Raw genomic sequence first — 57,671 nt, forward strand, 5'->3', positions numbered from 1 at the left:
TTCGAGATCGAGTCCAAGTGGCTGGTGGACGCCGGTTCGCGTCGGCAGAAGTGGATCGACCAGGCGCAGTCGCTGAACCTGTACATCGCGGCGCCCAGCGGCCGCAAGCTCGACGAGCTGTACCGCTACGCCTGGCACAAGGGCCTCAAGACCACGTACTACCTGCGGGCCCGGTCCGCGACGCACGTGGAGAAGAGCACCCTGCGCGGCACCGACGGCAAGCTGAACGCGGTCTCGGCCACCCCGGCCCCCGCCGCACCCGCTTCGCCGAAGCCCGCCGCCGCCCCGGCTCCCGCCGCTTCGCCCGCTCCGTCGGCTTCCGCCGCGGTCCCGGCCGTGCCGGTGACCGCTCCCGCCCCGGCCGCCAAGCCGGAGCCGAAGGAGATGCCGAAGGTCTCGGACGTCGACTTCGTCGCCACCGAAGGCGCCGCCTGCCGGATCGACGACCCCGACTGCGAAGCCTGCCAGTAACGACATCCTCGTGAGTGGTAAGGACGGTTCTAACCGTCCTTACCACTCACGACCCCCTCTTGGAGCTCTTTATGACAACCTTTGACGCCTCCACCGACGCCACGGGCCTCGGTGAGATCGAAGTCGGCGCCGCCCGCATCAACGTCGACGACAAGCGGATGATCAACGCCCGCGCCGACGTCAACCAGCTGCTGCCGATGAAGTACACCTGGGCGTGGGAGAAGTACCTCGCCGGCTGCAACAACCACTGGATGCCGACCGAGGTCGCCATGCAGGCCGACATCGCGCTGTGGAAGTCGCCCGACGGTCTCACCGAGGACGAGCGCACCATGCTCAAGCGCAACCTCGGCTTCTTCGCCACCGCCGAGTCGCTGGTGGCCAACAACATCGTGCTCGCGGTGTACCGGCAGATCACGAACCCCGAATGCCGCCAGTACCTGCTGCGCCAGGCGTTCGAGGAGGCCGTGCACACGCACACCTTCCAGTACATCTGCGAGAGCCTCGGCCTGGTCGAGGGCGAGCTGTTCAACATGTACCGCGAGGTCCCGTCCATCTCGGACAAGGACGCGTGGGCGTTGAAGTACACGCAGAACCTGGAGAACCCGGACTTCGAGACCGGCACCCCGGAAGCCGACCAGAACTTCCTGCGTGACCTCGTCGCGTTCTACGTGATCTTCGAGGGCATGTGGTTCTACACCGGTTTCGCGCAGATCCTCTCGCTCGGCCGCCGGAACAAGATGATCGGCATCGCCGAGCAGTACCAGTACATCCTGCGCGACGAGTCGATCCACCTGAACTTCGGCATCGACTGCATCAACCAGATCAAGATCGAGAACCCGCACCTGTGGACCGAGGAGTTCCAGGCGGAGATCCGGACGATGCTGACCGAGGCGTGCGAGCTCGAGGTCGCCTACGCCCGCGACACCATGCCGCGCGGCATGCTCGGGCTCTCGGCCGAGCTGATCGAGCAGTACATGCACTTCATCACCGACCGGCGGGCCCAGCAGATCGGCCTCGCGCCGATCTTCGGCGAGACCGAGAACCCGTTCCCGTGGATGTCGGAGGCGATGGACCTCAAGAAGGAGAAGAACTTCTTCGAGACCCGCGTCATCGAGTACCAGTCCGGCGGCGCCCTCGACTGGGACTGACCCCGACCTCGTAACTCGCGTGTTCGAATCGCGAACTCGCGTGATCAGACACGTAACTCGCGTGATTGAACGGCGAACTCGCGTGACCAGACGGACGACACGCCGGGCGGCCTCCGCCCGGCGTGTTCCGTCTCCAGACACGCGAGTTACGCCTTCGATCACGCGAGTTCGCCGTTCAATCACGCGAGTCGTCCATCCGATCACGCGTGGCGTCCGGTTCGTCACATGTCCAGCGGGCCACTGGCGCCCCTCGGTACGCTCCGGAGTGCTACTGGTTCACCCGGCCTCCCAGGCCGGGCGAGGTAACAGGGAACCCGGTGCGAATCCGGGACTGCCCCGCAGCGGTATGTGGGAACGAAAGCCGTCACCGTGCGAGACACGGTAAAGCACTGGGACACGGCGTCCCGGGAAGCGACGGCCGGTAGGAGCGAGCGAGTCGCCCACGAGTCCGAAGACCTGCCCGTGGTACGCGCGCCGACGGCGTGCGTGAGTCCGGGCCTCGTGGGATGGGCACGACCGAACGGCGGTCACTCCTGCGCGCTCCGGGCTCGCCCGACAAGCTCGCGAGGAGAGAGCTGTGACCGAAATCGGCACGACAGTGCTGGGCTACCCCCGGATCGGACCGGACCGGGAACTCAAGCGTTCACTCGAACGCTTCTGGGCGGGCAAGATCGACGAGGCCGAACTGCTCGGCACCGGCCGCGCGCTGCGCACCCGCACCTGGCGGGAGCTCAAGGACGCGGGGCTGGATTCCGTCCCCTCCAACACGTTCTCCCATTACGACCAGGTGCTCGACACCGCCGAGCTGTTCGGAGCGCTGCCGGAGCGCTTCACCACGCTCGGCCTCTCGCCGCTCGACACCTACTTCGCCGCCGCACGCGGGGTGCAGGACGCGCCGGCGATGGAGATGACGAAGTGGTTCGACACGAACTACCACTACATCGTCCCCGAACTCGGCCCGGACACGACGTTCTCGCTCACCGGCACCAAGCCGCTCGACGAGTACCGCGAAGCCCGCGCGATCGGCGTCGAGACCCGGCCGGTGCTCGTGGGTCCGGTGACGTTCCTGCTGCTCGCGAAGCCGGCCGAGACGGCTCCGGAGGGCTTCCGTCCGCTGGAACTGCTCGACAACCTTCTCGACGGCTACGTCGAACTACTGCGTCGTCTGCACGACGAAGGCGTCGAGTGGGTCCAGTTCGACGAGCCCGCCTTCGCCGCGGACCGCAGCGAGCGGGAGCTCAACGCGCTCATCCGCGCCTACCACCGGCTCGCGAAGGAGACCGCGCGGCCGAAGATCCTGGTCGCCGGGTACTTCGGCGGGCTCGGACGCGGCCTCGGTGTGCTCGCCCGCTCCCCGATCGACGCCATCGCCGTCGATCTCGTCACCGATGAGTCCTTTGTGGACGCCGTCGCCGCCGAACCCGCCTTGCGGGACAAGGAAGTGCTGGCCGGCGTGGTCGACGGGCGCAACGTCTGGCGCACGGATCCGACCCGCGCGCTCAGCCGGGCGGCGATGGTGCTGGGCACCGCGAAGTCGGTCAGCGTGTCGACGTCCTGCTCGCTGCTGCACGTGCCCTACGACGTCGAACGGGAGGACGGACTTCACCCGCGGCTGAAGGGCTGGCTCGCTTTCGCCAGGCAGAAGGTCGACGAGGTCGTCCTGCTCGGGCGCGCGTTGAAGGAAGAAGGTGTCGACCTCTCCGCCGCGCGTGCCGCCGCCACGGATCGCGCGACGGCGGCCGACCTGGCCGACAGCGGGGTCCGCGCCCGGCTGGAGGCGTTGCGGCCGGAGGACACTGTCCGCTCCCCCTATGCCCGGCGCGCGGTGGCCCAGCAGGCCGCGCTGAAGCTGCCGCCGTTGCCGAGCACGACGATCGGCTCGTTCCCGCAGACCACCGAAGTCCGCAAGGCGCGGGCGGCGCACAAGGCGGGTTCGCTGGACGACCCGGGCTACGAAGCCGCGATGAAGGCCGAGATCCAGCGTGTCATCCGGCTGCAGGAAGACCTCGGCCTCGACGTGCTGGTGCACGGCGAGCCCGAGCGCAACGACATGGTGCAGTACTTCGCCGAGCGGCTGGCCGGTTTCGCGGCCACCGACTTCGGCTGGGTGCAGTCCTACGGTTCGCGCTGCGTCCGGCCGCCGATCCTGTACGGCGACGTCTCGCGTCCGGAACCGATGACCGTCGAATGGGCGCGCTACGCGCAGGGCCTGACCGGCAAACCCGTCAAGGGCATGCTGACCGGGCCGGTGACGATCCTGGCGTGGTCGTTCGTCCGCGACGATCAGCCGCTGGGCGAGACCGCCCGTCAGGTGGCGCTGGCCATCCGCGACGAGGTGCACGACCTGCAGGAGGCGGGCATCCGCGTCATCCAGGTGGATGAGCCGGCTCTGCGGGAACTGTTGCCCCTGCGTGCGACGGCGCACGAGGCGTACTTCGCGTGGGCGGTTTCGTCGTTCCGGCTGGCGACTTCCGGGATCGACGACGCCACGCAGATCCACACGCATATGTGCTACTCGGAGTTCGGTGACGTGGTCAAGGCGATCGACGCGCTCGACGCCGACGTCACCAGCATCGAGGCCGCGCGGTCGAAGATGGAGGTCGTCACCGACCTCGGCGCGGCGGGCTTCGGCCGCGGTGTCGGGCCGGGCGTGTACGACATCCACTCGCCGCGTGTCCCCGGCGTCGACGAGGTCGCCGGCCTGCTGCGGACCGCCGTCGGCGCCGTGCCCGCCGAGCGGATCTGGGTCAACCCGGACTGCGGCCTGAAGACCCGCGGCTACGCCGAGGTCGAACCGGCCCTGCGGAACCTCGTCGCCGCGGCCCACACGGTGCGCTCCGAACTGGCCTGATCAGTACATGAAGGCCCCCTTCCTGTACCTAGGCGCAAGGAAGGGGGCCTTCATGTACTTCCGCCGAGGTATTGTCAACGCGTCAATAAGGGTGCGATGGTGGAGCGGTAACCGGTCTCAGCGGGGAGATGGTCACCATGGCGAACACCGTCGAAAAGGTCACCGGGGCGCTGCGCGAGCGCGTTCCGCCGCTCACCTCGATCCCCCTGCCGCGTTCGGTCGACCAGCGCTGGCTCGGCGCGACCTGGCCGGTCCGCGAACTCGCGCCCGCCCCGCCGGGTCTCAAACCCGTCCTCGGCGACGAGGGTCCGCCGGTCATCGGGCACGCGCTGGACTTCATGCGCTTCGGCATCGAGTTCGGCCTCAAACGCTACGAGACCTACGGGCCGGTGTCGTGGATGGGCGCGTTCGGGCGCCGCATCGTCGCGCTCACCGGTCCGGAGGCCACCCAGATCGCGTTGGTGAACAAGGACAAGGCCTTCTCCCAGGAGGGCTGGAAGTTCTTCATCGAGCAGTTCTTCGACCGCGGCCTGATGCTGCTCGACTTCGGCGAGCACCATCTGCACCGCCGGATCATGCAGGCGGCGTTCACCCGGCAGCGGCTCACCGGTTACGTCGACCAGATGGGACCGGCCCTGCGCGACGGCATCGCCGCGTGGGCGGACCGGCCGAACCCGCGGATCTACTGGTCACTCAAGCAACTCACGCTCGACGTCGCGACACGCGTGTTCATGGGCATGAAGTCCGGCGACGACGCGGCCGCGATCAACCGCGCGTTCGTGAACTCCGTGCGCGCGGGCACGGCCATCGTGCGGTTCCCCGTTCCCGGCGGCCGCTGGGCGGCGGGCCTGCACGGCCGCAAGGTCCTCGAACGCTACTTTTCGGCGAACCTGCCCGCGAAACGCGCGAGCGACGGCGACGACCTCTTCACCGCGTTGTGCCACGCCACCACCGAAGACGGCGACCGCTTCACCGACGCCGACGTCGTCAACCACATGATCTTCCTGATGATGGCCGCGCACGACACGTCGACCATCACCAGCGCCGCCGCCGTCTATCACCTCGCCAAGAACCCCGAATGGCAGGAACGCGCGCGCCGGGAATCGCTCGCGCTCGGCGACGACGTGCCGGACATCGAGGCGCTGGAGACCCTGACGACGCTGGATCTGGTGATCAAGGAAGCCCTGCGGCTGGTGGCCCCAGTGCCCTCGCTGACCAGGAAGACGGTGAAGGACACCGAGGTCCTCGGTCATTTCATTCCCGAAGGGACACTCGTCGGGGTTTCCCCCACCTACAACCACTTCTCGCCGGAGCACTGGACGGATCCGATGCGGTTCGACCCGGACCGCTTCGGCGAGGACCGCCGCGAGGACAAGTCGCATCGCTACGCGTGGATGCCGTTCGGCGGCGGGGCGCACAAGTGCATCGGCCTGCATTTCGGGACGTTCGAGGTGAAGGCGCTGCTGCACGAGATGCTGCGCGCGTACCGATGGTCGGTCCCGCAGGACTACACCGCACGCTGGGATTACGTGTCCCTGCCCGTGCCGGCGGACGGTCTGCCGATCCACCTGACGTCCCGATGAAGCATTGCCCACTATCGAGCACTCTTGGTAACTTCCGGTCACCACTCGTGTAGTAGCGATCACCCTTTCAGCCGGTAGACACCCCGGATCGCGCATGATGCCGTGGCACTACACCCGGTCGGCTCATACCTAGTGTGGGTCCATGGGCTCGGACACCCGGTCTGAGCTGGCCATCAACCGCGCATGAAGAGGTGAAGTGTGCCCGAACCTGGTTCCGCGCCAGGGTTGGTGGACGTGGCCCGGAGATGGGCCGAGACGCTCGCTGACACTAAAGGAGTATCGCTTCCCAAGGAGCAACTCGAACAGCTGCTGCTCGGTGTCGCCAAGGACGCCGTCCTGGCCGAGCCCGACCATCAGCCCGCCGTGCTGCGCTTCTCCAAGCTCTATTCCGCCTCTCCCATCGGGATCGCCCTCGCCGACGCCAACGGCGCGATCGTGGAGGCGAACGCCGCACTCGGCCGTCTCCTCGGCTGTCGGCCGGGCGCGCTGCGCGGCCGGGAGATCCCCGACCTCGGCTCCGCCGACCACGACGTCGCCCGCCTGCGGAACGCGCTCGCCCAGCTCATGACGCACGGCCAGCCGACGCAGGAAGAACGCCTGCTGCTGGACCACAGCGAGGAAGGCGCGCTCTGGGCCGACGTGACCCTGACCGATCTGCCCGGCGACCGGCCCGGTTCGACCTATCCGGTGCTGATGGTCTCCGATGCCAACGAAATCCACCTGCTGCAGGAACAACTGCGGCATCAGAACGTGCACGACCCGCTGACCGGCCTGCCCAACGCCACCGCGTTCGGCAACGCCCTCGAAGCCGCGCTGGCCGGGTCCGGCAGCGAGCAGGTCGCGCTCGTCTATCTCGACGTCGACGGTTTCAAGGTGATCAACGACGGCCTCGGCGCCGGCGTGGGTGATCAGGTGCTGCGCGGGGTCGCGAACAAGCTCACGTCCGTCTTCGCCGGCCGGTACGACGGTTCGGTCGCCCGGCTGTCCGGCGACGGGTTCGCCGTCCTGCTGCGCGGCGACTTCACCCCGCCCGAAGTGATCTCGCTGGTCGAGCAGGCCCTGGAGGAACTGGTCGAGCCGATCTACCTCGGCGGGCACGGGATCGGGGTCAGCGCGAGCGCGGGCATCGTCGTCCGCCCGGCCGCCGACGGCGGGCCCGAAGACCTGCTTCGCGCCGCGGAGATCGCCCTGCACCGCGCCAAGGAGGCAGGCAAGGCGCAGTGGATGCTGTTCGATCCGGAACTCGACGCGCGTGACCGGGGCCGCTACCAGCTCGGCGCGGTGATCGCGGGAGCGCTGGAGAACGGCGAGTTCTCGCTGATCTACCAGCCGACGGTGAAGCTCGCGAATCCCGACCAGCTGGCCGCCGTCAACGCCGGGCTGCGCTGGAGCCATCCGGAGAAGGGCGAGCTGGACTCCGACGAGTTCTATCCGCTGGCGCAGATCACCGGGATGACCATCCCGCTCGGCCGGTGGCTGCTGGCCGAATCGCTCGCCGCCACCGCGCGATGGCGGAACAGGTTCGGCGAGGCCGCCCCGGACGTCTGCGTGCGGCTGCCGACGCGGCTGGCCATCGAGCCCGATCTGGTGCTGCTGGTCAAGGAACAGCTCGACCGGCACAACCTGCCCGCCCAGGCGCTGCGGCTGTGCACGGACCGCGAGTCCGTGCTCGACTCGAGCGGCGAGGTGCTCGATTCCTTCGCCGTACTGGCGGATCTGGGCGCGCAGCTGGTGCTGACCATCTCCGGTTCGGACGATCTTGAGCTGATCCCGCGGCACGGGCTGCCCGTCCGCCACGTGATCCTGTCCGGCCCGGTCGTCGACGCACTCGCCCACGGCGAGAACGAGGCCGACGTCCGTCACCTGTGCCAGCTGGTCGCCAGGGCCAAGGAGCTGAAACTGCGCATCGGCGCGGAAGGCGTCCAGAGTCACGAACAGGCCGAACGGCTGCGGCGGTACGGCGTCCTCGCGGCGCGTGGTTCGTTCGTGGCGGATTCCGCGACCGGCGACGAGGTCGACGAGCTGATCGAACGGCACGCCCACTGACGTGACAGGATCGCTCCATGGACCAAGGTGACCTCGCCCCGGACTTCACGCTGCCCGACGACAAGGGCGAAGAGCGCACGCTGTCGGACTTCCTCTCGTCCGGTCCGGTGGTGCTGTTCTTCTACCCCGCCGCGATGACCAGCGGCTGCACCGCGGAGAGCTGCCATTTCCGCGACCTGGCCGCGGAATTCGCCGAAGTGGGCGCGCACCGCGTCGGCATCAGCCCGGACGCCGTCGCCAAACAGCAGGAGTTCTCCGCCAAACACGACTTCGACTATCCCCTGCTGTCCGATGTGGACGGTGTGGTGGCGAAACAGTTCGGCGTCTGGCGCAAATTCAGCCCGCTGCACGCCAAACGGCACACCTTCGTCATCGACACCGACCGCAAGGTGCTCGAAGTGATCAAGAGCGAGCTGAAGTTCACCGTGCACGCCGACAAGGCGCTCGCGGCCTTGCGTGAGCGCAAGACTAAGGACGCTTGAGCCGCCAGAAGCGGTTCATCCCCGAACAGGCGGGGGCGAGCGGCGGTTCGGCGGGCCCCTCGCCGACCATCGTGAACCCCAGCCGCGCGGGCACGGCGGCGCTCGCGAGGTTCTTCTCGTCGTGCCGGATCTCGACCTCCGGCGCGCCGAGCCGGAAGGCCTCGCCGGCCAAGAGCTTCGCGGCCCTGGTCACGTAACCGCGGCCGGTGTGGTGGCGGCCGAGCCAGTAGCCGATCTCGATGCGGTCCGGATGCGTGATCATGCCCGCGCCGCCGACGAGGTCCTGCCCGGCGAGGATCGCGAAGTCGTAGGTCTTGCCGTCGGCCCAGTTCTTGGCGCTCCGCTCCAGGAAGTCGGCGGCTTCGCGACGGCCGTAACCGTAGGTGGCCCAGATCATCCAGGCGCCGAGGTGTTCGGCGGAATCACCCGCGACGGCGGCGAGGGTTTCGAGCTGCTCCGGCTTCCAGCGGCGCAGGGTGACGACTTCGTCGGCGAGGGTCTCGGCGGGCGCTTCCATCCGCCCATGGTGACGTGCCTTCGCTCCGGGCGCCTCCGGTTTTCCGCGCCGAACAGGTTTCGCGGATGTCATGAAAGGGCCGTTCAGGACATCTTTCGTCCTGAACGGCCCTTTCATGACACCTGGCCGGAGGCAGCGGACGCCCGAGGCGCACGAGAGCCCCCGAACGCTATGAACGGACCGTTCCTTGCAAATTTTGCAAGGAACGGCCCGTTCATAGCGCACCGTAGCACCGGAAGATCAGGTCAGGATCGCGCTGTCCGGGATCTCCGTGTCGTTCTTCAACGCGTCGAACAGCAGCTTCGACTTCGTCTTGTCCCAGTTCTCCGCCGACCCGCTGGTCACCGGCACCGTCGTGGTGACGACGCCGCCCGACGAGATCCCGCGCATCGCCAGCGCCAGCCCGACCAGGTTGTGCACGTGGTCGCCCGAATCCATGGTCAGCGCGTCCGGCGCGGTCGACAGCAGCGGGAACAGCGTGAACGGGTTCAGCAGCGTGCCGGGGCTGCCGATCTCGCTGACCATCGCGCCGATGAACTTCCGCTGGTTGGCGACGCGGTCGAGGTCCGAACGCGGGGTCGCCTCGCTGTGCCGCATGCGGACGAACCCGAGCGCCTGCGGGCCCTGGAGGTCCTGGCAGCCCGCCGGGATCTTGATCTTGGTGAGGGTGTCCTCCATCGGCTTCTCGACGCACATGTGCACCCCGCCGATCGCGTCGACGATCTTCGCGAAGCCGCCGAAGCCGATCTCGGCGTAGTGGTCGATGCGCAGGCCGGTGGCGCCTTCGACGGTCTGCGCGAGCAGCGTCGGGCCCCCGATCGAGAACGCCGCGTTGATCTTGTTCTTGCCGTGCCCCGGGATGCTCACCTGCGAGTCGCGCGGGAGGCTCAGCAGCGTCGGTTTGACGCTGTTGGACGGGATGTGCGCGATCATGATGGTGTCGGTCCGCTTGCCGCCGCCGGCGGCTTTGGAGTCACCGGTGACCAGCTTCTCCTGCTCCTCGGGGGTCAGCCCGTCCCGGCTGTCGGAGCCCACGATCAGCCAGTTGGTGCCCTCGGCCGCGACGGGGCGGCCGGAGTAGTCGGCCAGCGCGTCGACGCGGTTGATGGAGAACTCCAGGTACACCCACACCCCGGCGAGGAACACCACGAACACGGTCAGCAACGTGAGCAGCACCTTGCCGAAGCCCCAGCGCTTACGCCGCCGAGGCGGGCGCGCGTCGTCCATCGGGCGGCCCGGAGGGGGCTGCGGCGGGCCTGGACGGCGCGGAGGCGGGCCGGGCGGGCGCTCCTGGCCTGCGTGCCCCATGGGGGTCGTCCGCTCGTCGTACGGGCTGGTCCCCCGGCCCGGCAGCGGCATCATCTGCGCGGGCTGGTGCCGCCGGGGGCGGCCGGACGGCGGCCGTTGTGGCGGCAGCCGTCGCCCTCGGTCGTCGCCTCCATACGTCATGCCGAATCACCCGTCCCGATCTCGCGTGTGGGGCCCAGTCAACCGCAGACCCTAGGTGAAGGACGTCCGGCACCCCGCATCGGTTGGGTGGTCCTCACCGTCCGATTTCGGCGAATCCGAACTGGTGGACCTTGAGATACCCCGAACGGAACCCCGCCTCGGAGTACGCCAGATAGAACTCCCACATCCGCTTGAAGACGTCGTCGAAGCCCAGTTCGGTGATCTCGTCCCACCGCTGGGTGAACCTCTCCCGCCACAGCCGCAACGTGCGGGCGTAGTCCTGGCCGAACTCACGCACCCCCTCCAGCCTCAACCGCGCGTGCTCCAGCAGGCCCTGCTCGACGGAGGTGGTCGACGGGATGAGCCCGCCGGGGAAGATGTACTTGTGCATCCAGGTGTACGAACGGGCGGCGGCGAGCATGCGCTCGTGGTCCATCGTGATGGCCTGGAGCCCCAGCCTTCCGCCCGGCTTCAGCCGCTTGCCGATGGTCTCGAAGAACGTCGGCCAGTACGCCTCCCCGACCGCTTCGATCATCTCGACGCTCACCACGGCGTCGTACTCGCCGGAGGAGTCGCGGTAGTCGCACAGCCGGACGTCGACGCGGTCGGCGAAACCCGCCGCCGCGATGCGCTCGGTCGCCAGCGCCGCCTGCTCCCGCGAGATGGTCAACGACGTGACCGTGGCCCCGCGCGCGGCGGCCCGGATCGAGAGCTCGCCCCAGCCGGTGCCGATCTCGAGCACCGTGCTGCCTTCGCGGACGCCGGCGTAGTCGAGGACGCTGTCGATCTTGCGGTGCTGGGCGGCGGTGAGGTCGTCGTCCGGGCCGAACAACGCCGACGAGTACATCATCGATGGGTCCAGGAACGCGCCGAACAGATCGTTGGACAGGTCGTAATGGCGATGGATGTTCGCCCGCGCGCCCTCGACGGTGTTCTCCTCCCCGTCCGGGTGCGCGCGGTCGACGAACCGGCGGAACCGCTGCAGCAGCGGCGGGATGAGCGTCGCCATCCGCTCCGCGAACGGGGTCAGCACCTCGGCGAGCGCGTCGCTCGTCCAGTCGCCGACCATGTACGCCTCACCGAAGCCGATCTTCGCGTCCGCGCCGAGGCGGTGGAAGAACGCGGCGGGACGGTTGAGCCGCATTTCCGGCGCGTCCGGACCGCCGGCGCCCAGGTGCGAGCCGTCGGGCATGCGCACGCGGACGTTCAGCGGGCGCACGGCGTGCCGGAACAACTGCTCGGCGATCCGCGCCCGGAACGGGGAATGCGGCGGGGTGGCCAAACCGGGCCACCGGGTTTCGCCGGGACCGGGAAGGCCGGACGGACCTGCCGTCCGGTCGACGCTCGACGTGGACATGGGTACTCCCTCCCGCCCGGTCTAGACCGGGATCCGCAGCCGCTCGGAGCTCGGCCGATCCCAGGCTCCGCTCAGCGTTTCGTCAGTGCCCCCGGCTTCGATCAGCTCGAGCGCGAACGCCCGTACGAGACGGTTCCAGACGCGAGACCTTCGTAGCATCGCGTGCCCTTCACCACCGATCTCAAACCGCGCCGACCGCGATGTCACCTTTTCGGCACGTTCGGCGAAAGCGTGTGACGCCACCGGATCCGTCATGCGGTCCCTGGTCCCGTGCGCGATCAGCACGGCGCGGCCGCCGACGGCGTCGACGGGTTCACCCGGTGGTGTCCACGGGGCCAGCGCGCAGACACCGATGACGGCCGGATCGTCGGCCACGCGCAGGCCGACCCGTCCTCCCATCGAGTGGCCGACGAGGATCACCGGCACGCCGGGGTGATCGTCGCGGATCCGCGCCAGGGCCCAGCGCGCGTCGGCGAGCGCGTCGGTGCCGTGGTCGTTCCAGCCGTAGATCCGGTTGCGCAGCAGCCGCACCTCGACCCCGTGCCCCCGGCCCGCCCGGTGCACGTCCTTCGCCAGCGGCACCATCCGCTGGTACGCCAGCCGCCACGGCGCCACGCGGGCATGACTGTGCTCCGCGCCGCCGTGCAGTACCAGCACCACGGCTTTCACCTGGCCGCGTGCCCGCCAAGTCCGCACCGCGGGATCAGCCTCGCTCACCCTGGACCCTCCAGTCTCCGAAACCCCGGCCGCAGTGATCGGGTCAACCTCGATCATGACCCCATGTATTCCACTTCGGCGATTGGTCCACGCGATACATTCGTCGCTGATCTCCAGACGGAAGGGCGGATGTGGTGAGCACCACCGAACGTTGTGCAGACGTCGCCGAACGGCTCGCGGAGGCCGAACGGGGTAACGCGGAGCAGATCCGGAAATCGGCCGAGCTGATCCTGGGGGTCATCCGGGCCGACGCCCTGGTGTTCACCGCCGGAGCCGGTCATTCGCTGGCCGCGGTCGCCGAGACCTTCTACCGTGCGGGCGGGCTCGCCTGCGTCTACCCGATCTACCACCCCGAACTGCTGCCGCTGCACGGCGCGCAGCACAGCACCAAGACCGAGCGCCGCTCCGGGCTCGCCGAGGAGGTGCTCGCCGAGCGCGCGCCGGGGCCGGACGACCTGCTGGTGGTGTTCTCGACGTCGGGCGTCAACCCGTACCCGGTCGAACTGGCCGCCGGGGCGCGCAAGCGCGGGGCGTCGGTCATCGCGGTGAGTTCGGCCGCGTCGGTGGCCGCGGCGCCCAAGCGCGCGGCCACGACGCTGATCGAAGAAGCGAGCATCGTGCTCGACTCGCACGTCCGTCCCGGCGATTCGAGCTACCCGCCGGAGGCGCCGCGGACCGCGCCACTGTCCACTGTGATCAACGCGTTCCTCTGGAACCTCGTGCTCGCCGAGGTCGTGGACCTCGGTGCGGCGCAGGGCGTCGACGTGCCGCTGTGGCGCAGCTCCAACGTGGACGGTGGCGACGAGGCCAACGCCGCGTTGCTGGCCAAGTACGGCGCGCGGGTCCCGGCACTGCGGTAGCGATTTCGCGGGGACGGGCCTCTTGACTCGTCCCCGCTGCGCTTCTACGGTCACATACCGACCGGTCGGTGTCCCCACGGGAGGTCCGTGCCATGACCGAGATCCACGGTGAGTGCGCGGCGGGCTTCGAACCCGTCCGGGCCGCCTTCGAGGAGAACTTCGCCGCACGCGGCGAGATCGGCGCCGCGTTCTCGGTCACCCGGCACGGCGAGCCGGTGGTCGATCTCTGGGCGGGCTGGGCCGATCCGGGCCGGACGGTCCCGTGGCGGGCGGAGACGCTCACCAACGTCTGGTCGACCACCAAGGGCATGACCGCGCTCTGCGCGCACCACCTCGCCGACGCCGGCGCGCTCGACCTCGACGCGCCCGTCGCGAAATACTGGCCGGAATTCGCGGCCGCGGGCAAACAGGACATCCCCGTGCGGTGGCTGCTCTCGCACCGCTCCGGCGTGACCGGGATCGGCCTCGACCGGCCGGTGAAGATCGAGGAACTCTACGACTGGGACCACGTCACCGGACTGCTCGCCGCGCAGCCGCCGCTCTTCGAACCGGGCACGGCCAGCGGCTACCACGCGCTGTCGTTCGGTTTCCTCGTCGGCGAGGTGATCCGCCGGGCGAGCGGGCAGGACGTCCGCGCGTACTTCGCCGAGCACATCGCCGGCCCGCTGGACGCGGACTTCCGGATCGGCCTGGATTCCGACGACGATCTGGCACGCTGCTCCACCCTTGTCGAGCCCGTGCTCAGCGCCGAGATGAAGACCGCCCTGACCGAGGCGTTCGCCAACGCCGGCCCCGTCGCTCTCGCCGCATTGGCGAACCCGCGCGTCCAAGGCCGCGACGCCAACGATCCCGCCTGGCGGCGCGCGATCCTGCCCGCGCTGAACGGGCACGGCACCGCCCGGGCGATCGCAACCATCTACGGCGCGCTCGCCTCCGGGTGGCTGCTCTCGGCCGGAGCACTCGCGACGGCCCGCGAAGGACAGGGCCGGGAGACCGACGTCGTCGGCGGGCTGGGCAACGAATGGGCGCTGGGGTTCTACCTCGGCAGTGAGGAACGGGGCTTCGGGCCGAACCCGCGCGCGTTCGGTCACGACGGGCTCGGCGGCTCGTCCGGCGGCGTGGACCCCGAGAGCGGGATCGCTTTCGGCTACACGATGAACCGGATGGGGCCGCTCATGCGGGACGATCCGCGGAAGATGGCGCTGGTGAACGCGACCTTCGCCTCCCCCGCCCTCGCCTGACCCTCCCTCGCGTGCAATGAACGGTCCTTTCCTGGCAAATTTCGCTAGGAAAGGACCGTTCCTTGCATCCGGTCACGCGGCCGCAGGCTCCTCCGAGAACTGCGTCAGGTACAGCGCCGCGTAGCGACCTTCGCGCGCGAGAAGCTCTTCGTGCGTCCCCCGCTCGACGATCTCCCCGTGCTCGATCACCAGGATCTGGTCCGCCGCCCGGACCGTCGACAACCGGTGCGCGATGACCAGCGCGGTCCGCCCGTCCAGCGCGTCGGTCAGCGCCTCGCCGACGGCCGCTTCGGACTGCGAGTCCAGATGCGCGGTCGCCTCGTCGAGGACGACGACCTTCGGCTGCGCCAGCAGGAGCCGGGCGATGGTCAGCCGCTGTCGTTCACCGCCGGAAAGCCGGTAGCCCCGCTCCCCCACCACGGTCTCCAGCCCGTCCGGCAGTTCCCGGATCAGCTCGGCCAGCCGGGCGCGGTCCAGCGCCGACCAGATCTCGTCGTCGGTGACCCCCGGCCGCGCGTACTCCAGGTTCGCGCGGATGGTGTCGTGGAAGAGGTGCCCGTCCTGCGTCACCACGCCGACGGTTTCCCGCAGCGAGGCGAAACTCAGCTCTCGAACGTCCACATCGGACAACCGGACCGAACCGGCGTCGACGTCGTACAGGCGCGGCAACAACGAGGCGATCGTCGACTTGCCCGCACCCGACGAGCCCACCAGTGCCACCATCTGCCCGGGTTCGGCGCGGAAGCTGATGCCGTGCAACACCTCGTCGCCACCCCGGTGATCCAAAGTGGACACGTCCTCCAGCGAGGCCAGCGAGTACCGGTCCGCCGCGGGGTAACCGAACCTGACTCCCGCGAACTCGACCGAGACCGGGCCTTCGGGGACTCGCCGCGCGTCCGGCTTCTCCTCGATCATCGGCTTGAGGTCGAGCACCTCGAAGACCCGCTCGAACGACACCAGCGCGGTCATCACGTCCACCCGGACGTTCGCCAGCGCGGTCAGCGGCGAGTACAGCCTGGTCAGCAGCAACGCCAGCGCCACGACGGTGCCCGGCGCGAGTGCCCCGGTCAGCGCCAGGTAGCCACCCAGCCCGTACACCAGCGCCTGGGCGAGCGCGGAGACCGTGGTCAGGCTGGTCAGGAACCAGCGCGTCAGCATCGCCGTGCGAACGCCGATGTCGCGCACCCGCCCGGCCCGCGCGCCGAACTCGCCCGCTTCGCGCTCCGGGTCGCCGAACAGCTTCACCAGCGTCGCGCCCGGCGCGGAGAACCGCTCGGTCATCTGCGTGGTCATCGACGCGTTGAGCCCGCCCGCCTCTCGCTGCAGCCCGGCCATCCGCCGCCCGAGCCGCCGCGTCGGCAGGATGAACACCGGCAGCAGCACCAGAGCCAGCAGGGTGACCTGCCAGGACAGCGTCACCATGACCACCAGCGACAGCGCCAGCTGGATCACGTTGGTGACCAGACCCGACAGTGTCGCGGTGAACGTGCGCTGCGCGCCGATGACGTCGTTGTTGAGCCTGCTCACCAGCGCACCGGTGCGGGTGCGTGTGAAGAACGCGACCGGCATCCGCTGCACGTGGCGGTACACCGCGAGCCGCAGATCGAGGATGATCCCCTCGCCGATCCTCGACGACTGCGCCCGTTCGGCCAGCCCGAGCCCGGCGTCGATCAGCGCCAGCGCCGCGATCACCACGGCGAGCCAAACCACCAGCGCGACGTCGTGCCCGCCGACGATCGCGTCGACCACCTTCCCGGCCAGCACCGGCGTGCTCACCGCCAGCACCGCCGACACGACGGTGAGCACCAGGAATATCAGCAACCTCCGCCAGTGCGGCCTGGCGAACCGTGCGACGCGGCGGAGCGTGCCCTTGTGCAGCCCCTTCGGAACGTCGGCCGACTTCATCGCCGAGTTCATCAGCGTCCACGTGTTGTCCATGAGAACCCTCTCTTCGCCCCCAAAACCTCGATATTAGTCGAGAGTTTTCCCGGATATAAGCATGACCAACACCGGAGCACACCGGATGCTTCCCGGTTTCCGCGTCCTCTTTCCGGCGAAGCGGGCCACGTCGGTAGCCTGGGCCGGTGACCAAGGACCCCGACCGGCGACGACTGACCATCGACCTGGTCTTCTACACGGGCTGCCTGATCTTCGCCGTCGTGAACACGGCCGTCGCGGAGTTCTACGGCTATCGCGTGTGGGCGAACTTCGCCGTCGCGGGGTACGGCCTCGCCGTGGTCCACACCGGCTGGCTGACGATCGCCGCGCGGCGCGGCAAGGCGCTGCCCGGCGCGCTCGGCTCACGGTGGATCGGTATCGGCGCCATCGGGCTGTTCGCCATGATCCTTCCGTTGGGAATGCTCGTCATTCGCCGTCTGACCGGAGTGGACTGGCTCGTCACGCCGAACTCGTGGGCCGCGCAGCCCGAGGTCTGGGTCATCGAACGGTCGGCGAAACTCCTTCTGGAGAACGGAACCCCGTACGTCGACGTCACCGCGCTCGGTCGCGCGGTGGAAGTAAACGATTACACGCCATACGGTCCCGTGATGACGGTCTTCGGCCTGCCGCGCGCCCTGCTGGGCGGCGGGCCGGTCGCGAACGCCCTCACCGACGCGCGCTGGATGTTCGCACTGGCGGCCGTCGCGTGTGTACTGCTGACGCTGCGGTTGCTGAAGTGGCCGAAAATCCCGGTCAGCGCGGCACAACTCGCGCTCGCCTGCCCGCTGACCGCGCTGACCTGGGCGGTCGCCGGTCCGGATCTGGCCATCGTCGGGCTGCTGGTGCTGTCCTTCGCGCTGGCCGCGACGGGCCGCGCCGTCCTGTCGGGTCTGGTGCTGGCCTTGGTGGTCAGCGCGAAACTCATCGTCGCGCCGGCGATCGTGGTGCTGGGTGTCCTGTTGATCACGCGGCGTGGCCCCCGCGCACTGGGCGGATTCGCCGCGGCACTCGTGGTGACGACCCTCGTCCTGCACGTACCCGTCTATCTGGTGGACCCCAAGGCGTTCGTCGAGCACGTCTTCCGGTTCCCGATGGGAATCGGCGTGATCAAGTCACCGGCGGCGAGCCCGCTGCCCGGCCACCTCATCGCCTCGCTCGGCCCGGTGGGCACGGCGGTTTCCTTCGCCCTGCTCGGGATCGCGGCCGTCGCGATCCTGGTCTGGCTGCTGCGGCGCCCGCCCGCGACCGGTTCGGACGCGTTGCTGCGCATGGCCGTCGGGCTCGTCGCGCTGATCATGCTCACTCCGGCGACGCGGTACGGCTACCTGGTGTATCCGCTGGTCCTGCTCGGTGCCAGGCTGGCCTTCCTGGCCGCGGAAACCCGTGAAACAGCGGTCCCTGGAAAGGGAACTGCGCCCCCCGCGCAGCAGTCCGCTACTTCCTCGTGACTACTTCTTCTTGACCCTGGTGGCACCGCCACGGCCGCGCAGCTGGACGCCGGACTCCGAGAGGACCCGGTGCACGAACCCGTACGAGCGACCCGTGGACTCCGCGAGAGCGCGGATGCTCGAGCCCTTCTCGTATTTCTTCTTCAGGTCAGCGGCCAGCTTGTCACGCGTGTTGCCGGTGATCCGCGCGCCTTTCTTGAGATCAGCCACGTCGATCGCCTTCCCGCCGAGAGTGTTCTGGGCCACATAACGGCCCCTGTCGCCGCAATGATCGAACACTGAGCGCCGGAATGCCAGACGACGAGCGCAAAACTGCTGAAACCGCGATCACATTGGGCCATTTCAGTGGCCGGATGGCATCGATCAAGCACCCGAACGGACGCAAGCCTCACGCAAGCTGGACAAGTTCCAGATAATCCGCCGACCAATGGTCCTCGGTTCCGTCCGGCAGGAGGATCACGCGTTCCGGCTCCAGCGCCTCGACCGCGCCCGGGTCGTGCGTCACCAGGACGACCGCTCCGGCGAAGCTGCGCAAGGCGTCCAGGACCTGGGCACGGCTGGCCGGGTCCAGGTTGTTCGTCGGCTCGTCGAGCAGCAAAACGTTGGCAGCGCTGGACACCAGACCGGCGAGCGCGAGCCGCGTCTTCTCACCGCCGGAGAGCGTGCCGGCGGGCTGATCGAGCTGCTCGCCGGTGAACAGGAACGAGCCGAGAAGGTTCCGCAACTCCTGCGCGCCGGTGTCCGGCGCGAGGTGACGGATATTTTCCCACACGGACGCATCGTGGTCGAGCGTTTCGTGTTCCTGTGCGTAATAGCCCAAACGCAATCCGTGACCTGGAATGGTCTCGCCGGTATCCGGAGTTTCCATTCCGCCGAGCAGCCGGAGCAGAGTCGTCTTTCCGGCGCCGTTCAATCCGAGCACCACGACCTTCGAACCGCGGTCGATGGCGAGGTCGACGCCGGTGAAGATCTCGAGCGAACCGTAGGACTTCGAGAGCCCCTCCGCGGTGAGCGGGGTCCGGCCGCACGGGGCGGGCTCGGGGAACTTGATCCGGGCGACCTTGTCGGCCTGGCGGGTCTCGTCGAGCGCGGACAGCATCTGCTCGGCGCGGCGGGCCATGTTCTTGGCGGCCACGGCCTTCGTCGCCTTGGCCCCCAGTTTGGCGGCCTGCTGCTGCAGCGCGGACGCCTTCTTCTCGGCGTTCGCGCGCTCGCGGCGGCGGCGCTTCTCGTCGGTGGCGCGCGCGTCGAGATACCGCTGCCAGCCCATGTTGTAGAGGTCGAGCTCGCCGCGGGTCGCGTCGAGGAACCACACCTTGTTGACCACGTCTTCGAGCAGTTCGACGTCGTGGCTGATGACCACGAGACCGCCGTCGTGCTGCTTCAGGAAGCCGCGCAGCCAGCTGATGGAGTCGGCGTCGAGGTGGTTGGTGGGCTCGTCGAGCAGCAGGATCGTCTCGGACTTGCCGCCGGCGCCCGCTTCGGCGGCGGCGAACAGGATGCGGGCCAGCTCCACGCGACGGCGCTGACCGCCCGAGAGCGTCTGCAGCGTCTGCGCGAGCACCCGGTCGGCGAGGCCGAGGTTGGAGCAGATCCGCGCGGCCTCGCTCTCGGCGGCGTACCCACCGAGGGAGGCGAAGCGCTCTTCGAGGCGGCTGTAGCGGTTGACCGCCTTATCGCGTTCCTTCTCGTCCACCAGCTCCGACATCGCGTTCTGCGCCTTTTCCATGTTGCGCAGCAAGGAGTCGAGGCCGCGCGCGGAGAGCACGCGGTCCTTCGCGGTGACGGACAGGTCGCCCTCACGGGGGTCCTGCGGGAGGTAGCCGAGCTCGCCACTGCGGCGGACCTCGCCCGCGTATGGCTCGCCCTCCCCCGCCAGCACCTTGAGCGAGGTGGTCTTGCCGGCGCCGTTGCGGCCGACCAGGCCGATGCGGTCGCCCTGCTGGATGCGGACGTTGGTGTCGTCGAGCAGGATGCGCGAACCAGCGCGCAGCTGCAGGCCAGAGGCCGTGATCACGGGAACTCCCGGTACAAGGGGTGGATGAGCGGACAGCTTCGACTCGCCGGCCGACGGGCCGGCGAGGAGCTACTCCAAGAGGATGTCCACGGGACCAGTGTACGGGCCGCTGTCGAACGGTTTTATCGGACCGTGCCGGACGTCACGGCCCGGCGAGGGTGATTTCGACCGCGACGGCCCGTTCCGCCGCGTCTTCGAGCACCGTCCGGCGCGGTTCGGGGATGTCGAGGACGCGGGGCTCGGCCCGCTCGAACAACGGTGCCAGCCGCCTGTCCTCGCGCAGGGTTTCCAAGGCGCGGCGGTCACCGCCGAGGACGACGGCGTCCACTTCGGACAGTTGAGGGACGAGCACTTCGAAGGCGTCTTCCGCGGCGGAACGCAGTGCGACGCGCGCCTGCCCTTCCCTGCGCCGCGCGAACCGCTGTTGCGACCACCCGCCCGCCGCGGACCGGCCCTGGACGAGGTGCCGGTCCGTCCTGGACTGGACGACCACTCCCCCGCGCGCGATCCCGACGCTGTGCCCGCCGCGGCGCACCAGCAGGAGCGCGATCCTGCGCGAGACCAATGCGTGTTCGACGAGCGGGCCGACGGCCAGTCCCGGCACCGTTCCTTCCGCCTTCAGCGGTCCGAAAGGGACGGTCGCGACGGCGACGACGCCGTTGTCCGCGACGACCGTGACAGTTTCGGCCGTGAGCCGCGTCTCGCGGACGCCGTCGTTGCGGACGGCGAAGCGCGCGTACCAGCCTTCGAGGCGTTCCGGGGCGACCTCGACCGCCCGGCCCCCGCCCGCCACCTGCCGCTCCCTCGCCATGTGTCCAACGTACGGTACCGACGCGCGTGAAGGCCCCCTTCCCTCGACTCAGCCGAGGGAAGGGGGCCTTCACGCGCACAACGAGAGGACTAGACCGGCTTCACCGGCCCCTTGCCCACCGACTTCCCGACACCCGCGGGCCGCTCGGCCACCCCGGGCTGCACGAAACCGTTGATGTGCAAGGAGATCGAGCGGATCGAACCGGTGTCGCCACCGGCGACGTCGACGGCGGTGAACTTCCACGTGCCGTCGGCCGCCGCACCGGTCAGGCCGCCGAGCGCCTGCGCCGGCTTGTAGGTGCCGGTGAACGGCGCGTTCGCCGCGCTCACCGAGCTGAACGCGGCGGCCGCGTTGTCGGCGAACACGACCTGGCACAGGTTGTTGCCCGAGCCGCCGCTGCGCTGGAACACGGTCGCCTTCGCGCCCGCGGGCGACGTCAGCGTGCCGACCAGGTCACCGGCGTACGAGTGGTTGATGCCCACGGTCGTCGAGGTCTGGTCGGTGTTGCAGGTCGCTCCGTCCACCGAGAACGTCAGCTTCGACGCGCGCCCGACGCCGCTCACCGTGATCGGCACGGTCACGCCGGTCGGGTCGCTGTCGGGGATCGCCACCGCGTCACCGGCGTAGGCGAAGTTCTGCGTCACCGGCGACGGGGTGCCGACCGGCAGCGAGAACGTCGACGTCGTCGGCGAGTACGAACCCGCGAAGGTGACGCGCGCGTTCAGCACCACCGGCACCCCGAGTTCCTGCGTGGCGGGGACGGTGATGGTGAAGTCGTTCACGCCGGTCTGCCCGGGGCTGATCGTGCCGTACGACTTCGACCGCGGCGCCACCGTGACACCGGGGGTCGGGCTGGAGAGCACGACGCTGGTGGACGTCGCGGTGCCGTCGCCGCGGTTGGTCACCGGCAGGGTCACCTTGGCGGTGTCGCCCGGGTCGAGCGCGGAACCGCCGTCGGCCGGGGTGACCGTCGGCTGCCCTGCGGACGCGAGCGGCTGCGGGCTGGCGCCGGTGTAGGCGAGCACCTTGTCGGCGAGGATGACACCCGCGCCGCTGGAGTTGTCGCGGCCGGGGGCCAGGATGTCGACGGCGGTGTTGATCAGCGCCTCGCGCACCTCGGCCGGGGGCAGCCCCGGGTTGCCCGAGAGCACCAGGCCCGCGATCGCGGCGGCGTCGGGGGCGGCGGCCGACGTGCCGTAGAACGTGGTGAAGCCGGTGACGCTGGTGGAGACGCCGTCGGCCGCGGTGATGTCCGGCTTGTTCCGGACCTCACCACCGGTCCCGGACACGTCGCCCGGGGTGATCGGGGTGCCGTCGGCCTGGTAGAACATCCGCCGCGGACCGTCCGAAGTGAACCGTTCGACCTGCGAGGTCGCGCCGAACGCGGCCGGGAACGGACCGGCGGGGTTGGCCGGGTCGCCCGGTTCGAGGGCTCGGGGGAACGCCTTGGCGGCGGGTGCCGCCGCGACACTGAACGCGTCCCGCGCGGCCGAGTGGCCCACGGTCACGCCGGGCTTGGTGTAGGCCTTGAGTCCGTCGGCCGAATCGGTGAACCGGCCGCGCAGCGCGGACAGCGAAAGGTAGCGGCCCTCACCGGAGAACTTGACGATGGCCAGCCGCAGTCCGGCGACGCCCGTGGTGTCCACCCGTTCGTAGGCGTCCTGGGTCCCGGTCTGGACGTCCTGGCTGAAGTCGACGACGTTGCCCGCCGCGTTCAGCAGGTACAGGTCGTAGTCGTTGTTCGAGCGGCCCAGCGGATCCGACCAGAACAACGTGACCGGCACCCGGCCCGACGCGTTCGAGATCGGCTGGAAGATCTGGTTGCCCGCGGCACCGGCGAAGTTGTGCGCGGTACCGGCGTATTTGCCGATGCTCTTGCCGGAGTCGACGAAGTCTCCTTCCCAGTGGCCCGAAGTGCCGTCGGTGACGTTGCCCTCGTTACCGGCCGAGGAGAAGTACAGCGCGCCGTCCGCGGTCACGTCGTTCACGGCCTGGGCGATGATCCAGTCCTGGAACGGGGATTCCTTGAAGTACAGGACATCGTCGACGATGACGTCGCAACCCGCGTCGAAGCGCAGCTTGCGGATGTTGTCGGCGAAACTGGCGTCGGAGTTGAACGCGCTGGCGAAACCGAGTGCCGCGTTCGGCGCGAGATCGTGGATGATCTCGAGCATCGCGGTGCCCTCGTCGCCGTCGCCTTCCTGGCCGGGGATCACGTCGACGCCCGCCGGGAGTTCGCCGCGCGCCTGCGAGGTCGCGAGCGAGTCGATGCCGTCGGACAGCGCGCAGATCTTGGTGCCCACACCGGTGACACCGAACTGCTGGCGCGCGGTGTCGGCGTTGTGCGCGCGGTCGCCTTCGCTGTTGGTCGGCCCGGCCGCGATGCCGGGCTGTCCCTTGGCCTCGACGGCCTTCTTCAGCTCGTCCGCGATCCGGGCGGCCTTCTCCTCCTTGCTTTCCCGCTTGCCCGCGGTGGCGGGCTCGGCGAGCTGGCGGGCGGTGAACGCCTCGTTGGCGGTCTCGACCTTCTTGACGTCGGCGCGGGCCGCGATCGCCGGCACCGCGTGCAGCGGCACCTCGGCGCGGACACTGCCGTACCGCTCGGAGACCGCGCGGATCCCCGCACCGGATTCACGCAGTCCCTTGAGGAGTTCTTCCGAGACCTGGCCCCGGATGTCCACGAGTACGGTGCCGGCCGCGGAGACATTCGCCCCAGACCCCAGTGCGGGAACCGCGGAGGCCGACATCCGCTGCGCGCGGAGTTTCTGTTCGACGAGCAGTCGGCTGTCCACTTTGGACTCGCCGGCGTTCTGGCTCTTCTTGATCGACTGCAGCGCCTCGATCTGCCGGACGGTGTTGGCCGAGAACGCGTCCGGGGACTGACCGGTTTCCGCCGCCGCGACGGGCGGGCACACCAGGCCGAGCGCGGTGACGAGGGCCGCGGTGCCCGCGGTCAGGATCGTTCTTCTTCTCCTACTAGAACGGGTTGGACGCACGTGCGCCTCCGATTCCTAGGCGCGTGCCCCGACTCACGCTGACCGACGCCGGCGATCACCGGCTGGATCAAGCTAAGTACCGGGCGCACACCGGCGGCAGGAGCCGTTCGGGTGACGTCGGATGGAGAATTTCCGGATTCGGCCGCAGGTCGTGGGCCGTTCAGGGTAATCGTGTCGTCACAGGACGAACGAGTCCGACCAAGGCTGCGAAGCCCGGCCCGACAGGCCGTCCAAAAGGGTCACCGCCTGCTTGTCCGTCAACGACGCCACGAAGTCGACGACCGCGCGCCCTCGCGCCAGGCCCCGTACGGCGTCCGCGCCGGTGACCGGCTCCCCGGTCGCTCCGATGAGCAGCTCCGGCGACGTCCGCGCCAACGCGGAGAACTCGGACTGCGCAAGTTCCACCAGGTCGTGCAGCCGTCGCGGGAGCCGGTAGAACTCGTCGCGGTCGAGCAGCCACGCGTCGAGCGCGTCGACCAAGGTGGTCACCAGGCTCGCCTGCCCGCGCTGGTGCAGCGCGAGTTCCGGGCGCAGCAGGACGAACCGCCGGTGCACGAATTTCAGCACCTGCACCTCGTGCCACTGCGCGGGACGCAGCGTGAGATGCCCGGTCCGGGTGGAGGGCGACGCCACCACCTGGACGCCGTCGACGAGCCGCGCGGTCCATTTCGCCGAGAAGGCGGCGGTGGCCTGTTCGGCCTCGATGGAACCGTCGAACCCGGTGGCGAGCAGGCCGTCGACGAGTTCCGCGCGCACACGGACGACGGCGCTGGTGAAGGCGTCGTCGTCGACGATCCACCCGTCCTTGGCGTGCATCCGGCGGCGCAGCCGTTCCAGCGAACGGCCGGGCAGCCGCCGTTCGGCGGTCAGGGTCGCCTCGTCCAGCGCGGCCAGTTCCACCGCGTGGTCGACCCAGCCGGTGAACTCGGCGGCGACCGGAGCGTGCTGCAGGACACCGATCCGGTGGAAGTCCTGGAGATCGTGGATGGCGTACGCGATGTCGTCGGCGGTGTCCATCACGGACGCTTCGACGGTCTGCTGCCAGGGTTCGATCCGGCCGTCGAACGGGGCCCGCGCCTGGGTGAAGTCGTCGAGTTCGGTGCTGTAGGCGGAGAACTTGCTCGCCCCGGTGCCGGGGGCGTCGGCCGGTTCGGCCGCGCCGCGCGGCTGGACGGCCATCGACGTCGGATGCGGATCGGGCACGTGCAACCGCGCCCACGGGTACTTCAGCACCGCGGCGCGCACCGCCGTGGTGAGGTCCAGACCGGACGCGGACGGGCCGCGCACGTCGGTGGTGGTGATGATCCGGAACGACTGCGCGTTGCCTTCGAAACCGTCCGCGAGGCCGAACCGGTGCCGGGCGATCCGGTCCAGGGTCTGCTCGCCGAGATGCCCGAACGGCGGATGCCCAAGATCGTGCGCGAGCGAGGCGGCCTCGGCGACGTCCGGGTCGCAGCCGCCCAGTTTCGCGGCCAGTTCGGCGGAATCGCTGGCGGAATTGATCCGCTCGGCGATCGCGCGGGCGACCTGCGCGACCTTGAGACTGTGGGTGAGCCGGTTGTGCAGGAGCCCGGAACCGCCGGCGCTGACCACCTGCGTCACCCCGCCGAGCCGCGCGAAGAAGGGCGACGCGGCGATCCGGTCCCGGTCGATCCGGAACGGGCTCGTGGCGAGGTCGGTGAACCCGGCGCTCTCGCTCGCCGGATCGCGCCGCCACGTCCTCGGGTCCGTCTGTTCCATGCGCAACACCGTATCCGTCGGGGCGGCGTGATGAGATACGAAGGTGACGGACGTGGTGATCGCGGGCGGCGGCCCGGCGGGCCGGGCGCTCGCGCGTGCCTGCGCCCGGCGCGGCCTGGCGACGGTCCTGATCGACCCTGCTCCGGGCAGACGCTGGCGGGCGACCTACGGGCTGTGGGCCGACGAGCTGCCCGCGTTGCCGACGAGCGCCGTCGCGTGCGCGCCGTCGGCCACGCTCGCCTTCGGGACCGGACCGCACGTCCTCGACCGGCGGTACCTGGTGGTGGACAACGACGGCCTGCGCCGGTGGCTGAGCGAGGGCTACGAAGTCGTCGCCGGGAAGGTGTCCGGCGTGGACCACGGGCGGCAGGGTTCCTCGGTGCGCCTGGAGGACGGACGGGCCTTCGCGACAGGTCTGTATGTGGACGCTTCCGGCGTCCGGCCGCGGGGGAACCGCTACGAACAGACGGCGTTCGGCGTCGTCCTCCCCGCCGAGGACGCGCTGCGGCTCGCCGACCGCCCGGACACCGCCGTGTTCATGGACTGGCGGGACACGGAGTCCGGATTCCTCTATGTGCTGCCGCTCGGCGACGGCACGGTCCTGGTCGAGGAGACCTCGCTCGCCCGCAAGCCCGGGCTGCCGTTGGACGTCCTCGCGGCGCGGTTGCGCGCCCGGCTCCGGGCCGTCGGGCTGACGTCGCACGGGCGTGAGGAACGCGTGCGGATCGTGCTCGACCTGCCCGCGCCCCGGCGCGGCCGGACGGTGCCGTTCGGGGCCGCCGGCGCGCTGGTGCATCCGGCGACCGGGTACAGCGTCGCGACGTCGGTGCGGCTGGCGGAGCCGGTCGCCGACGCGGTCGCCCGGGCTTGGGATAGCGGTCCTGCCGCGGCGGCGTCGGCCGCTCACCGGGCGCTGTGGCCGTCCTCGGCACGCACCGTGCACGGATTGCGACGACATGGATTGCGCGTGTTGTGCGGGATGCCGCCCGAACTGGTGCCGGTGTTCTTCGATCTGTTCTTCACGTTGCCCACCGAGCTGCAGCGCGCTTTCACGAGCGGTCGCGAAGATGTTTCGGGTACCACCGAAGCGATGTCGGCGCTTTTCCGATTGTCACCGTGGCAAGTAAGAAAACACCTGATCGGGTGGCGTGCGTTACGCCGTTCTAGGTAACCCAGGTGCCTTCACGATGAACATCAGTTGACACGTATTTCGTTTCGTGCCGCCACCCGCGAACATTCGCTTGTGACGTTGCAGATCGCTGTCCGCTTCGCTTACCAGCCGTTGTACAGCCTGCACACCGGTGGCGTCGTCGCGTTCGAAGCTTTGGCGCGGCCGGGCCGTGGGACCGCCCACGAGTTGCTCGCCGACGCCCGGCGCAACGGCAGGCTGGCCGAGGTCGACGTCGGGCTGGCCGCCGAGGCCGTGCGGCAGTTGCGCGAACCGCAGGCCGCCCTCCCCCTGCACCTGAACCTGTCCGCGCGGACGGTGGCGGCGCCGCCGTCCCAGTTCGATCCGCTGACCGACGCGCTCAGCCTCGTCGGCCGCCGGACCAGGGACGTGGTGCTGGAGATCGGGCCGCCGTTCACGCAGATCCCCGCCGACCTGCTGCTGACCGGTATGCGGCGGCTCACCGAACTCGGCTTCCGGCTCGCGCGCGTCGGCGTCGGCCGCGGCGACCTCCCCCTGACGCTGCTCGCTTCGGCGCCCGTCGACCTGGTGAAACTGGACCGCAGCGTGCTTCGCGGTCTGCCGCACGACCCTGCCGCCGTCGCGGTGGTCGAAGCGGTGCTGCATTTCGCGTCGCGCACGGACAACCGCCTGGTCGCGACCGGGCTGGAGACCACGGAGCAGCTGGAGTCCGCCCGGCGGCTCGGGGTCCGGATCGCGCAGGGCAATCTGCTCGCCCCGCCGGACGGCGACCACGCGCCGCTGCCCGCGCCGGACGCGCCGGGTCCGTTCATCCCCGGCACCGCCCGCGCGCGCCGCGTCGGCGACTTCCTCCGGCCCGCGACGACCCTGCCGGAGGCCGCGACCTGCGACGACGTACGCGAGGTGCTGGCCGCCGCCGACGGCCCGAGCGGCATCGTCGGCATCGACGACCGCCACCGTCCACAGTGGTCGATCGACCGCACCCGGTTCCTGGTCGCGGTCACCGGGTTGTACGGCCACGCCCTGCACGCCAAACGGCCGGCGTCGCGGCTCGCCGACCGGCCGCACACGATCCACGCCGACGCGAGCGCGCTCGAATTCCTCGAACTGGTCACCGACGCGGACTGGGGCCGGACCGGCGACGACGTCGTCGTGGTCGACGACCGCGGCCGGTGCGTCGGCGTGGTGCTGGTGAACGAGGTCGTCCGCGGCGTCGCGGAGGCGAAGGTCGAGGAGGCGGTCTCGCTGAGCCCGCTGACCCGCCTGCCCGGGAGCGACGCGGTCGCGAGGGACGTCGACCGCCGGATCAACGCCCGGGAGCCGTTCGTCGCGGCCTGGCTGGACGTCGATTCGTTCAAGACGGTCAACGACACCGCCGGATTCGCCGCGGGCGACGATCTGATCCGCACGCTCGGCCGGACGCTCACCGATCTGGAGGCCCGGCTGCGCCGGATGCGCGTCAGCCACGTGGGCGGGGACGATTTCCTGATCGCCTGCGACGTCGACGAGATCGGCACGGTCGCCGCCGCGCTGCTGGACACGCCGTGGTCGGCCGACGGGCTCCCGGTGACGGTCTCGCTGGCGACCCTCGTGTGCGGGAACGGCGCCATCCGGTCCTATAAGGACGCTTCCCGGCTGCTGGCACCGCTCAAGAAGCAGGCCAAGGAGGTCCCCGGGTCGAGCTGGGTGCTCGGGCGGCCGGGCTCGGACCGCGTCGAGGTGCTGCGCGGGATCACGACGCGCGGCCTGCCCTCGCAACGCGTCGCCGGCTTCTGACCCGTCCGCATTTCGTCCTCTGAATGCGTTTCTTGCGTGTGCAACTACCGCATTCAGAGGACGAAATGCGGGAGGTCAGAGGTCGTAGGCGGCGCGGTAGGCCGAGAAGCGTTCGTCGACCTCGCCGGCGGTGAGCCCGAAGTCCGCGAGGTCGTACCGGTGCACGGGTTTCCTTTCCCCGGAACGGCTTTCGGCATGCACGACCGTCATCGCGTCCCGCGCGGCGTCGCTCAGTGGCAGACCGAAATGCCGGTAGACGCCCTCGACCGTGCCGATCGGGTCTGCGACGAAATCCTCATACCGGACATCGCAGAACTGCGCGGGATCGTGCCGTTTCCTCGACTCCAGTGACTTTTCCGCGCCCCGCGCCCAGAGATCCAGCTGGCTGCGGCCGATCACGTCCCCGCGGAAGACGTCGGACCAGCCCTCCGAAGCCTGCTCGTTCAGGCTGCACACCGACGCGACGATGGTGCTCGGTGCGCGATGGGTCTGGACGATGAGCGCGTCCGGGTACACCTCCAGCAGCGCGTCGAGCGCGAAAAGATGGCTCGGGTTCTTGAGCACCCAGCGGCGCCCGGCGTCGGGCAGACCGATGAGCTGCAGGTTGCGCCGGTGCCGACGGTAGGCGTCGGTCCAGCTCTGCCCGTCCAGCCAGCGCGAGTACGACGGCACGTGCGCGAGGCATTCGTAGGACACCGATTTCAGCGACTGCCGCAGCAGCTGCCAGCATTCCTCGACCTGATCGGCGGACATGTGGTGCAGCCCCATGAACTCGGGATGCTCGATGTGGTGCTTCTCGTAGCCCGCCTGGATCCCTTGGAACACCGGGTTTCCCGCCCACGTTTCGCGCGGCGGCCGCGGTTGCGGCACCTCGGTCAGCCAGACCTCCAGCCCTTGGTGCGCCGGATCCTCGGTGAGCAGCCGGTGCAGCGCGGTGGTGCCGGTGCGCGGCAGGCCGGTGACGAAAATGGGCCGCTCGACCGGAACCTCCGCATACTCCGGATTCTGCTTCCACGAGGCCTCACTCAACGACCTCGCCACCAGGGCTCCGCGCAGGAACGCGCGATGGATCTTGTTGCCGTACGGGGTCAAACCCGCCTCGCCGGCGTACGAATCCAGCAGCACACGGAGACCTTCGAGATGGTCTTCGCCGCCGAAGTCGTCCAAGCCGGTGAGCTTCGCCGCCGACGCGTGCAGATCGTCCACGGTGCCGACGTTTTCCCGCCCTGGCAGCATGTTCTCCCCTTCAGTGGTGATATTCGCCGGCGTTGACGTCGAGACACTGGCCGGTGACGCAGCGGGCGAGCGACGAGGCGAGGAACACGACGGTGTCCGCGATCTCGTCCGGCTCCGGCAGGCGGCGCAGGTCGATCGTCTCCGCCGTCTCGGCGTACACCTGCTCCGGCGGCACACCGCGTTCCTTGGCCAGGTAAGCGAAATACCATTTCAGCGAGTCCGCCCAGATGTAGCCGGGCGCCACGGAATTGACCCGGATCCCGCGCGGCCCGAGTTCCGAGGCGAGGCTCTGCGCGAGCGCGAGCAGGCTCGCCTTCGCCATCTTGTACGCGCCGAACGTCCGCCGGGAATGCCGCAGTACGGCCGAATTGATCATCACGACCGAACCGCCGCTCTCGGCGAGCGAAGGCGTGAACAGCCGCGTGAGCCGCAGGGCGGCGAGCACGTTGGTCTCGAAACCCGCCCGGACGTCGGCCAGGTCGACATCGGCGAGATCCATGATCGGCGGGATGGCGAAAGCGTTGTTCACCAAGGCGTCCACCCGGCCGAACGCCTTCAAGGCGGCCTCGGTGAGATTCGCGGCCGAAGCGTCGTCGGTGATGTCGGTGGGCACGGTGACCGCGCGGCGGCCGAGCGCGTCGACCTCCTTCGCGACTTCGGCGAGCCGTGATTCGGTGCGGGCGGCGAGGACGACGTCGGCCCCCGCCGCGGCACAGCGGGTGGCGATGGACCGGCCGAGCCCCGGACCGACACCGGAGACCACGACCACCTTGTCCCGCAAGAGATCCGTCATCCGAGCATCCTCGCCGCGACGGCGGTCTGACGCGCCGAGATCCGGTCGGCCCATTCCTGCGGGGTCACCCGCGCTTCGTCGTAAAATGGCAACCGGTCGGCGAGTTCGCCGAACTTCACCACCTCGACCTCGGGACCGTCGGTTTCGCCGAGCGCACGGGAGAGGCGCTGCCAGCGGATCTGGACGTACCCGCGGTCGTGCCCCGTGCGTTCGAGCCAGTTCGCCAGTCCCGGGTCGCGTTCGCTGATCACGAAGCGGATCTTGCCGTCCGGGTCGACCCGCGCCTGGTCGGCGGTGAGGCTCGTCTGATGGTTGATGTAGTCGAGCGAGAGATACCAGACGCTGCCGAGCTGAATGCCCTGATAGGGCGCGTCCGAACACGGCACCGTCACGATCATCACCTCTTCGTCCCCGAGTTCGTAGTGCCCGGCCGACGAGTACTGCGTGGTCAGGCCACCCGGCGTGGGGCGCGGCTCGGTCATCGTGTTCACCGGCAGGTTCAGGTAGAACCACTTCGGGAAGGCGAGGAAGGTGCGCAGCCTGCTGAGCAGGATCTTGCCGGTGACGCCGTACCGTTTGGCCAGCCCGTCGCGGGTGAGCGGCGCGGGGGCGCCGCCCGCGGTGTCGGCGCACTGGATCTGGATCGTGCCGCGGCGTTCGGTGGCCCAGTCGCTGTAGACCTCGCGCACCACGAGCATCGACGAACCCGGGCCGAGGACGAAATAGTTGGGTCCGGGGTCGGCTTTCGCCGGGCCGAAGCGGAGTTCGAACGTGCCGTCGTCGGCGATTTGGATCTCGCGGTCGTCGAAGGCGGCGAGGCTGTCCGGCACCTCGACGGGCGAGTAATCACCGTTGAGGACCTGGAAACTGACGTCGGCCGTGCTCCCCCGCGTCCCGGTGACGACGTACTCGCGGTCCTCGCGGATGTTCGCGTTGAAGTACAGCGTGTCCGGGTTGTCCAGGCCCATCTTCGTGTACGGCCCGGTGGACTGGGTGAAGAACGGGTAGTCGCGTTCGTAGGCCCACGCCATCTGCAGGGAGGCGCGGATACTGCCGGCGAGGTAGTCGTACCCCTCGACCAGATCCTGTTCGGTGCGGATGTGCGGCGCCTCCGCGATGACCTTCTCGGCTTCGGCGATCGCGTCCGCGAACGGTTGAGTGAGCACCGGCGACTCCTCATACTGGTACAAATATGTACCGACTTGGTACGTTCTTCGCACGGTCAGACTAGAACGCGTTCTAAGGATGGGTCAATGGCCCGGCACTCCCCGCCCACCGAGCGAGTCGTGCGGCTGCTCGACTTCTTCGCCGCGCACCCCGGCCGGCGCTTCGGTCTTTCAGAGCTGGCGCGCGAGCTCGACCTGGCGAAACCGACCTGCCTCGGCATCGTGACCGAGCTGACGGCGGGCGGCTACCTGGTCCGGGATCCCCAGCCGGTGACCTACCGGCTGGGGCCCGCGATGGTCGCCGCCGGCCGCGTCGCGAGCGAGGGTTTCGGCGCGAGCGAGGTCGCGCGACGGCATCTGGAGGACTTGAGCAGGCGATACGCCGCCACGTGCACGGCGTCGGCGGTGGTCGGCGACCGGATCCTGATGCTGCAGAGCGCCGGCCCGGGCCGGGTCAAACTCGGCGAGACGTATCCGTTCGCGCCGCCGGTGGGCCTGATGTACGTGCTGTGGGACTCCGACGCGGCGTTCGACGCGTGGCTCGCCAAGCCGCCGGCGGTACCGGTGCGACTGGACGAAGCGCACCTTCGCCGCGTCGTCGCCGAATGCCGGGAGCACGGGTATCTGGTGGAGAGCCTGACTTCCGCGGGACGGCGGCTGTACGCGCTGATGGCGGGCGTCGGCGCGGAGGAACTGCCGCCGGAAGTGCGGGGCCTGGTGGGAGAACTCGTCTCGAGCCTCGGCGAGCGCGTCTACCTCGGGGCCGATCTGGAGCCGCGCCGCAAGCATGCGGTGAGCCTGCTGGCCGCCCCGACGTTCGACGCCGCGGGACGGCAGGAGCTGGTGCTCACGCTGTCGGTCGGCGAGCCGGTCACCGGCGCCGAGATCGCGCGACGGGGTGCCGCCCTGGTCGCGGCCGCCGATGCCGTCACGGCGGAATCCGGGGGCCGTCACCCCACGCATTTAGTCCTCTAAATGCGGAAGTCGCCCGCGAACGCATTTAGAGGACTAAACGCGGGTCAGGAGGACCACCGGTTCGCGGTGAGCTTCAGGCTCGGCACGTCGTCCATCGACATCATCGTTTCGTACAGCCGGTCGTACTGGGTGGACGCGGTCAGCCACACGCCGTCCACCCGCCGATAGGTGTCCTCGTAGTACGCCGCCCCCTCGATGATCACCCGGTGCTCGGGCACGATCACCTTGTCCCGCATCAGCCAGGTGCCCGTCGCGGTGTCACCGTCGACGTCGATCTCCGGCTGCCCGGCGAAGTGCACCGTGGTGACGCCGGGGCCGACGGCGTTCCGGAAGAACTCGACGATCGCTTCGCGGCCTTCGAAGGTCAGCGGTTTGCCGTACGACGGCGTTCCGTATCGCGCGTGCACGTCGGCGGTCAGGGTCCCGGCCATCTCGTCCCACAGCTTGAGGTCGAGGCAGCGGAGGTAGCGGGCTTTGAGGCGTCGGATCTCTTCGAGTGCGACCAGGTCCATGCCGACAGCGTCCTCCTCCCCTTGACCAAGCACAAGAACTTGTTCTACTTTTCTGATCTCGAACGACGGAGGTCACGATGGCGTCCCCGGCCTACGAGCTCACCCATCTCGAAGCACTCGAAGCCGAAGCCGTGCACATCTTCCGCGAGGTCGCGGCGACCTTCGAACGGCCCGTGCTGCTGTTCTCCGGCGGCAAGGACTCGATGGTGATGCTCCACGTCGCGGCCAAGGCCTTCTGGCCGTCGCCGCCACCGTTCCCGGTGATGCACGTCGACACCGGGCACAACTTCGACGAGGTCATCGAGTTCCGGGACCGCACGGTCGCCAGGTACGGCCTCCGGCTCGTCGTCTCCAGCGTCCAGGACGACATCGACGCGGGCCGGGTCGTCGAAGACCCGAAGGCCGGCCGCAACCGGCTCCAGACCACCGCCCTGCTGCGCGGGATCCGCGAGCATTCCTTCGACGCGATCTTCGGCGGCGCCCGGCGCGACGAGGAGAAAGCCCGTGCGAAGGAACGGGTCTTCAGCTTCCGCGACGAGTTCGGCCAGTGGGATCCGCGCAATCAGCGGCCGGAGCTGTGGGATCTGTACAACGGCAGGCACCGCAAGGGCGAGCACATCCGCGTCTTCCCGCTGTCCAACTGGACCGAGCTCGACATCTGGCAGTACATCGAAGCGGAGAACGTCGACCTGCCCTCGATCTATTACTCGCACCGGCGTCCGGTCGTCCAGCGGGACGGCATGCTACTCGCGCACACGCGCTTCCTCACCTTGAACGAAGGCGAAAGCCCTTACGAGGCAAAGGTTCGCTTCCGCACCGTGGGCGACGCGACCTGCACGGGCTGCGTCGAGTCGACGGCGACGTCGCCGGGCGAGGTGGTCGCCGAAGTGGCGGTCAGCAGGCTCACCGAACGCGGCGCCACCCGCGCCGACGACCGGATCTCCGAGGCGGGTATGGAAGACCGGAAGAAGGAAGGCTACTTCTGATGGGCGCTTCATTGGTCCGCCTCGCGACCGCGGGCAGCGTCGACGACGGGAAGTCGACGCTGATCGGCCGCCTGCTGTTCGATTCGAAGACGGTGTTCACCGATCAGCTCGAAGCCATCGAGCGCACCAGCCGCGACCGCGGCGAGGCGTACCCGAACCTCGCGCTGCTGACCGACGGCCTGCGTGCCGAGCGCGAACAAGGCATCACGATCGACGTCGCCCATCGCTATTTCGCCACGCCGCGGCGGAAGTTCATCATCGCCGACACGCCGGGACACGTGCAGTACACCCGGAACATGGTCACCGGCGCCTCCACCGCGGATCTCGCGCTCATCCTGATCGACGCCCGCAAGGGCGTGCTCGAACAGTCGCGACGGCACGCGTTCCTGGCCAGCCTGCTGGGAATCCCGCATCTGGTGCTGTGCGTCAACAAGATGGACCTGGTCGGCTGGTCGCAGGAACGCTTCGAAGAGATCCGTGAGGAATTCCGCCGGTTCGCCATGAAGCTTCAGGTGCACGACCTCACCTTCGTGCCGATGTCGGCGCTGCACGGCGACAACGTCGTGCACCGGGGCGCCAGTATGCCTTGGTACGAAGGGACTTCCCTGCTGCATCACCTCGAACAGGTGCACGTGGCCTCGGATCGCAACCTCATCGACGCGCGATTCCCCGTGCAGTACGTGATCCGGGAGCACAGCCGCGACTTCCGCGGCTACGCGGGCACCGTCGCCGGCGGGGTGTTCAAACCCGGTGACGAGGTCGCCGTCCTGCCCTCCGGCTTCACCACCACGGTGCGCGCGATCTGGGGTCCGGGCGGCACCGCGGTCACCGAGGCCTTCGCCTCGCAGGCCGTCACGATCGAACTCGAAGACGACCTCGACCTCGGTCGCGGCGACCTGATCTGCCGCCCCGGCAACCGTCCTCACACGAGCCGGGACGTCGACGCGATGGTGTGCTGGTTCTCGGAACAAGGACCTTTGAAAGCAGGGAATACCTTCGTCGTGCGGCACACCACCCGGGAGACCAAGGCCGAGATCCACGACCTGGACTACCGGCTCGACGTCACCACCCTGCACCGCGACGAGACGGCGAAGTCGTTGACCCTCAACGAAATCGGCCGGATCCGGCTGCGCGCCCGGCAGCCACTGCTGTTCGATTCCTACCGCCGCAACCGCTCCACCGGAGGTTTCCTGCTCGTCGACGAGCATTCCGGCGCGACGGTCGCGGCGGGCATGATCACCGGGCCGAGCGCGACCGCGTCGAACGTCGTCTGGCACACCGCCGCGGTCACCAGGGCGGAACGCGCGACACGCGGGCTCACCGTCTGGCTCACCGGGCTTTCCGCGTCCGGGAAGTCGAGTGTGGCCGTGGAACTGGAACGGCGGCTGGTGGCCTCGGGCAGGCCCGCGTATCTCCTGGACGGCGACAACCTGCGGCACGGGCTGAACGGGAACCTCGGCTTCAGCCCCGCCGATCGCGCCGAGAACGTGCGCCGCGTCGCAGAGGTCGCGAAGCTGTTCGCCGACGCCGGTGTGGTGTCGGTGGTCTCCTTGATCAGCCCGTACCGGGCCGACCGCGAACTCGCCCGCGCCACGCACGAGGCCGCCGGGCTGCCCTTCCTCGAGATCTTCGTCGACACCCCGCTTGAGGTCTGCGAAGACCGCGACCCCAAGGGGATGTACGCGAAGGCGAGGGCGGGCGAGATCAGCGGGTTCACCGGGGTGGACGCTCCTTATGAGCAACCCGAGAGCCCGGATCTGGTGCTGCGCCCGGAGAACGGGGATCCCGCCGCGATGGCAGCGCTGATCCTCGCCGCCCTTGACTGACCTGATCCTCAGCCCGCCGGCGTGACGAATCCGGTGTCGTAGGCCTTGATCACCGCTTGCGTCCGGTCCCGCGCGCCGAGCTTCGCGAGCACGTTCCCGACATGCGTCTTGACGGTCTGCACGCCGAGGTACAGCTCGCCCGCGATCTCCACATTGGACAGTCCGCCCGCCATCAGCCGCAGCACCTCGCTTTCGCGTTCGGTGAGCCCGGCACCGGCCAGACCGTCGAGCGGCCCCCGGTTCGCCTGCTGCGCGGCCAGCCGCCGGATCGCGGCCGGGAACAGCAGCGACTCCCCCGCCGCCACGGTGCGGATCGCCGCGACGATCTCCTCGGGCTTGGCCCGCTTCAGCAGGAAGCCGCTCGCCCCGGCGAGCAAAGCGTCGTAGACGTAGTCGTCGTTTTCGAAGGTGGTCACCACGATCACCTTCGGCGGATTGTCCATAGTGGACATAAGATGCGTGGTGGCGCGGATCCCGTCGACCGAAGGCATCCGGACGTCCATCAGCACGACGTCGGGCCGGAACCGCGACACCAGGCCGGGCACCTCGGCGCCGTCGGACGCTTCGCCGACGACCTCCAGATCGGGCTCCGAGGCGACGATCGCCCGCAGCCCCGCCCGGATGAGCTGTTCGTCGTCGACCAGCAGCACCCCGATGCTCATCGCCGTTTCCCCCATGGCACCGCCACCTCGACCTTCCAGAATCCGTCCGCGCGGCCCGCGGTGATCGTGCCCCCGAGCACTTCCACCCGTTCCGTCATTCCCCTCAGCCCCCGGCCGCCCCCGTCCCGTGACGGCGGCGCGTCACCGAGCGGATTGGACACCCGCACCCGCAACAGCTCCGCCCCGGCGTCGACGAGGACCGCCACGGGCACCTTACCGGCGTGCCGCAACGCGTTCGTCAGGCATTCCTGCAAGATCCGGTACGCCTCACGCGAGACGACCGGCGGCACCGCGGACGGGTCACCACGCATCTCCGCCGACACCTCGGCGCCCGCCAGCCGGGTCGCCTCGACCAGCGCGGGCAGCTCCGCCAGCCCTGATTGCGGCGTCCGGGACGACGCTTCGTCACGCAGCAGGCCGAGCACGTGGTCGAGATCGTCCAGCGCGGCGCGGGCCGAATCCTCGATCGCGGTGAGCGCCTGCTCGGTGAACTCCGGATCGGACCTCAGGGTGCGCCTTGCCGCACCGGCCTGGATGGTCACGACGCTCAGCGCGTGCCCGACCGAGTCGTGCAGTTCGCGCGCGAGCCGGTTGCGTTCGGCGAGCTGTTCGGTGCGCTTCTCCAGCTGGGCGATCCGCTCCGCGGCCGAGACCCCCAGCAGGCTCTTCGCGCAGCGGGTCAGCACCGCGCCCGCGCCCCACACGACGTAGGCCAGCGCGACGACGCCGAGCAGGCACGCCAGCGGGATCCACGCGCTCGCCCAGCCCTTCGGCACCTCGATCGCGCTCTCGTCGGTCAGGGCGATCCGGCCGCTGAACGGGGCCGCGATCGTGAAACCGAACGCGACCGGGACGAACAGGCTCACCAGGCTGACGACGCACCCGGTGCTCACGTGCAGCAGGAACATCGCGGTCGAACGCAGGCGGACGGGCCAGTTCCCCGCGGGCCCGAACACGACTCCCGGCACGGGATCGTCCAGCAGTTCCCGCACGGCCGCGCCCTCCAGCACGCGGACGGCGGGGATGAACGACGACGCGATCATCACCACGACGACGGTGATCAGCCCGATGACGGTCCCGCGTTCCAACGTCACGACGAGGGGCAGCAGCGACGGCACCATGATGGCGGCGAAGAGCAGATAAGGCACGCTCAGTGCGCCACCGAGGATGAAGTAGACCCACCTGCGGTAGGTCGCCCGATCCAGGAGCGGGCCGAAGAGTCGCATGGGGTCTTTCTAGCGTGTGCCCGCCTCGCGCGGATCCCTCATCAGTATCTCCGCGATCTCCCTCGCGAGTGTGACCCGGTGCGCGTCCCCGTCGATGCCGGTATGCGCGACGGCGCCTTCGAGCAGGAGGAAGAGCTGCTCCGCGAGCCGCTCCGGATCGGCCGCGCCCGGGACGTCCTCGCGAAGGAGTTCGGCGAACTTCGCCCGCACCGCCGCCTTGTGCCGCCGGATCACGTCGAGCCCGGGATGCCCGGCGGGCAGTTCGGCGGCCGCGTTGAGGAACGCGCAGCCCCGGTCGCTCCCGAGCTTGGGGTGGTCGACGTAGGCGTCGAAGACCGTCAGCGCCCGGGGCGCTTCGGCCTCCGCCAGCCGCTCTTCGAGGTACGCCCACCAAACGTCGTGACGGCTTCGCAGGTAAGCGATCGTCAGCTCCGTCTTCGATCCGAAGGACGCGTACAGCGTCTTCTTCGTGACGCCCGCGGCCTCGGCGATGGCCGCGACGCCCACGGCGTTCAGGCCCTCCTGGTAGAAGAGCTCGCTCGCGGCGCTCAGGACGCGTTCGCCGGCCGGTGTCAGCATGCTTCGACTATACCGATCGGTTGACCCGAGCGCGAAATGCGGGAACACTCCAGAGGTATACCGCTCGGTATACCCCTGGAGGAGAGCTGATGGTTTCTTCGTACAAACGCGAGCTGACGTTCACCGCGGCCGGGTTGTCGCTGATCGCGGTCTCGTACGGTCTCGCGAGGTACGCGTACGGTCTCTTCGCCCCGACACTCCGAACGGAGTTCGGCCTCGACGGCGGCACGCTCGGCGCCATCGCGGCGGGAAGTTACGTCGCGTACTGCCTCGCGGTCATCGCTTCGACCGCCGTGACGACCCGCTGGGGCGCGCGGGCGCGCGAACTCGCCGCCGGGACGGCCGCCACCGCGGGCACGTCCCTGATCGCGGCCGCACCGAACGCGGGCCTCCTCGCGCTCGGCGTCGTCCTCGCCGGAGCCAGCACCGGCCTGGCTTCCCCCTCGCTCGCCGACGCGGTCGCCCGCGTCGTCCGCGTGACCCGCCGGGACCGTGCCCAGTCCGTGGTCAACGCCGGGACCGGACTCGGCGTGCTCGTCTCGGGCCCGGTCTCCCTGCTCGCCGTCGGCGACTGGCGGATGGCTTGGTGGGCCTTCGCCGCGGCCTCGGCCTTGGTGACCTTGTGGATCGCGCGGGTCGTGCCGCCGGTGAAGGACGACCGCGCGCGAGGGCTGCCGTCGCCGCTGTTCCCGCCCGCCACCGGACGGCTGCTGCCCGCCGCCGCGACCCTCGGCCTGGCCAGCGCGGCGATCTGGACGTTCGGCCGGGACATCGCCGTGAGCGTCGGCGGACTCGACGAGACCGCCTCGACGGTGGTGTGGATCGTGCTCGGCGCGGTCGGCTTGGCGGGCGCGTTCACCGCCGAACTGACCTCCCGCGCGGGACTGCGCCGCGCCTGGTCGGCGGGCATGGTCCTGTTCGCCGCCGCCACGGCCCTCTTCGCGCTCGCCACCCGCTCGCTCCCGGCGCTCGTCGTCGCGGCCGCACTCTTCGGAGCCGTCTACATCGGACTGACCGGCGTGCTGATCCTGTGGGGCACCAGGGCTTACCCGGCGGCGCCCGCGTTCGGTGTCGGCGTGGCGTTCCTGATGCTGGCACTCGGGCAGGCCGCCGGAGCACCGCTCATCGGCCTTCTCGGCGATCTCCTCGATCTTCGTGCCGGCTTCCTCGCGGCGGCGGCGATCGCCGTCCTGGGCGTCCTGTTCGCACCCAAGGAGGCGACCACTACCTACAACTTCGGGGTCCGTTCCCTCTCAGGGGTGAGCACCGTCCCGCCGGAGCGGGAATCCCGCGCGGGCTGCGCGTGATGTCCTCTTCGGCATGAACCTGCTGCTCGGCCTGCTCACCCTGCCTGTCTACGCGCTCATGCTGTGGCCGCTCGTGGTCGGCGCCCGCCGCGTGCTGGGGGTACGGATCGGCCTGATCCGCGCGGGCTGCGCCGCCGGATTCGGCTGGCTGGTCGCGGGCGGCATCCTCGCCGCCTTCCCGCAGGCGATGTACGCGGGCAACGCCTTCGCAGGGCTGGTCATCCCGGTGGCGGGCAGCGCCTTCCTGGCCACGCTGATCTTCCTGTTCGTCGCGGAACTCGCCCTTCCCGCCGGCTCGGGCCTCGGGCTGATCGGCAGGATCCGGTCGATGCGCCGCCGCGCGGCCCGGACCCGGCGCTACTCCCAGATCACCCGGATCGCGATCAAGCACGGCCTCGGCCGCTATCTCACCGGCCGCCGCGAACCCGGCCTCGCCCAGGTCCGGCACGCCAAACTGGCGCGGTCGCTGCGGCGCGCGCTGGAGGAGGGCGGCGTGACGTTCGTGAAACTCGGCCAGCTGCTCTCGACCCGATCCGATCTGCTGCCGCCGGTTTTCGTCGACGAACTCAGCAAGCTCCAGGACCAGGTCGCCTTCGCCGACGCCGACGAGGTCGCGACGGTGCTGCGGGAGGAACTGGGCGGGAACCCGGACGAGATCTTCGCCGAATTCGATCCGGAACCGATCGCGGCCGCGTCGATCGCGCAGGTCTACCGGGCGAAGCTGCGGGGCGGGCAGGACGTGGTCGTCAAGGTGCAGCGGCCCGGTGTGCAGGCCCTGGTCGAGCGGGATCTCGACATCGTCCGCCGGGTGGCGGCCGCGCTCGACCTGCGCGCGGGCTGGGCACGCTCGCTCGGCGTCGTCGACCTCGCCGAAGGGTTCGCCGACGCGCTGGTCGAGGAGCTCGATTTCCGCACCGAGGCCAGGAACATCGAAGCGGTCACCGCCGCGTCCCCGGACGCCGAGGTCGCTCTCCCGACCGTCCACAAAGAACTGTCCACCGAACGTGTCCTGGTGATGCGGCGTCTCGACGGCAAACCGCTCGCCGCCGCCAAGGAGCAGGTGCCGGTCGCGGAACGGGCGAAACTCGCGCGGTCGATGCTGCGGTGCGTGCTCGGCCAGGTGATGGGCAGCGGTGTCTTCCACGCCGACCCGCATCCCGGCAACGTCCTGCTGCTCGCCGACGGCAGGCTGGGCCTGCTCGACTTCGGCTCCGTCGGCAGGCTCGACTCGGGCCTGCGCGGCGGACTGCAGAACCTGATCCTCGCACTGGACCGCGGCGACCCGGCCGCGTTGCGCGACGGCCTGCTGGAGATCGTCGACCGGCCGGACGAGATCGAGGAGCGGCGGCTGGAACGGGCGCTGGGCGCCTTGGTGGCCAAGCATTTCAACCACGGCCAGGCCCCGGATCTGGACATGTTCACCGACCTGTTCCGGGTGATCGCCGACTTCCAGCTCAGCGTGCCCCCGCCCATCGCCGCGGTGTTCCGCGCCCTGGCCACTTTGGAGGGAACGCTGGCCGCGCTGGCGCCGGGATTCAACATCGTCGTCGAATCCCGCGCCTACGCCGCCGAGCAGGTCGGTGCCGGCCTGCGCCCGGAATCGCTGCGGTCCACGGCCACCAACGAACTGATGGCGCTCCTGCCGGTGCTGCGACGGCTGCCCCGCCGCGTCGACCGGATCGGCGACGCGCTGGAGCAGGGCAGGCTTTCGGTCAACGTCCGGCTGTTCTCCGACGAACGCGACCGCGACGTGGTCACCGGTCTGGTGCACGAGATCCTGCTGGCGTTCGTCGGCGTGGCCACCGGCCTGATGGCCGTGCTGCTGCTGGGCAGCGCGACCGGCCCGGAGGTGCTGGCCGGGGTCACGCTGCACCAGATGTTCGGCTACAACCTGCTGGTGGTCAGCGCATTGGTGGGATTGCGGCTGCTCTTCGTCGTTTTCCGGCGGAGCGGACAACGGTCACGATCGCCCCGATGACCCCGACGGCGACCAGCCCGGCCCCGCCGAGCGCGAGGTTGCGCGAGGTGCGGAACCCGGTGTCGGACACCGGATCGCCGGGCAGCCCTGCCTCGACGAACGCGGTCGTCTGCGGGAAGGGGTCGGCGGCGAGGACACTCCCCAGCCCGACGACGACTCCGACCACTTTCGACAGCGGCACGGCACCGTCGCCCGGCATACCGACGTAGAGCCGCGAATCCCGGGAATTGTTCCGCTGGTCGCCCACGACGAACACGGCGCCCGGCGGAACCTGGACGCTGAACGGGCGGTACTCCTTGCGGCCGTACCCGTTGTCGTCCTCGGAGTAGGGCTCTTTGACCGGTTTCCCGTTGACGGCGATCAGGTTGTCGTTCGTACAGCACACGACCTGGTCACCGCCGACACCGATCACCCGCTTGACGATCCGGCCGTCGGCGGGGCTCGAATCCGGGAACGCGGAAACCTCCATGAGGACGACCGCGCCGCGCGGGATCTCGGGCAGGGACGTCCAGCGGTACAGCACGACCGCGCCCGGCTGGATCGTGGGCGCCATCCCGCCGCCGGGGACGCTCACCATGCGATAGCTCAGCAGGGTCCAGAACCCGTACCCGCCGGCGCCCACGCCGACGACGGCCAGCAGGATCATCACGAGCAGGAGCGGGGAGAATCTTCGTTTCGGCCCGGGTCTGTCGGCGGGCGGCGCGGGAAAGCCGGTTTCGGTCACAGCGCAGACTAGCGCCGCTCACCCTCGGGGCGCGTACATGATGACCCCGACCCCGGCCAGGCAGATGAGGGCGCCGATCACGTCGTAGCGATCCGGGCGGTAGCCGTCGGCGACCATGCCCCACGCCAGCGAACCCGCGACGAACACCCCGCCGTACGCGGCGAGGATACGGCCGAAGTTCGCGTCGGGTTGCAAGGTGGCGACGAAGCCGTAGAGGCCCAGCGCGACGACGCCGGCGCCGATCCAGAGGTAGCCGCGGTGTTCCCGGACGCCTTGCCAGATCAGCCAGGCACCGCCGATCTCCAGCAGGGCGGCGAGCGCGAAGAGCGCGATGGACCGGACGATCATCCCGGCAGCTTATTGCCGCGTGGTCCGCCCCTCATGTCCTGAAGGCCCCCTTTGAGACGTTGAACGTCTCAAAGGGGGCCTCCAGGACATAGGGGTTTCGCGTGCTCGACCGGACGACTCGCGTGATCAGGCGGACGACTCGCGTGATCAGGCGGACGACACGCGTGTCTGGATGGACGACACGCGCCCGTCCGGGGTTTCGCGCGCTACTCGCACCGGCGACGTCGTATAGGTCGTTATACGATCCGCGTCGCCAAACGCGTGAAGGCCCCCTTCCCTCGGCTGAGCCGAGGGAAGGGGGCCTTCACGCGTAAAAACAGGGAATCAGACGGTGAAGCCGAGCGCCCGCAGCTGTTCGCGGCCATCGTCGGTGATCTTCTCCGGACCCCACGGCGGCATCCAGACCCAGTTGATCCGGAAGTCCTTGACCAGCCCCGTTCCCCCGCCGACGAGCGCGGCACCGGTCTGGTCCTCGATGACGTCGGTCAGCGGGCAGGCCGCCGAGGTCAGGGTCATGTCGATGGTGGCGGTGTTGTCCGCCTCGACGCGGATGTCGTAGACCAGCCCGAGGTCGACGACGTTGATGCCGAGTTCCGGGTCGACGACGTCGCGCATCGCCTCTTCGACGTCCTCGACCTTCGCCACGTCGGCGGCGTCCGGGGCAGCGGCGGTCTCGGCGTCGAGGTCGGCGGCCGTGCGGCCCTCGCGGGTTTCGGTCTGCTGTTCGGTCATGCCGTCTCAACTCCGTTGGTCGTGCGGGCGACGGCGTCCTTGAACGCCATCCATCCGAGCAGGGCGCATTTCACGCGGGCCGGGTACTTGGCCACGCCGGCGAAGGCGATGCCGTCCTCCAGCACCTCCTCGTCCGGCTCGATCTGTCCCTTGCCCTGCATCAGCTCGACGAAGGCGTCCATGGTGGTGAACGCCTCCTCCACGGTGTGCCCGACGACGAGATCCGTCAAGACCGACGTGGACGCCTGGCTGATCGAGCAGCCCTGTCCCTCGTAGGAGACGTCGGCGACCTTCCCGTCGTCGACCTTCACCCGCAGCGTCACCTCGTCGCCACAGGTCGGGTTGACCTGGAACGACTCGGCGTCGAACGGCTCGCGCAGGCCGCGGCCGTGCGGGTTCTTGTAGTGGTCCAGGATGATCTCCTGGTACATGCTCTCCAGGTTCATCACGCCACCCCGAAGAACTTCTGCGCCTCGCGCACACCGTTCACCAAAGCGTCCACTTCGGACAGCGTGTTGTAGACGTAGAACGACGCGCGCACGGTCGCGGGCACCGAGCAGGCCCGGTGCAGCGGCCACGCGCAGTGGTGCCCGACGCGCACGGCGACACCGAGGCTGTCCAGCACCTGACCGGAGTCGTGCGGGTGGACGCCGTCGATGACGAACGACACCAGTCCGCCGCGGTCGGCCATGTCGGTGGGGCCGATGATCCGCACGCCGGGAATCTCGCCGAGACCGGCCAGTGCCGCCTCGGTGAGGACGTGTTCGTGCGCGGCGACGCGATCCATGCCGATCGCCGACAGGTAGTCGGCGGCCGCGCCGAGGCCGACGGCCTGCGACGTCATGGGGGTGCCCGCCTCGAACCGCTGCGGCGGCGCGGCGAAGGTGGTCTGCTCCATGCGGACCAGCTCGATCATCGAGCCACCGGTCAGGAACGGCGGCATCGCTTCGAGCAGCTCACGGCGGCCGTAAAGGACACCGATGCCGTACGGGCCGACCATCTTGTGCCCCGCGAAAGCGGCGAAGTCGACGTCCAGCGCGTGCAGGTCCACCGGGAAGTGCGGCACCGACTGGCAGGCGTCCAGCACGACCAGCGCGCCGACCTTGCGGGCCTTCTTCACCAGGAACTCGACCGGGTTGATCGTGCCGAGCACGTTGGACTGGTGCGTGAACGCCAGCACCTTGGTCCGCTCGGTGATCAGTTCGTCCACATTGGACAGGTCGAGCCGTCCGTCCGCGGTGACGGAGAACCACTTCAGCGTCGCGCCGGTGCGCTGGCTGAGCTGCTGCCACGGAACGAGGTTCGCGTGGTGCTCCATCTCGGTGATGACGATCTCGTCGCCGGGTCCGAGCTTGAACCGCTCGGCCTCGGGACCGGCCGTGGCGGCGTTGCTCATCGCGTACGCGACGAGGTTGATGCCCTCGGTGGCGTTCTTGGTGAACACCAGCTCGTGCGGGGAGGCGCCGACGAACTCCGCGATCCGCACGCGGGCGGACTCGTAGGCGTCGGTCGCCTCCTCGGCGAGCTGGTGCGCGCCGCGGTGCACCGCGGCGTTCGAGGTCTCCAGGAACCGGCGCTCGGCTTCGAGCACCTGCGCCGGTTTCTGGGACGTCGCACCGGAATCCAGATACACCAAGGGTTTCCCGTCCCGCACCGTGCGGGTCAGGATCGGGAAGTCGGCCCTGATGGCCGCTACGTCCAGCGGTACAGAGTTAGCCGTGGTGGTGGTCATCGGGCCAACTCCTCTCGGTGTAGTCGTGAAGTTCAGTGATCAGACGGCGGCGGTCTCGGCGGAGCCGGTGTACTTGACGTACCCGTTCTCCTCGAGCTCGTCCGCGAGTTCACGGCCGCCGGATTCGACGATCTTGCCGCCGGCGAAGACGTGCACGAAGTCGGGCGTGATGTGCCGCAGGATCCGCGTGTAGTGCGTGATCAGCATGACGCCGGCGTCGTTGTTGGCCTTGAACTCGTTGACGCCCTCGGACACGACGCGCAGCGCGTCGACGTCGAGGCCGGAGTCGGTCTCGTCGAGGATGGCGATCTTCGGCTTGAGCAGCGCCAGCTGCAGGATCTCGTGGCGCTTCTTCTCGCCGCCGGAGAAGCCCTCGTTCACCGAACGCTCGGCGAACTCGGACGAGATCTCCAGCTTGCCCATCTCGTCCTTGACCTCCTTGACCCAGTGGCGCAGCTTGGGGGCCTCGCCACGGACCGCGGTGGCCGCGGTGCGGAGGAAGTTGGACATGGACACGCCCGGCACCTCGACCGGGTACTGCATGGCGAGGAACAGGCCCGCGCGGGCACGCTCGTCGACGCTCATCTCCAGCACGTCCTCACCGTCGAGCAGGACCTGCCCGGAGGTGACTTCGTACTTGGGGTGACCGGCGATGGCGTAGGACAGCGTGGACTTGCCCGAACCGTTGGGGCCCATGATCGCGTGGGTCTCGCCCGACTTGATGGTCAGGTTGACGCCCTTGAGGATCTCCTTGGGGCCCTCCTCGGTCGTGACCGAGGCGTGCAGATCCTTGATTTCCAGCGTAGGCATTTCTTTCCTAAAAGTCTGATGTGGACGGACGAGGGCTCAGGCGCCCACGGCTTCGAGTTCGGCTTCGATCGCGGCCTCGAGACGCTCGCGCACCTCGGGAACGCCGATCTTGACCAGGATCTCGTGGAAGAACCCGCGTACGACCAGGCGGCGCGCGGCCTCCTCGCCGATTCCGCGCGACTGGAGGTAGAACAACTGCTCGTCGTCGAACCTTCCCGTCGCGCTCGCGTGGCCGGCGCCTTCGATCTCGCCGGTCTCGATCTCGAGGTTCGGCACCGAGTCGGCCCGCGCGCCCGGCGTGAGCACCAGGTTGCGGTTGAGCTCGTAGGTGTCGGTGGCCTCCGCGGCGGCGCGGATCAGCACGTCGCCGATCCACACGGTGTGCGCGTCGTCGCCCTGCAGCGCGCCCTTGTACATCACGTTCGACTTGCAGTTCGGCACCGCGTGGTCGACGAAGAGCCGGTGCTCCTGGTGCTGGCCCGCGTCCGCGAAGTACAGGCCGAGCATCTCGACGTCGCCGCCCTTGTCGGCGAAGGTCGCCGTCGGCGAGACGCGGACCAGGTCACCGCCCAGGGTGATGACGATGTGCTTGAGGCTGGCGTCGCGGCCGAGCTTGAGGTGCTGCTCGGAGACGTGCACCGCGTCGTCGGCCCAGTCCTGGACGCTGACCACGGTGACGTTCGCCGAGTCGCCGATGACGAACTCGACGTTGTCGGCGTAGGTGCCCGAGCCGACGTGGTCGAGGACGATGACGGCCTCGGAGAACTGCTCGGCACGCACCTGCACATGCCCGTAGGCGACCTTGCCCTCGCCGGGGCCGGTGATCTTCACCGTCGACGGCTTCGACGTCTTCGTCTCCTTGGGCACCGTGATGACGGTGGCCTCGGTGAACGAGGAGTACGCCTGCGCGGCGATCCGGTCGCTCGGGACACCCGCGGCGCCGAGGCGCTCGTCGTCCCGGCCGACCGTCTCGATCTTCAGTTCGGGGGCGGCGTCGGCGTCCACGGTGGCCGAACCCGAGGCGGCGGCGGACCCGTCGTGCAGGCCGCGCAGCCGCTTCATCGGCGTGAAGCGCCAGTTCTCCTCACGACCGCCGGGGACCTCGAAGGCCTCGACGTCGTAGGAGGTGAATCGCTCCGCGCGAGAGGTGGCCGGAACGACCACCCCTTCGCGCATCGCTTCGGAAACGTTGTTCTCGGTAACCGACATGACTAGCCGACGGACCCTTCCATCTGAAGCTCGATCAGGCGGTTCAGCTCGAGCGCGTACTCCATCGGCAGCTCACGCGCGATGGGCTCGACGAACCCGCGCACGATCATCGCCATGGCCTCGGCCTCGTCGAGACCGCGCGACATGAGGTAGAACATCTGGTCTTCGCTGACCTTCGAGACGGTCGCCTCGTGGCCCATGGAGACCTCGTCGTTGCGGATGTCGACGTACGGGTACGTGTCCGACCGCGAGATCGTGTCGACCAGCAGCGCGTCGCAGACGACGCTGGAACGCGAGTGGTGCGCCCGCTTCGCGACCTTGACCAGACCGCGGTACGAGGTGCGGCCACCGCCGCGCGCCACCGACTTCGACACGATGGTCGAGGAGGTGTGCGGCGCCAGGTGCTCCATCTTCGCGCCGGCGTCCTGGTGCTGGCCTTCGCCCGCGAACGCGACCGAGAGGACCTCGCCCTTGGCGTGCTCGCCCATGAGGAACACGGACGGGTACTTCATCGTGACCTTGGAGCCGATGTTGCCGTCGATCCACTCCATGGTCGCGCCCTCTTCGCACTTGGCGCGCTTGGTGACCAGGTTGTAGACGTTGTTCGACCAGTTCTGGATGGTCGTGTAGCGGCAGCGGGCGCCCTTCTTCACGATGATCTCCACGACCGCCGAGTGCAGCGAGTCGGACTGGTAGATCGGCGCGGTGCAACCCTCGACGTAGTGCACGTAGGCGTCTTCGTCGACGATGATCAGGGTCCGCTCGAACTGACCCATGTTCTCGGTGTTGATCCGGAAGTAGGCCTGCAGCGGGATGTCCACCTTGACGCCCTTGGGCACGTAGATGAACGAACCGCCGGACCACACCGCGGTGTTGAGCGCGGAGAACTTGTTGTCCCCGGCCGGGATCACGGAGCCGAAGTACTCCTTGAAGATCTCCGGGTGCTCCTTGAGCGCGGTGTCGGTGTCCAGGAACAGGACGCCCTGCGCCTCCAGGTCCTCACGGATCTGGTGGTAGACGACCTCGGACTCGTACTGCGCGGCGACACCGGCGACGAGGCGCTGCTTCTCCGCCTCGGGGATGCCCAGCTTGTCGTACGTGTTCTTGATGTCCTCGGGCAGGTCTTCCCAGGAAGTGGCCTGCTTCTCCGTGGACCGCACGAAGTACTTGATGTTGTCGAAGTCGATCCCGGAGAGGTCCGCACCCCAGTTGGGCATCGGCTTCAAGTCGAAGAGCTTGAGCGCCTTCAGTCGCGCTTCGCGCATCCACTCCGGCTCGGACTTCTTCGAGGAGATGTCGGTGACGACGTCCTCGTTCAGTCCGCGACGGGCGCTGGCGCCCGCCTCGTCGGAGTCCGCCCAGCCGAACGCGTACTTGCCAAGGGACTCGATGGTCTCTTCCTGGCTCATGGGCGCGGTGGTGGGAGTGCGCTGCTCGGCAGCGGCAGTCATGCGGGTTTCCCTCCATTCGGGATCCGTGCTGTGCGCCCTGGGGAGGGCGCCGTGCTTCCCGGCCCGGGTGTGGCCGGGTGACCCGTCGAGACGACGGGTACGTGTGTGGTGCACGCGTTGTCACCGCGTGCGATGGTCGCCAGCCGCTGGACGTGAGTACCCAGGAGTTCCGCGAAAGCCTCGGTTTCGGCTTCACACAACTGAGGGAACTCGGCGGCGACGTGGGCGACCGGGCAATGGTGCTGGCAGAGCTGTTCGCCGACACCGACCTGACGGGTCGACGCAGCGTAGCCCTCCCTGGTCAGCGCCGCAGCGAGAGCCTCGGCACGGGCGGCCGGATCCGTGTGCTTGGTGATCGCGTCCTGGTGCGGGCCGACCAGCGAAGCGACGCGAGCCTCCGCGAAGGCCTTCACGGCGTCTTCCCCGGCGTGTTCGGCGAGGAAGCGGATGGCCGAGGACGCGAGGTCGTCGTAGGCGTGCCCGAACCGGGCCCGGCCCGCTTCGGTGAGCAGGAAGTTCTTGGCGGGACGGCCTCGCCCGCGGGGGCCGCGGCGGGGCGCGTCCCGGGTTTCGGCCTCGCCGTCGGCGAGCAGCGCGTCGAGATGACGGCGGACGGCGGCGGCGCTGATCCCCAGCTGCTCGGCCACCACGACGGCGGTCATCGGACCCTGTTCCAGCAGCAGGCGGGCCACTTCGTGCCTGGTCCGGCCCTCGGGGCCGACCTGCACGGGGACAGGCTGGACCTCGGCGCGGGGCATGTCGCCACCGGCCTCGTCCTGCGTCCCCGTCTTTTTCACAACACAAGTGTGACGTATTTCCGGAGCGACGGCAAAGAGGGGTGCCTCACGGAGTGGCGTGGGTCACTTCGGCCGGGCCGGGCACAGGGGTAACCACGTACCCGCCCGGTCTGTTCCCGGGATCGCTACCCTTCGTGCGTGGCAGTGGGCGATCACCCGGCGCAGCGGGGCACGGACGGGGCAGAGCCGGAAGACCGGGCTTCAGGGCCGGTGGCGACGCTCGTGCCCGGGCGCCCGCACGATCCGGAGCCGCTGGACGACAAGGAACTGCGCGGGCTGAACGTGGTCCGCCGGTTCGGCGCGGTCGGCTCCCTGTTCCTCGCCCTCGGCTCGCTCGGCGCGGGTGCCGCCCCGGTGATCAACCCGGTGCAGGAGATCCCGGTCCTGCGGCTGTTCACCCGGATCCCGATGGTCTCGCTCGCGATGGGCCTGGCGGGTATGGCGATCATCGTGCTCAGCTGGCTGCTGCTCGGCCGGTTCGCGCAGCCCGCGCGCCGCCGCCTCGCCACCCAGGGCCAGCTCGCGCGCACGATCGCGCTCTGGTGCACGCCGCTGCTGTTCATCCCGCCGCTGTTCTCCCGCGACGTCTACAGCTATCTCGCGCAGAGCGAGATCGTCGCCCGCGGGATGGACCCGTACTCCCTCGGCCCGGCCGAAGCGCTCGGCGTCTCCGACCCGCTGACCTCGGGTGTCTCCAACATGTGGCGCGAGACCCCGGCACCCTACGGCCCGCTGCTGCTGCGGCTCGGCGGCTGGCTCGCCCCGCTGAGCAGCGGCAACATCGTCACCGGCGTGCTGCTGCAGCGCGGGCTCGCGCTGATCGGCGTCATCCTGATCATCTGGGCGCTGCCCCGGCTGGCCCGGCGGTTCGGCGTGCAGCCCGCCACCGCGCTGTGGCTCGGCGCCGCGAACCCGTTGCTGATCTTCCACTTCGTCGCCGGCGCCCACAACGACGCGCTCGCGATCGGGCTCATGGTGGCCGGGCTGGAGGTCGGCCTCCAGCGGATGCCGGTGCGGTTCAAGAACGACGAGCCGCCGCCGCTGGCCAAGGGCGAACTCCTCTACATCGGGCTCGGAGTGGTGCTCATCACCCTCGGCGTCGCGGTGAAGATCAACGCGATCCTGGCGCTGCCGTTCTTCACGGTGATGGTGGCCAGACGATGGCACGGCAGGATCAAGGACCTGCTCACCGCGGCGGTGCCGATGGCGTTGCTGTTCGGCGTGACCCTGGTGGCGGTCTGTTACGGCACCGGCCTCGGCTTCGGCTGGGTCGGCGCGCTCGGGACGCCGGGGCTGGTCCGCTCGTGGATCTCGCCGACGTCGGAGCTCGCGGCGCTCGGCGGTGTCCTCGGCATCGCGCTCGGCCTCGGCAACCACACCAACGCGATGGTGCCGATCCTGGGCGCGCTCGGTTATCTCGTCGCGGGCGCGGTGACGGTCAAGTTCCTCTGGGACAGCTTCAAATGGCGCTACCGGCCGATCATCGGCCTCGGTGTCTCGCTCGGCGCGGTGATGGTGCTGCACGTCGCGCTGCAACCCTGGTACCTGCTGTGGGCGATCATCCCGCTCGCCGCGGCGGCGGGGACCTCGCGGTTCCGCATCGCCGCGACGATCGTCACCGCCGTCCTGCCGTTCCTGCTGCCGACGACGGGGAGCACCTTCGAGGGCCGCGGTTTCGTCCTGCCGTTCGCGTGGGCGGCGGCCGGGGTCGTCACGCTTCTGGGGCTGTTCATCGTCCACCGCCTCTCACCACTGCTGCTGTCCAGACCGTCCCCGGAGCATTCGGTCCCGGCGTGAGGCCGTATCGTGACCTGTCGTGAACGCCCCCGCCGTCGAGATCACCGGGCTGGTGAAGCGCTACGGATCCACCACCGCCGTCGATGGACTCGACCTGCGGATGGAACGTGGCACCCTGCTCGCTCTGCTCGGCCCGAACGGGGCCGGCAAGACCACCACCGTCGAGATCTGCGAAGGCTTCCTGCGGCCTGACGACGGCGACGTCCGCGTGCTGGGCCTGAATCCGGCGCGCGACGGCGCGGCGCTGCGGCCGCGGATCGGCGTGATGCCCCAGGGCGGCGGCGCGTATCCCGGCGTCCGCGCCGACGAGATGCTCGGCCTGGTCGCCGCGTGCGCCGCGAACCCGCTCGATCCGGCCTGGCTGCTGGACGTCCTCGGCCTTTCGGGAGCGAGGAAGACGCCGTTCAAACGGCTTTCCGGCGGGCAGCAGCAACGGCTCTCGCTCGCCTGCGCGCTCGTCGGACGGCCGGAGCTGCTCTTCCTCGACGAGCCGACGGCGGGGATGGACCCGCAGGCCCGCCGCCTGGTCTGGGATCTGCTCGAAGCGCTGCGCGCCGACGGGGTCAGCGTGCTGCTCACCACGCATCTGATGGAGGAGGCCGAAACGCTGGCCGACACCGTGGTGATCGTCGACCACGGCAAGGTCGTCGTCGAAGGCTCCCCGCAGTCGCTGACCGTCGAAGCAGGCGAGACCGCGCAGCTGCGGTTCAAGGCTCGCACGAAGCTCGACACCGCGCTGCTGACCTCGGCGCTGCCCGAGGGGCACCTCGTCCACGAGTCGGCGCCGGGGACGTACCTCGTCGAGGGCGCGATCGACCCGCAGGTGGTGTCGACGGTGACCGCGTGGTGCGCGCAGCAGGGTGTCATGCCGGAGGAACTCCAGGTCGGCAGGCGCACGCTGGAAGAGGTCTTCCTGGAGCTGACCGGACGGGAACTGCGCGCATGACGACTTCCACGCCCCGGTTCCCCGCGGGCACGTTCACCCCCGCTCCCGGTCGCGGTTCGTTCGGCAAGATGCTGCGCACGCACGCGAAGGTCGAAGCGAGCCTGACGCTGCGCCACGGCGAGCAGATCCTGCTGACCCTGCTGATCCCGCTCGCGCTGCTGATCGGCCTGTCGCTGCTGGACATCCTGCCGTCGTCGCAACTAGGCGACGCGTCCAAAGTGGACTGGATCACGCCGAGGATCCTGGCGCTGGCGGTGATGTCGTCCGCGTTCACCGGACAGGCCATCGCGCTGGGCTTCGACCGCCGCTACGGCGTCCTCAAACGGCTTTCCGCCACCGCGCTGCCCCGCTGGCTGCTCGTCGCGGGCCGGGTGGCCGCCGCGCTGGTGGTGGTCGCGCTGCAGGCGGTGATCCTCGGTGCGGTCGCCGCGCTGCTGGGCTGGTCGCCGTCGCTCGGCGGCATCCTCGGCGCCATCCCGTTCCTGATCGTCGGCACGCTCGCGTTCGGCGCACTGGGCCTGCTGCTCGGCGGAGCGCTGCGCGCGGAGGCCGTGCTGGCGCTGGCGAACATCGTCTGGTTCGTGCTGCTGCTCGCCGGCGGAATCCTGCTGGCGCCGTCGACGATGCCGTCCGGCGTCGCGTGGATCGTCGAACTGCTGCCCTCGGGCGCGCTCGCCGAAGGCCTGCGCTCGGTGCTGCTGGACGGTTCGTTCGGCTGGGGCCCGTTCGCGGTGCTCGTCGGCTGGGGTGTCGTCGCCGGCGCGCTGGCGAGCAAGACCACCAAGCTCACCTGAGGCGGCCGACACAGCCGGTGCGGCCGGTGGAAGGCTCTCAGGAACGGCGTTCTAGCATCGGACGGTGCCGTTCCAGAGCCTTGTAGCGCGTCTGCCGTATCCCTCGTTCGCGGTCCAGCGAGCGGTCGCGATAGCGGCGGTGATCGCGCAGGCCGGAATCGGCGTCACCGGCTCGGTCGTCCGGGTCACGGGCTCGGGCCTCGGCTGCCCGACCTGGCCGCAGTGCGTCGAAGGCAGCATCGTGCCGGTCGCGCACCCCGAGCTGGACATGCTCACCCAGTGGATCGAGTTCAGCAACCGGTTGCTGACCGGCGTGGTCATCCTGGTCGCCGCGCTGTGCGTGATCACCGCGTGGCGCGTGCAGATCGAGCACCCGAGCCGCCGCCGTCTGGTGAAACTGGCCTGGACGATGCCCGCCGGCGTGATGCTGCAGGCCGTCGTCGGCGGGATCACCGTGCTCGCGAAACTCGAATGGTGGACCGTCGCGCTCCACTTCCTGGCCTCCACTCCCCTGGTCTGGCTCGCGGTCCTGCTGCTGCGGGCGTTCAAGGAGGGTGACGAGCCCGCGCGCTGGCTGATCCCGGACGCGGGCCGCAAGACCCTGATCGTGCTCGCCGCGGCCATGTGGGCCGTCCTCGTCGCGGGCACCGTGGTGACCGGCGCAGGCCCGCACGGCGGAGACCCCGGCACCCACCGGCTCCAGGCGCCGATCGAGACACTCACCCAGGTCCACGGCGGACTGCTGGTGGTCTACCTGATCGTGCTGGCCGTCTTCGGGCTCCAGTTGATGCGGGGCGAGACGCCGAAGCCGGTGTGGCGGCGGTACACGATCGTGTGGGTCGTCGCGCTTTCCCAGGGCGTCCTGGGCTCGGTGCAGTACGCGCTCGGCGTGCCGGAAGCGCTGGTCTCGCTCCACGTCCTCGGCTCCGCTTTGGTGATCATCTCGACGGCCGCGTTGTGGTGCGGTTCGCGCGATCGTGGCCCCGCGCCGGTTTCGCCCGCCGCCGATCGGGAACTCGCCACTTCGAACTGACCCCTTGGCAAACCGGACGTAACCCCCGGGCGGCGTGCTCGCCAGACACTGCCCTTACGCTGCGCTCGGTGCCCCACTCGGGGGTCACCACCGAGTCGAGGCACGAGGTGTCGCATGACCGCCAGCACCGAGCCGGACGCACCGGCCAGTCCGTCCAAACCCCTGATCTCCCACCGCCGGGGTTCCGGCGAGATGCTGATACTCAAGACCTTCCTGCTGGTCCCGTTCGTCGCGCTGCTCGCCGCCGTGCCGATCGTGTGGGGCTGGGGCATGACCTGGGTCGATCTGGCGCTGGCCGCCGTGTTCTACACCGTCGGAACGCTCGGGGTGACGGTCGGATACCACCGCTACTTCACCCACGGCGCGTTCAAGGCCGGGCGCCCGCTGCGGGTCGCGCTCGCCATCGCCGGGAGTTTCGCGGTGCAGGGTTCGGTGATCTTCTGGGTGGCCAGCCACCGTCGCCACCACGCCTTCGCCGACCGTGAAGGCGACCCGCACTCCCCCTGGCTGTTCGGGACGTCGCCCGGGGCGCTGCTGCGCGGCTTCTGGCACGCGCACATGGGCTGGATGTTCAGCCGCGAGGTGACGAACTACGACCGTTTCGCGCCGGACCTGGTGGCGGACAAGGACCTTCGCGTGGTGAACCGCTACTTCTGGCTGTGGATCACGCTGAGCCTCGCGCTGCCCGCGATCCTCGGCGGGCTGATCAGCTGGTCGTGGTGGGGTGTGGTGACCGGGTTCTTCTGGGCCGGGCTCGTCCGGATCGCGTTCCTGCACCACGTCACCTGGTCGGTGAACTCGATCTGCCACCTGGTCGGGGAGCGCCCGTTCGCCAGCCGCGACAAGGCGGCGAACTTCTGGCCGCTGGCGATCCTGTCCATGGGCGAGTCGTGGCACAACTCCCACCACGCCGACCCGACCTGCGCGCGGCACGGTGTCCTGCGCGGACAGGTCGACGTTTCGGCGCGGGTGATCTGGCTGTTCGAGAAGTTCGGCTGGGCGCGGGACGTGCGGTGGCCGAAGCCGGAGCGCCTGGCCGCGAAACTCGTCAAACCCGCCTGACCCCCCGTCGCATTTCGTCCTCTGAATGCGGTACTTGCACACGCAAGGATCGCATTCAGAGGACGAAATGCGGGGCGTCAGGCGAGTTGCTGGCGGACGGCGGAGGCGAACCGCCAGGCCGCGGCGGCATCGGTCTGCCGGAACCCGAGCGAAGGCTCGACGAGCTCCAGTTCCAGCAGGAGCGGCCTGCCGTCCGGCCCGGCGACGAGGTCCACGCGGGCGTAGAGCAGTTCCGCGCGCAGGATGCCCAGCAGCGCCGCCGTCGCGTCCAGAGCGTCTTCGGCCAGGGCGCGGAAGCTTGCCGCGGGCTGCACGGGCGCGAGCTTCTCCGTCACGTACAGCCCGGATTCGTCGAGTTCCCGGCCCAGCATCGCGGCCTTCGAGAACGCGTGCGAGTACACGCCGCCGAAGTACACCAGCGCGATCTCGCCCGCACTGTCCACACTGGACTGATACGGCTGGAGCAGCACGGTGTTCCCGTCCGCCTGCAACCCGGACAGGTGCGCGGCGGCCGCGTCGCCCTCGGTGAACCGGCCCGCTCCGCGCGAACCGGCGCCGATGGCGGGCTTCAGCACGAACTCGCCCTTGGGCCAGCGCGGGGCCTTGTCGTCCGGCGCGATCAGGGTCGTCGGCACGACCGCCACCCCGGCGTCGCCGAGTTCGGCCAGGTAGGACTTGTCGGTGTTCCAGCGCACGACCTCGGCCGAATTGGACAACGACGGCACGGACTCGGTCCAGGACAGGAACTCGTCGTGGCGTTCCGCGTAGTCCCAGGTGGCGCGCAGCACGACGATGTCCGCGGCGCCGAAGTCGACCGTGGTGTCGTCCCAGGCGGCCCAGCGGGTCTTGAAGCCGAGGTCGGCCAGCGCCTCGGGGACGGCGTGCTCGTCGCCGTCGCCTTCCGGCAGCGTGGAGCAGGCGACGAAGATCGCGGAGCCGCTCACTTCCCCGCCATCCGGCGGCGGTGCTCGGCGCCGATCTTGGTGGCCTTCACGGTCTCGCTGTCCCATTCGGCGGGTTCGAGGTCTTCGACGGCCTCGACCAGCGCCTCGCCCGTCTCCACGGAGGCGACGACGACGTCGCCGAGCGCACCGTCGGCGCCCACGAGCACGACCCGCGCGCCGGCTCGGCCGATGTTCTCCACCACCGCGCGCGACGGCTTGCCGTGCCGCTTCACGAAGTCGCGGGCGGCCGCGACCTGGCGCGACGTGGGGGCGGCGGTCTCGGTCTTCTCTTCGGTCTCAGCCACGCGCCGAGCTTAACCGCGAAAGGCCCGGGACGCGGAATAACCGTGGCGTCGGCCATAGTTGTCCCGGTCGGAACGACCTTGAACGAGGAGGATTTATGCCCGCGGCAGTACAGATCCGGCGAACCGGTGGCCCCGAAGTCCTTGAACTGTCGGAAGTCGAGGTCGGCGAGCCCGGTTCCGGTGAACTGCTCGCGGACGTCGCGGCGGCGGGCGTCAACTACATCGACACCTACCACCGCGAGGGCATCTACCCGGTCGACACGCCGTTCATCCTCGGCATGGAGGGGGCAGGCACGGTGGCCGCGGTCGGCGCGGACGTGACCGGTTTCGCCGTCGGCGACCGGGTCGCCTGGCAGGGTTCGCTGGGCAGCTACGCCCAGCGTCGTCTGGTCCCGGCCACCATCGCGGTGAAGATCCCGGACGGCGTGTCCGAGGAGACCGCCGCCGCCACGATGCTCCAGGGGATCACCGCGCACGCGCTGATCGCCTCGACCTACGAGGTCAAGGCCGGTGACGACGTGCTGATCCACGCCGCGGCGGGCGGGATGGGCCTGCTGCTGGTCCAGCTGGCCAAGGCGCGCGGCGCCCGGGTGATCGGCACCGTCTCCACCGACGAGAAGGCCGAACTCGCCAAGCAGGCGGGCGCGGACGACGTCATCCGTTACGACCAGGTCGACTTCGCCAAGGCCACCCGCGACCTCACCGGCGGCAAGGGGGTCGAGGTCGTCTACGACGGCGTCGGCAAGTCCACTGTGGACGGCAGCCTGGCGAGCCTGAAGATCCGAGGCCTGCTCGCCCTCTACGGCGCGGCCAGCGGTCCGGTGCCGCCGATCGACCCGCAGTTGCTCAACCGCAGCGGCTCGGTGTACCTCACCCGCCCGACCTCCGCGCACTACGTGCTCACGCGCGAGGAACTGGAGTGGCGGGTGAACGAGCTGTTCGCCGCCGTTCAGGACGGCTCGCTGAACATCCGGATCGGCGGCCGCTACCCGCTGGCCGACGCCCGCCAGGCGCACGAAGACCTCCAGGGCCGTCGCACCACCGGCAAGCTCCTGCTGATCCCGTGACGGCGCTCTGGCCGGAGGAAGTCCGGCTCACCGGTGAAGGGCTCGTCCTGCGGGAGTGGGCCGAGGACGACATCGC

At 69.5% G+C, this 57,671-nt stretch carries 51 protein-coding genes and 1 riboswitch (2 of these 52 only partly in view); of the genes, 23 read left to right on the forward strand and 28 right to left on the reverse strand.

Annotation, left to right across the window (positions count from 1 at the left end; genetic code table 11):
• The 6 genes from DMC61_RS06175 to DMC61_RS06200 all read left to right on the forward strand — a co-directional run.
• Positions 1-471: the 3' portion of a ribonucleoside-diphosphate reductase subunit alpha gene (locus DMC61_RS06175; RefSeq protein WP_125687533.1), read on the forward strand. The gene continues 2,511 nt to the left of window position 1, outside the view; only the last 471 of its 2,982 coding nucleotides appear in the window; its start codon lies off the left edge, out of view; its stop codon occupies positions 469-471.
• A gap of 71 nt (positions 472-542) precedes the next feature.
• Positions 543-1,619 carry a ribonucleotide-diphosphate reductase subunit beta gene (locus DMC61_RS06180; protein ID WP_016333204.1) on the forward strand — a complete coding sequence of 359 codons (1,077 nt, stop codon included), beginning with the start codon at positions 543-545 and terminating at the stop codon, positions 1,617-1,619.
• Between the two features lie 264 nt (positions 1,620-1,883).
• Positions 1,884-2,098: riboswitch (cobalamin riboswitch) on the forward strand.
• A 98-nt stretch (positions 2,099-2,196) separates the two neighbouring features.
• Positions 2,197-4,470, forward strand: a complete 2,274-nt coding sequence (gene metE / locus DMC61_RS06185; RefSeq protein ID WP_125687535.1) for a 5-methyltetrahydropteroyltriglutamate--homocysteine S-methyltransferase — start codon at positions 2,197-2,199, stop codon at positions 4,468-4,470.
• 137 nt (positions 4,471-4,607) lie between these two features.
• Positions 4,608-6,053 carry a cytochrome P450 gene (locus DMC61_RS06190; RefSeq protein WP_199749914.1) on the forward strand — a complete coding sequence of 482 codons (1,446 nt, stop codon included), beginning with the start codon at positions 4,608-4,610 and terminating at the stop codon, positions 6,051-6,053.
• A 234-nt stretch (positions 6,054-6,287) separates the two neighbouring features.
• On the forward strand, positions 6,288-8,099 hold the full coding sequence (locus DMC61_RS06195; protein WP_125687539.1) for a diguanylate cyclase domain-containing protein: 1,812 nt from the start codon (positions 6,288-6,290) through the stop codon (positions 8,097-8,099).
• A gap of 17 nt (positions 8,100-8,116) precedes the next feature.
• Positions 8,117-8,581, forward strand: coding sequence for a peroxiredoxin (locus DMC61_RS06200; protein ID WP_125687541.1), 465 nt, complete (start codon positions 8,117-8,119; stop codon positions 8,579-8,581).
• On the opposite strand, the gene DMC61_RS06205 is transcribed toward DMC61_RS06200, so the two are convergent.
• The 4 genes from DMC61_RS06205 to DMC61_RS06220 all read right to left on the reverse strand — a co-directional run bounded on the left by DMC61_RS06205 (position 8,568) and on the right by DMC61_RS06220 (position 12,621).
• Entirely contained in the window at positions 8,568-9,098 is a 531-nt protein-coding gene (locus tag DMC61_RS06205) for a GNAT family N-acetyltransferase (protein ID WP_125687543.1), read from the reverse strand. The genes DMC61_RS06200 and DMC61_RS06205 overlap by 14 nt on opposite strands.
• A 240-nt stretch (positions 9,099-9,338) precedes the next feature.
• Entirely contained in the window at positions 9,339-10,547 is a 1,209-nt protein-coding gene (locus DMC61_RS06210) for an LCP family protein (protein WP_125687545.1), read from the reverse strand.
• Between the two features lie 94 nt (positions 10,548-10,641).
• Positions 10,642-11,904 carry a cyclopropane-fatty-acyl-phospholipid synthase family protein gene (locus DMC61_RS06215; protein WP_125687547.1) on the reverse strand — a complete coding sequence of 421 codons (1,263 nt, stop codon included), beginning with the start codon at positions 11,902-11,904 and terminating at the stop codon, positions 10,642-10,644.
• Positions 11,905-11,925: 21 nt separating this feature from the next.
• Positions 11,926-12,621, reverse strand: a complete 696-nt coding sequence (locus tag DMC61_RS06220; RefSeq protein WP_125687549.1) for an alpha/beta hydrolase — start codon at positions 12,619-12,621, stop codon at positions 11,926-11,928.
• 131 nt (positions 12,622-12,752) lie between these two features.
• Here DMC61_RS06220 and DMC61_RS06225 point away from each other — a divergent pair, with 131 nt between their 5' ends.
• The gene (locus DMC61_RS06225) at positions 12,753-13,481 is read left to right on the forward strand and encodes an SIS domain-containing protein (RefSeq protein WP_063276034.1); all 729 of its coding nucleotides are present in this window, start codon (positions 12,753-12,755) and stop codon (positions 13,479-13,481) included.
• A 92-nt stretch (positions 13,482-13,573) separates the two neighbouring features.
• Positions 13,574-14,722 (forward strand): serine hydrolase domain-containing protein, encoded by a 1,149-nt coding sequence (locus DMC61_RS06230; RefSeq protein WP_125687551.1) that lies wholly within the window; start codon positions 13,574-13,576, stop codon positions 14,720-14,722.
• Between the two features lie 72 nt (positions 14,723-14,794).
• On the opposite strand, the gene DMC61_RS06235 is transcribed toward DMC61_RS06230, so the two are convergent.
• Positions 14,795-16,660, reverse strand: coding sequence for an ABC transporter ATP-binding protein (locus DMC61_RS06235; protein WP_125687553.1), 1,866 nt, complete (start codon positions 16,658-16,660; stop codon positions 14,795-14,797).
• A 146-nt stretch (positions 16,661-16,806) separates the two neighbouring features.
• Here DMC61_RS06235 and DMC61_RS06240 point away from each other — a divergent pair, with 146 nt between their 5' ends.
• On the forward strand, positions 16,807-18,108 hold the full coding sequence (locus DMC61_RS06240; RefSeq protein ID WP_125687555.1) for a glycosyltransferase family 87 protein: 1,302 nt from the start codon (positions 16,807-16,809) through the stop codon (positions 18,106-18,108).
• On the opposite strand, the gene DMC61_RS06245 is transcribed toward DMC61_RS06240, so the two are convergent.
• The 5 genes from DMC61_RS06245 to DMC61_RS06265 form a co-directional block, all read right to left on the reverse strand.
• The gene (locus DMC61_RS06245) at positions 18,109-18,318 is read right to left on the reverse strand and encodes a helix-turn-helix domain-containing protein (RefSeq protein WP_003071237.1); all 210 of its coding nucleotides are present in this window, start codon (positions 18,316-18,318) and stop codon (positions 18,109-18,111) included.
• Positions 18,319-18,496: 178 nt separating this feature from the next.
• On the reverse strand, positions 18,497-20,125 hold the full coding sequence (locus DMC61_RS06250; RefSeq protein ID WP_016333192.1) for an ABC-F family ATP-binding cassette domain-containing protein: 1,629 nt from the start codon (positions 20,123-20,125) through the stop codon (positions 18,497-18,499).
• Between the two features lie 142 nt (positions 20,126-20,267).
• Positions 20,268-20,936 (reverse strand): acVLRF1 family peptidyl-tRNA hydrolase, encoded by a 669-nt coding sequence (locus DMC61_RS06255; protein WP_199749915.1) that lies wholly within the window; start codon positions 20,934-20,936, stop codon positions 20,268-20,270.
• Between the two features lie 89 nt (positions 20,937-21,025).
• Positions 21,026-23,896, reverse strand: a complete 2,871-nt coding sequence (locus tag DMC61_RS06260) for a S8 family serine peptidase (RefSeq protein ID WP_125688105.1) — start codon at positions 23,894-23,896, stop codon at positions 21,026-21,028.
• Positions 23,897-24,109: 213 nt separating this feature from the next.
• On the reverse strand, positions 24,110-25,672 hold the full coding sequence (locus DMC61_RS06265) for a deoxyguanosinetriphosphate triphosphohydrolase family protein (protein ID WP_125687557.1): 1,563 nt from the start codon (positions 25,670-25,672) through the stop codon (positions 24,110-24,112).
• A 43-nt stretch (positions 25,673-25,715) separates the two neighbouring features.
• On the opposite strand from DMC61_RS06265, the gene DMC61_RS06270 reads away from it, so the two are divergent.
• Together DMC61_RS06270 and DMC61_RS06275 are read left to right on the forward strand one after the other, a co-directional pair.
• On the forward strand, positions 25,716-26,843 hold the full coding sequence (locus DMC61_RS06270; RefSeq protein WP_125687559.1) for a lycopene cyclase family protein: 1,128 nt from the start codon (positions 25,716-25,718) through the stop codon (positions 26,841-26,843).
• 72 nt (positions 26,844-26,915) lie between these two features.
• Entirely contained in the window at positions 26,916-28,598 is a 1,683-nt protein-coding gene (locus DMC61_RS06275) for a GGDEF domain-containing protein (RefSeq protein WP_125687561.1), read from the forward strand.
• Between the two features lie 75 nt (positions 28,599-28,673).
• Here the strand turns inward: DMC61_RS06275 and DMC61_RS06280 are convergent, their stop codons facing one another.
• From DMC61_RS06280 to DMC61_RS06290, 3 genes are read right to left on the reverse strand one after another with little or no spacing between them, the layout of a single operon-like run.
• Positions 28,674-29,834 carry a sulfotransferase gene (locus tag DMC61_RS06280; RefSeq protein ID WP_125687564.1) on the reverse strand — a complete coding sequence of 387 codons (1,161 nt, stop codon included), beginning with the start codon at positions 29,832-29,834 and terminating at the stop codon, positions 28,674-28,676.
• A 10-nt stretch (positions 29,835-29,844) separates the two neighbouring features.
• Positions 29,845-30,627 (reverse strand): SDR family oxidoreductase, encoded by a 783-nt coding sequence (locus DMC61_RS06285; RefSeq protein WP_125687566.1) that lies wholly within the window; start codon positions 30,625-30,627, stop codon positions 29,845-29,847.
• Positions 30,624-31,793, reverse strand: coding sequence for a hypothetical protein (locus tag DMC61_RS06290; RefSeq protein ID WP_125687567.1), 1,170 nt, complete (start codon positions 31,791-31,793; stop codon positions 30,624-30,626). The genes DMC61_RS06285 and DMC61_RS06290 overlap by 4 nt, the downstream gene beginning before the upstream one ends.
• Positions 31,794-31,880: 87 nt before the next feature.
• Between DMC61_RS06290 and DMC61_RS06295 the strand changes: the two genes are divergently transcribed.
• Positions 31,881-32,768 carry a helix-turn-helix domain-containing protein gene (locus tag DMC61_RS06295; RefSeq protein ID WP_125687570.1) on the forward strand — a complete coding sequence of 296 codons (888 nt, stop codon included), beginning with the start codon at positions 31,881-31,883 and terminating at the stop codon, positions 32,766-32,768.
• 44 nt (positions 32,769-32,812) lie between these two features.
• Here the strand turns inward: DMC61_RS06295 and DMC61_RS06300 are convergent, their stop codons facing one another.
• A complete protein-coding gene (locus DMC61_RS06300) occupies positions 32,813-33,280 on the reverse strand; it encodes a nuclear transport factor 2 family protein (protein ID WP_016333182.1) in 468 nt (155 codons plus the stop codon).
• Positions 33,281-33,357: 77 nt separating this feature from the next.
• Here DMC61_RS06300 and cysD point away from each other — a divergent pair, with 77 nt between their 5' ends.
• Both cysD and cysC read left to right on the forward strand, forming a co-directional pair.
• Positions 33,358-34,266: a sulfate adenylyltransferase subunit CysD gene (gene cysD / locus DMC61_RS06305; protein ID WP_125687572.1), complete on the forward strand. Its 909-nt coding sequence runs from the start codon at positions 33,358-33,360 to the stop codon at positions 34,264-34,266.
• Positions 34,266-36,092: an adenylyl-sulfate kinase gene (gene cysC, locus DMC61_RS06310; RefSeq protein WP_125687574.1), complete on the forward strand. Its 1,827-nt coding sequence runs from the start codon at positions 34,266-34,268 to the stop codon at positions 36,090-36,092. Before cysD ends, cysC begins: the two co-directional genes overlap by 1 nt.
• Positions 36,093-36,100: 8 nt before the next feature.
• On the opposite strand, the gene DMC61_RS06315 is transcribed toward cysC, so the two are convergent.
• Genes DMC61_RS06315 through DMC61_RS06325 form a run of 3 tightly spaced genes read right to left on the reverse strand, consistent with a single transcriptional unit; the run spans position 36,101 to position 38,559 of the window.
• Positions 36,101-36,754 (reverse strand): response regulator transcription factor, encoded by a 654-nt coding sequence (locus DMC61_RS06315; RefSeq protein WP_043848028.1) that lies wholly within the window; start codon positions 36,752-36,754, stop codon positions 36,101-36,103.
• The gene (locus tag DMC61_RS06320; protein WP_125687576.1) at positions 36,751-37,980 is read right to left on the reverse strand and encodes a sensor histidine kinase; all 1,230 of its coding nucleotides are present in this window, start codon (positions 37,978-37,980) and stop codon (positions 36,751-36,753) included. Before DMC61_RS06320 ends, DMC61_RS06315 begins: the two co-directional genes overlap by 4 nt.
• A 9-nt stretch (positions 37,981-37,989) precedes the next feature.
• A complete protein-coding gene (locus DMC61_RS06325) occupies positions 37,990-38,559 on the reverse strand; it encodes a TetR/AcrR family transcriptional regulator (RefSeq protein ID WP_125687578.1) in 570 nt (189 codons plus the stop codon).
• Between the two features lie 89 nt (positions 38,560-38,648).
• Here DMC61_RS06325 and DMC61_RS06330 point away from each other — a divergent pair, with 89 nt between their 5' ends.
• Together DMC61_RS06330 and DMC61_RS06335 are read left to right on the forward strand one after the other, a co-directional pair.
• On the forward strand, positions 38,649-39,866 hold the full coding sequence (locus DMC61_RS06330) for an MFS transporter (RefSeq protein ID WP_125687580.1): 1,218 nt from the start codon (positions 38,649-38,651) through the stop codon (positions 39,864-39,866).
• Positions 39,867-39,879: 13 nt separating this feature from the next.
• The gene (locus DMC61_RS06335; protein WP_125687582.1) at positions 39,880-41,844 is read left to right on the forward strand and encodes an AarF/ABC1/UbiB kinase family protein; all 1,965 of its coding nucleotides are present in this window, start codon (positions 39,880-39,882) and stop codon (positions 41,842-41,844) included.
• On the opposite strand, the gene lepB is transcribed toward DMC61_RS06335, so the two are convergent.
• The 9 genes from lepB to DMC61_RS06380 all read right to left on the reverse strand — a co-directional run bounded on the left by lepB (position 41,768) and on the right by DMC61_RS06380 (position 49,647).
• A complete protein-coding gene (lepB, locus tag DMC61_RS06340; protein ID WP_125687584.1) occupies positions 41,768-42,568 on the reverse strand; it encodes a signal peptidase I in 801 nt (266 codons plus the stop codon). The two genes, DMC61_RS06335 and lepB, sit on opposite strands and share 77 nt — an antisense overlap.
• Before the next feature lie 18 nt (positions 42,569-42,586).
• A complete protein-coding gene (locus tag DMC61_RS06345; RefSeq protein WP_125687586.1) occupies positions 42,587-42,916 on the reverse strand; it encodes a YnfA family protein in 330 nt (109 codons plus the stop codon).
• A gap of 324 nt (positions 42,917-43,240) precedes the next feature.
• Positions 43,241-43,648: a metal-sulfur cluster assembly factor gene (locus DMC61_RS06350; RefSeq protein WP_034311811.1), complete on the reverse strand. Its 408-nt coding sequence runs from the start codon at positions 43,646-43,648 to the stop codon at positions 43,241-43,243.
• On the reverse strand, positions 43,645-44,094 hold the full coding sequence (gene sufU, locus DMC61_RS06355; protein WP_034311809.1) for a Fe-S cluster assembly sulfur transfer protein SufU: 450 nt from the start codon (positions 44,092-44,094) through the stop codon (positions 43,645-43,647). The genes DMC61_RS06350 and sufU overlap by 4 nt, the downstream gene beginning before the upstream one ends.
• Positions 44,094-45,380 carry a cysteine desulfurase gene (locus tag DMC61_RS06360; RefSeq protein ID WP_125687588.1) on the reverse strand — a complete coding sequence of 429 codons (1,287 nt, stop codon included), beginning with the start codon at positions 45,378-45,380 and terminating at the stop codon, positions 44,094-44,096. The genes sufU and DMC61_RS06360 overlap by 1 nt, the downstream gene beginning before the upstream one ends.
• A gap of 39 nt (positions 45,381-45,419) precedes the next feature.
• Positions 45,420-46,190, reverse strand: a complete 771-nt coding sequence (sufC, locus tag DMC61_RS06365; RefSeq protein WP_063276055.1) for a Fe-S cluster assembly ATPase SufC — start codon at positions 46,188-46,190, stop codon at positions 45,420-45,422.
• 36 nt (positions 46,191-46,226) lie between these two features.
• Positions 46,227-47,399 carry a Fe-S cluster assembly protein SufD gene (gene sufD / locus DMC61_RS06370; protein WP_016333167.1) on the reverse strand — a complete coding sequence of 391 codons (1,173 nt, stop codon included), beginning with the start codon at positions 47,397-47,399 and terminating at the stop codon, positions 46,227-46,229.
• Positions 47,400-47,401: 2 nt separating this feature from the next.
• Positions 47,402-48,850, reverse strand: a complete 1,449-nt coding sequence (gene sufB, locus DMC61_RS06375) for a Fe-S cluster assembly protein SufB (protein ID WP_007029701.1) — start codon at positions 48,848-48,850, stop codon at positions 47,402-47,404.
• Positions 48,847-49,647, reverse strand: coding sequence for a metalloregulator ArsR/SmtB family transcription factor (locus tag DMC61_RS06380; RefSeq protein WP_016333166.1), 801 nt, complete (start codon positions 49,645-49,647; stop codon positions 48,847-48,849). Before DMC61_RS06380 ends, sufB begins: the two co-directional genes overlap by 4 nt.
• A gap of 210 nt (positions 49,648-49,857) precedes the next feature.
• On the opposite strand from DMC61_RS06380, the gene mptB reads away from it, so the two are divergent.
• The 5 genes from mptB to DMC61_RS06405 all read left to right on the forward strand — a co-directional run bounded on the left by mptB (position 49,858) and on the right by DMC61_RS06405 (position 55,279).
• Positions 49,858-51,444: a polyprenol phosphomannose-dependent alpha 1,6 mannosyltransferase MptB gene (gene mptB / locus DMC61_RS06385; RefSeq protein WP_016333165.1), complete on the forward strand. Its 1,587-nt coding sequence runs from the start codon at positions 49,858-49,860 to the stop codon at positions 51,442-51,444.
• A 19-nt stretch (positions 51,445-51,463) separates the two neighbouring features.
• On the forward strand, positions 51,464-52,390 hold the full coding sequence (locus DMC61_RS06390; protein ID WP_125687590.1) for an ABC transporter ATP-binding protein: 927 nt from the start codon (positions 51,464-51,466) through the stop codon (positions 52,388-52,390).
• On the forward strand, positions 52,387-53,184 hold the full coding sequence (locus DMC61_RS06395; protein ID WP_199749916.1) for an ABC transporter permease: 798 nt from the start codon (positions 52,387-52,389) through the stop codon (positions 53,182-53,184). Before DMC61_RS06390 ends, DMC61_RS06395 begins: the two co-directional genes overlap by 4 nt.
• Before the next feature lie 64 nt (positions 53,185-53,248).
• The gene (locus DMC61_RS06400; RefSeq protein ID WP_016333162.1) at positions 53,249-54,217 is read left to right on the forward strand and encodes a heme A synthase; all 969 of its coding nucleotides are present in this window, start codon (positions 53,249-53,251) and stop codon (positions 54,215-54,217) included.
• 114 nt (positions 54,218-54,331) lie between these two features.
• Positions 54,332-55,279: an acyl-CoA desaturase gene (locus DMC61_RS06405; RefSeq protein ID WP_016333161.1), complete on the forward strand. Its 948-nt coding sequence runs from the start codon at positions 54,332-54,334 to the stop codon at positions 55,277-55,279.
• Positions 55,280-55,356: 77 nt separating this feature from the next.
• Here the strand turns inward: DMC61_RS06405 and DMC61_RS06410 are convergent, their stop codons facing one another.
• Positions 55,357-56,223: a RimK family alpha-L-glutamate ligase gene (locus tag DMC61_RS06410; protein WP_125687592.1), complete on the reverse strand. Its 867-nt coding sequence runs from the start codon at positions 56,221-56,223 to the stop codon at positions 55,357-55,359.
• Complete coding sequence (locus DMC61_RS06415) at positions 56,220-56,528, reverse strand: hypothetical protein (RefSeq protein ID WP_072027818.1); 309 nt, start codon at positions 56,526-56,528, stop codon at positions 56,220-56,222. The genes DMC61_RS06410 and DMC61_RS06415 overlap by 4 nt, the downstream gene beginning before the upstream one ends.
• A gap of 95 nt (positions 56,529-56,623) precedes the next feature.
• Here DMC61_RS06415 and DMC61_RS06420 point away from each other — a divergent pair, with 95 nt between their 5' ends.
• Complete coding sequence (locus DMC61_RS06420; RefSeq protein WP_125687594.1) at positions 56,624-57,595, forward strand: quinone oxidoreductase; 972 nt, start codon at positions 56,624-56,626, stop codon at positions 57,593-57,595.
• Positions 57,592-57,671 carry the beginning of a GNAT family N-acetyltransferase gene (locus tag DMC61_RS06425; RefSeq protein WP_125687596.1) on the forward strand. The gene runs 448 nt beyond the window's last position, so the window shows 80 of its 528 coding nt (coding positions 1-80); its start codon is at positions 57,592-57,594; its stop codon lies off the right edge, out of view. The genes DMC61_RS06420 and DMC61_RS06425 overlap by 4 nt, the downstream gene beginning before the upstream one ends.

This window comes from Amycolatopsis sp. WAC 04169 (genome assembly GCF_003947535.1).
In the GTDB taxonomy this organism is placed as follows: Bacteria; Actinomycetota; Actinomycetes; order Mycobacteriales; family Pseudonocardiaceae; genus Amycolatopsis; species Amycolatopsis keratiniphila.

Coding starts and splice junctions, on each gene's coding strand:
- DMC61_RS06235 (WP_125687553.1), bottom strand. CDS start 16,660: ATGGACAACACGTGGACGCTGATGAACTCGGCGATGAAGTCGGCCGAC.
- DMC61_RS06395 (WP_199749916.1), top strand. CDS start 52,387: ATGACGACTTCCACGCCCCGGTTCCCCGCGGGCACGTTCACCCCCGCT.
- DMC61_RS06345 (WP_125687586.1), bottom strand. CDS start 42,916: ATGATCGTCCGGTCCATCGCGCTCTTCGCGCTCGCCGCCCTGCTGGAG.
- DMC61_RS06210 (WP_125687545.1), bottom strand. CDS start 10,547: ATGACGTATGGAGGCGACGACCGAGGGCGACGGCTGCCGCCACAACGG.
- DMC61_RS06255 (WP_199749915.1), bottom strand. CDS start 20,936: ATGGCGAGGGAGCGGCAGGTGGCGGGCGGGGGCCGGGCGGTCGAGGTC.
- sufU (WP_034311809.1), bottom strand. CDS start 44,094: ATGAACCTGGAGAGCATGTACCAGGAGATCATCCTGGACCACTACAAG.
- DMC61_RS06405 (WP_016333161.1), top strand. CDS start 54,332: ATGACCGCCAGCACCGAGCCGGACGCACCGGCCAGTCCGTCCAAACCC.
- DMC61_RS06315 (WP_043848028.1), bottom strand. CDS start 36,754: ATGAGCATCGGGGTGCTGCTGGTCGACGACGAACAGCTCATCCGGGCG.
- DMC61_RS06265 (WP_125687557.1), bottom strand. CDS start 25,672: ATGGAACAGACGGACCCGAGGACGTGGCGGCGCGATCCGGCGAGCGAG.
- DMC61_RS06285 (WP_125687566.1), bottom strand. CDS start 30,627: ATGACGGATCTCTTGCGGGACAAGGTGGTCGTGGTCTCCGGTGTCGGT.
- DMC61_RS06280 (WP_125687564.1), bottom strand. CDS start 29,834: ATGCTGCCAGGGCGGGAAAACGTCGGCACCGTGGACGATCTGCACGCG.
- DMC61_RS06190 (WP_199749914.1), top strand. CDS start 4,608: ATGGCGAACACCGTCGAAAAGGTCACCGGGGCGCTGCGCGAGCGCGTT.
- sufC (WP_063276055.1), bottom strand. CDS start 46,190: ATGCCTACGCTGGAAATCAAGGATCTGCACGCCTCGGTCACGACCGAG.
- cysD (WP_125687572.1), top strand. CDS start 33,358: ATGGCGTCCCCGGCCTACGAGCTCACCCATCTCGAAGCACTCGAAGCC.
- DMC61_RS06325 (WP_125687578.1), bottom strand. CDS start 38,559: ATGCTGACACCGGCCGGCGAACGCGTCCTGAGCGCCGCGAGCGAGCTC.
- DMC61_RS06360 (WP_125687588.1), bottom strand. CDS start 45,380: ATGACCACCACCACGGCTAACTCTGTACCGCTGGACGTAGCGGCCATC.
- DMC61_RS06420 (WP_125687594.1), top strand. CDS start 56,624: ATGCCCGCGGCAGTACAGATCCGGCGAACCGGTGGCCCCGAAGTCCTT.
- DMC61_RS06180 (WP_016333204.1), top strand. CDS start 543: ATGACAACCTTTGACGCCTCCACCGACGCCACGGGCCTCGGTGAGATC.
- DMC61_RS06335 (WP_125687582.1), top strand. CDS start 39,880: ATGAACCTGCTGCTCGGCCTGCTCACCCTGCCTGTCTACGCGCTCATG.
- cysC (WP_125687574.1), top strand. CDS start 34,266: ATGGGCGCTTCATTGGTCCGCCTCGCGACCGCGGGCAGCGTCGACGAC.
- DMC61_RS06230 (WP_125687551.1), top strand. CDS start 13,574: ATGACCGAGATCCACGGTGAGTGCGCGGCGGGCTTCGAACCCGTCCGG.
- sufB (WP_007029701.1), bottom strand. CDS start 48,850: ATGACTGCCGCTGCCGAGCAGCGCACTCCCACCACCGCGCCCATGAGC.
- DMC61_RS06295 (WP_125687570.1), top strand. CDS start 31,881: ATGGCCCGGCACTCCCCGCCCACCGAGCGAGTCGTGCGGCTGCTCGAC.
- DMC61_RS06330 (WP_125687580.1), top strand. CDS start 38,649: ATGGTTTCTTCGTACAAACGCGAGCTGACGTTCACCGCGGCCGGGTTG.
- DMC61_RS06350 (WP_034311811.1), bottom strand. CDS start 43,648: ATGACCGAACAGCAGACCGAAACCCGCGAGGGCCGCACGGCCGCCGAC.
- sufD (WP_016333167.1), bottom strand. CDS start 47,399: ATGTCGGTTACCGAGAACAACGTTTCCGAAGCGATGCGCGAAGGGGTG.
- DMC61_RS06300 (WP_016333182.1), bottom strand. CDS start 33,280: ATGGACCTGGTCGCACTCGAAGAGATCCGACGCCTCAAAGCCCGCTAC.
- DMC61_RS06215 (WP_125687547.1), bottom strand. CDS start 11,904: ATGTCCACGTCGAGCGTCGACCGGACGGCAGGTCCGTCCGGCCTTCCC.
- DMC61_RS06205 (WP_125687543.1), bottom strand. CDS start 9,098: ATGGAAGCGCCCGCCGAGACCCTCGCCGACGAAGTCGTCACCCTGCGC.
- DMC61_RS06200 (WP_125687541.1), top strand. CDS start 8,117: ATGGACCAAGGTGACCTCGCCCCGGACTTCACGCTGCCCGACGACAAG.
- DMC61_RS06320 (WP_125687576.1), bottom strand. CDS start 37,980: ATGCGACTCTTCGGCCCGCTCCTGGATCGGGCGACCTACCGCAGGTGG.